Source organism: Acinetobacter sp. WU_MDCI_Abxe161 (assembly GCF_025514355.1).
GTDB lineage: Bacteria > Pseudomonadota > Gammaproteobacteria > Pseudomonadales > Moraxellaceae > Acinetobacter > Acinetobacter pittii_E.
Genome location: NZ_JAHPTU010000009.1, coordinates 57,672 through 115,342 on the forward strand (window position 1 = coordinate 57,672; position 57,671 = coordinate 115,342).

Annotated in this window: 52 protein-coding genes (2 of these 52 cut by a window edge); 29 read left to right on the plus strand and 23 right to left on the minus strand. The window is 38.4% G+C overall.

Translation table 11 applies throughout. The annotated features are described in order from the left end of the window. The 3 genes from truB to KTI78_RS11535 all read left to right on the plus strand — a co-directional run. Positions 1–196: the end of a tRNA pseudouridine(55) synthase TruB gene (truB, locus tag KTI78_RS11525; protein ID WP_016142907.1), read on the plus strand. It extends 710 nt beyond the left edge of the window; 196 of the gene's 906 nt are visible here — the last part of the coding sequence; its start codon lies beyond the left edge, outside the window; the stop codon is at positions 194–196. 19 nt (positions 197–215) lie between these two features. Beyond that, positions 216–992 carry a sulfite exporter TauE/SafE family protein gene (locus tag KTI78_RS11530; protein ID WP_004789764.1) on the plus strand — a complete coding sequence of 259 codons (777 nt, stop codon included), beginning with the start codon at positions 216–218 and terminating at the stop codon, positions 990–992. A 212-nt stretch (positions 993–1,204) separates the two neighbouring features. Then, positions 1,205–1,648 (plus strand): hemerythrin domain-containing protein, encoded by a 444-nt coding sequence (locus KTI78_RS11535; protein WP_001019905.1) that lies wholly within the window; start codon positions 1,205–1,207, stop codon positions 1,646–1,648. A gap of 7 nt (positions 1,649–1,655) precedes the next feature. Here the strand turns inward: KTI78_RS11535 and KTI78_RS11540 are convergent, their stop codons facing one another. From KTI78_RS11540 to serA, 3 genes are all read right to left on the minus strand, one after another. Beyond that, complete coding sequence (locus tag KTI78_RS11540; protein WP_057074897.1) at positions 1,656–2,519, minus strand: EamA family transporter; 864 nt, start codon at positions 2,517–2,519, stop codon at positions 1,656–1,658. A 90-nt stretch (positions 2,520–2,609) separates the two neighbouring features. Further along, complete coding sequence (locus tag KTI78_RS11545) at positions 2,610–3,494, minus strand: EamA family transporter (protein ID WP_262446183.1); 885 nt, start codon at positions 3,492–3,494, stop codon at positions 2,610–2,612. Between the two features lie 98 nt (positions 3,495–3,592). Then, complete coding sequence (serA, locus tag KTI78_RS11550) at positions 3,593–4,825, minus strand: phosphoglycerate dehydrogenase (protein ID WP_224992038.1); 1,233 nt, start codon at positions 4,823–4,825, stop codon at positions 3,593–3,595. Positions 4,826–5,204: 379 nt separating this feature from the next. Here serA and KTI78_RS11555 point away from each other — a divergent pair, with 379 nt between their 5' ends. Both KTI78_RS11555 and KTI78_RS11560 read left to right on the plus strand, forming a co-directional pair. Then, complete coding sequence (locus KTI78_RS11555) at positions 5,205–6,614, plus strand: FAD-binding oxidoreductase (RefSeq protein ID WP_016142911.1); 1,410 nt, start codon at positions 5,205–5,207, stop codon at positions 6,612–6,614. A gap of 95 nt (positions 6,615–6,709) precedes the next feature. Beyond that, positions 6,710–7,078 carry a hypothetical protein gene (locus tag KTI78_RS11560; protein WP_016142912.1) on the plus strand — a complete coding sequence of 123 codons (369 nt, stop codon included), beginning with the start codon at positions 6,710–6,712 and terminating at the stop codon, positions 7,076–7,078. Positions 7,079–7,127: 49 nt separating this feature from the next. On the opposite strand, the gene KTI78_RS11565 is transcribed toward KTI78_RS11560, so the two are convergent. Beyond that, a complete protein-coding gene (locus KTI78_RS11565) occupies positions 7,128–7,442 on the minus strand; it encodes a putative quinol monooxygenase (RefSeq protein WP_016142913.1) in 315 nt (104 codons plus the stop codon). Positions 7,443–7,455: 13 nt separating this feature from the next. Next, positions 7,456–8,043: an NAD(P)H-dependent oxidoreductase gene (locus tag KTI78_RS11570; protein WP_224992037.1), complete on the minus strand. Its 588-nt coding sequence runs from the start codon at positions 8,041–8,043 to the stop codon at positions 7,456–7,458. A gap of 236 nt (positions 8,044–8,279) precedes the next feature. Here KTI78_RS11570 and KTI78_RS11575 point away from each other — a divergent pair, with 236 nt between their 5' ends. Together KTI78_RS11575 and KTI78_RS11580 are read left to right on the plus strand one after the other, a co-directional pair. Beyond that, positions 8,280–8,648, plus strand: coding sequence for a hypothetical protein (locus KTI78_RS11575; RefSeq protein ID WP_224992248.1), 369 nt, complete (start codon positions 8,280–8,282; stop codon positions 8,646–8,648). 367 nt (positions 8,649–9,015) lie between these two features. After that, positions 9,016–10,245, plus strand: a complete 1,230-nt coding sequence (locus KTI78_RS11580) for an MFS transporter (protein ID WP_262446184.1) — start codon at positions 9,016–9,018, stop codon at positions 10,243–10,245. Positions 10,246–10,285: 40 nt separating this feature from the next. Here KTI78_RS11580 and yccS read toward each other — a convergent pair whose 3' ends face one another. The 4 genes from yccS to KTI78_RS11600 form a co-directional block, all read right to left on the minus strand. Next, positions 10,286–12,436, minus strand: coding sequence for a YccS family putative transporter (yccS, locus tag KTI78_RS11585; RefSeq protein WP_262446185.1), 2,151 nt, complete (start codon positions 12,434–12,436; stop codon positions 10,286–10,288). A gap of 203 nt (positions 12,437–12,639) precedes the next feature. Then, a complete protein-coding gene (gene sodC / locus KTI78_RS11590) occupies positions 12,640–13,209 on the minus strand; it encodes a superoxide dismutase family protein (protein ID WP_079284299.1) in 570 nt (189 codons plus the stop codon). Between the two features lie 125 nt (positions 13,210–13,334). Further along, the gene (locus KTI78_RS11595; protein WP_016142919.1) at positions 13,335–14,453 is read right to left on the minus strand and encodes an AI-2E family transporter; all 1,119 of its coding nucleotides are present in this window, start codon (positions 14,451–14,453) and stop codon (positions 13,335–13,337) included. A 123-nt stretch (positions 14,454–14,576) separates the two neighbouring features. After that, positions 14,577–15,221: a ParA family protein gene (locus tag KTI78_RS11600; protein ID WP_262446187.1), complete on the minus strand. Its 645-nt coding sequence runs from the start codon at positions 15,219–15,221 to the stop codon at positions 14,577–14,579. A gap of 158 nt (positions 15,222–15,379) precedes the next feature. On the opposite strand from KTI78_RS11600, the gene KTI78_RS11605 reads away from it, so the two are divergent. Further along, positions 15,380–15,847, plus strand: a complete 468-nt coding sequence (locus tag KTI78_RS11605; RefSeq protein ID WP_016142921.1) for a Holliday junction resolvase-like protein — start codon at positions 15,380–15,382, stop codon at positions 15,845–15,847. A 139-nt stretch (positions 15,848–15,986) separates the two neighbouring features. Next, on the plus strand, positions 15,987–16,550 hold the full coding sequence (locus tag KTI78_RS11610) for a hypothetical protein (RefSeq protein WP_262446188.1): 564 nt from the start codon (positions 15,987–15,989) through the stop codon (positions 16,548–16,550). Between the two features lie 51 nt (positions 16,551–16,601). Here the strand turns inward: KTI78_RS11610 and KTI78_RS11615 are convergent, their stop codons facing one another. Further along, the gene (locus tag KTI78_RS11615) at positions 16,602–17,135 is read right to left on the minus strand and encodes a hypothetical protein (RefSeq protein ID WP_262446190.1); all 534 of its coding nucleotides are present in this window, start codon (positions 17,133–17,135) and stop codon (positions 16,602–16,604) included. 26 nt (positions 17,136–17,161) lie between these two features. Continuing rightward, positions 17,162–17,950, minus strand: a complete 789-nt coding sequence (locus KTI78_RS11620) for a class I SAM-dependent methyltransferase (protein ID WP_262446191.1) — start codon at positions 17,948–17,950, stop codon at positions 17,162–17,164. A 127-nt stretch (positions 17,951–18,077) separates the two neighbouring features. On the opposite strand from KTI78_RS11620, the gene KTI78_RS11625 reads away from it, so the two are divergent. The 8 genes from KTI78_RS11625 (at position 18,078) to astE (ending at position 29,725) form a co-directional block, all read left to right on the plus strand. Continuing rightward, complete coding sequence (locus tag KTI78_RS11625; protein ID WP_262446193.1) at positions 18,078–19,355, plus strand: hypothetical protein; 1,278 nt, start codon at positions 18,078–18,080, stop codon at positions 19,353–19,355. A gap of 412 nt (positions 19,356–19,767) precedes the next feature. Then, positions 19,768–21,201, plus strand: coding sequence for an amino acid permease (locus tag KTI78_RS11630; protein ID WP_016142926.1), 1,434 nt, complete (start codon positions 19,768–19,770; stop codon positions 21,199–21,201). Positions 21,202–22,234: 1,033 nt separating this feature from the next. Next, entirely contained in the window at positions 22,235–23,506 is a 1,272-nt protein-coding gene (locus KTI78_RS11635) for a Glu/Leu/Phe/Val family dehydrogenase (protein WP_032054674.1), read from the plus strand. Between the two features lie 135 nt (positions 23,507–23,641). After that, the gene (locus KTI78_RS11640; RefSeq protein WP_262446195.1) at positions 23,642–24,856 is read left to right on the plus strand and encodes an aspartate aminotransferase family protein; all 1,215 of its coding nucleotides are present in this window, start codon (positions 23,642–23,644) and stop codon (positions 24,854–24,856) included. A gap of 18 nt (positions 24,857–24,874) precedes the next feature. Then, positions 24,875–25,906: an arginine N-succinyltransferase gene (gene astA / locus KTI78_RS11645; RefSeq protein ID WP_032052634.1), complete on the plus strand. Its 1,032-nt coding sequence runs from the start codon at positions 24,875–24,877 to the stop codon at positions 25,904–25,906. Further along, positions 25,906–27,375, plus strand: coding sequence for a succinylglutamate-semialdehyde dehydrogenase (gene astD, locus KTI78_RS11650; protein WP_224993413.1), 1,470 nt, complete (start codon positions 25,906–25,908; stop codon positions 27,373–27,375). Before astA ends, astD begins: the two co-directional genes overlap by 1 nt. A gap of 19 nt (positions 27,376–27,394) precedes the next feature. Continuing rightward, a complete protein-coding gene (astB, locus tag KTI78_RS11655) occupies positions 27,395–28,738 on the plus strand; it encodes an N-succinylarginine dihydrolase (protein ID WP_016142931.1) in 1,344 nt (447 codons plus the stop codon). A gap of 12 nt (positions 28,739–28,750) precedes the next feature. Continuing rightward, positions 28,751–29,725 carry a succinylglutamate desuccinylase gene (gene astE / locus KTI78_RS11660; RefSeq protein WP_224993415.1) on the plus strand — a complete coding sequence of 325 codons (975 nt, stop codon included), beginning with the start codon at positions 28,751–28,753 and terminating at the stop codon, positions 29,723–29,725. A gap of 60 nt (positions 29,726–29,785) precedes the next feature. On the opposite strand, the gene KTI78_RS11665 is transcribed toward astE, so the two are convergent. Then, positions 29,786–30,619, minus strand: coding sequence for a hypothetical protein (locus KTI78_RS11665; protein WP_016142933.1), 834 nt, complete (start codon positions 30,617–30,619; stop codon positions 29,786–29,788). Between the two features lie 589 nt (positions 30,620–31,208). Between KTI78_RS11665 and KTI78_RS11670 the strand changes: the two genes are divergently transcribed. Together KTI78_RS11670 and KTI78_RS11675 are read left to right on the plus strand one after the other, a co-directional pair. Further along, a complete protein-coding gene (locus tag KTI78_RS11670) occupies positions 31,209–31,517 on the plus strand; it encodes a hypothetical protein (RefSeq protein ID WP_224993419.1) in 309 nt (102 codons plus the stop codon). Positions 31,518–31,552: 35 nt separating this feature from the next. Then, a complete protein-coding gene (locus KTI78_RS11675; RefSeq protein WP_262446196.1) occupies positions 31,553–32,911 on the plus strand; it encodes a S8 family peptidase in 1,359 nt (452 codons plus the stop codon). Between the two features lie 98 nt (positions 32,912–33,009). Here KTI78_RS11675 and KTI78_RS11680 read toward each other — a convergent pair whose 3' ends face one another. The 3 genes from KTI78_RS11680 to KTI78_RS11690 all read right to left on the minus strand — a co-directional run bounded on the left by KTI78_RS11680 (position 33,010) and on the right by KTI78_RS11690 (position 34,971). Continuing rightward, positions 33,010–33,441 carry a hypothetical protein gene (locus KTI78_RS11680; RefSeq protein WP_262446197.1) on the minus strand — a complete coding sequence of 144 codons (432 nt, stop codon included), beginning with the start codon at positions 33,439–33,441 and terminating at the stop codon, positions 33,010–33,012. A 96-nt stretch (positions 33,442–33,537) separates the two neighbouring features. Then, the gene (locus KTI78_RS11685) at positions 33,538–33,957 is read right to left on the minus strand and encodes a hypothetical protein (protein WP_224993425.1); all 420 of its coding nucleotides are present in this window, start codon (positions 33,955–33,957) and stop codon (positions 33,538–33,540) included. A 147-nt stretch (positions 33,958–34,104) separates the two neighbouring features. Further along, on the minus strand, positions 34,105–34,971 hold the full coding sequence (locus KTI78_RS11690; protein WP_224993427.1) for a LysR family transcriptional regulator: 867 nt from the start codon (positions 34,969–34,971) through the stop codon (positions 34,105–34,107). A 108-nt stretch (positions 34,972–35,079) separates the two neighbouring features. Between KTI78_RS11690 and KTI78_RS11695 the strand changes: the two genes are divergently transcribed. Then, the gene (locus tag KTI78_RS11695; protein ID WP_224993429.1) at positions 35,080–35,967 is read left to right on the plus strand and encodes a DMT family transporter; all 888 of its coding nucleotides are present in this window, start codon (positions 35,080–35,082) and stop codon (positions 35,965–35,967) included. A gap of 183 nt (positions 35,968–36,150) precedes the next feature. Here KTI78_RS11695 and KTI78_RS11700 read toward each other — a convergent pair whose 3' ends face one another. The 3 genes from KTI78_RS11700 to glyQ form a co-directional block, all read right to left on the minus strand. Beyond that, positions 36,151–36,600, minus strand: a complete 450-nt coding sequence (locus tag KTI78_RS11700) for a hypothetical protein (protein WP_224993431.1) — start codon at positions 36,598–36,600, stop codon at positions 36,151–36,153. Between the two features lie 333 nt (positions 36,601–36,933). Continuing rightward, entirely contained in the window at positions 36,934–39,003 is a 2,070-nt protein-coding gene (gene glyS / locus KTI78_RS11705) for a glycine--tRNA ligase subunit beta (RefSeq protein ID WP_262446198.1), read from the minus strand. Continuing rightward, entirely contained in the window at positions 39,003–39,980 is a 978-nt protein-coding gene (glyQ, locus tag KTI78_RS11710; protein WP_002044989.1) for a glycine--tRNA ligase subunit alpha, read from the minus strand. Before glyQ ends, glyS begins: the two co-directional genes overlap by 1 nt. A gap of 370 nt (positions 39,981–40,350) precedes the next feature. Between glyQ and KTI78_RS11715 the strand changes: the two genes are divergently transcribed. The 4 genes from KTI78_RS11715 (at position 40,351) to KTI78_RS11730 (ending at position 45,002) form a co-directional block, all read left to right on the plus strand. Then, positions 40,351–41,535, plus strand: coding sequence for a TCR/Tet family MFS transporter (locus KTI78_RS11715; RefSeq protein WP_224993437.1), 1,185 nt, complete (start codon positions 40,351–40,353; stop codon positions 41,533–41,535). A gap of 171 nt (positions 41,536–41,706) precedes the next feature. After that, the gene (locus KTI78_RS11720; RefSeq protein ID WP_262446199.1) at positions 41,707–42,969 is read left to right on the plus strand and encodes a putative DNA modification/repair radical SAM protein; all 1,263 of its coding nucleotides are present in this window, start codon (positions 41,707–41,709) and stop codon (positions 42,967–42,969) included. A gap of 2 nt (positions 42,970–42,971) precedes the next feature. Then, positions 42,972–43,769 carry a TIGR03915 family putative DNA repair protein gene (locus KTI78_RS11725; RefSeq protein ID WP_239967827.1) on the plus strand — a complete coding sequence of 266 codons (798 nt, stop codon included), beginning with the start codon at positions 42,972–42,974 and terminating at the stop codon, positions 43,767–43,769. A 132-nt stretch (positions 43,770–43,901) separates the two neighbouring features. Next, positions 43,902–45,002 carry an HPP family protein gene (locus KTI78_RS11730; protein ID WP_262446200.1) on the plus strand — a complete coding sequence of 367 codons (1,101 nt, stop codon included), beginning with the start codon at positions 43,902–43,904 and terminating at the stop codon, positions 45,000–45,002. Positions 45,003–45,065: 63 nt separating this feature from the next. On the opposite strand, the gene KTI78_RS11735 is transcribed toward KTI78_RS11730, so the two are convergent. Continuing rightward, the gene (locus KTI78_RS11735) at positions 45,066–45,320 is read right to left on the minus strand and encodes a PspC domain-containing protein (protein ID WP_016142948.1); all 255 of its coding nucleotides are present in this window, start codon (positions 45,318–45,320) and stop codon (positions 45,066–45,068) included. A 248-nt stretch (positions 45,321–45,568) separates the two neighbouring features. On the opposite strand from KTI78_RS11735, the gene KTI78_RS11740 reads away from it, so the two are divergent. Further along, the gene (locus tag KTI78_RS11740) at positions 45,569–46,216 is read left to right on the plus strand and encodes a hypothetical protein (protein WP_262446201.1); all 648 of its coding nucleotides are present in this window, start codon (positions 45,569–45,571) and stop codon (positions 46,214–46,216) included. A 68-nt stretch (positions 46,217–46,284) separates the two neighbouring features. On the opposite strand, the gene KTI78_RS11745 is transcribed toward KTI78_RS11740, so the two are convergent. Continuing rightward, entirely contained in the window at positions 46,285–48,108 is a 1,824-nt protein-coding gene (locus tag KTI78_RS11745; protein ID WP_262446202.1) for an acyl-CoA dehydrogenase C-terminal domain-containing protein, read from the minus strand. Positions 48,109–48,364: 256 nt separating this feature from the next. On the opposite strand from KTI78_RS11745, the gene KTI78_RS11750 reads away from it, so the two are divergent. After that, positions 48,365–50,698, plus strand: coding sequence for a hypothetical protein (locus KTI78_RS11750; protein ID WP_262446203.1), 2,334 nt, complete (start codon positions 48,365–48,367; stop codon positions 50,696–50,698). A 47-nt stretch (positions 50,699–50,745) separates the two neighbouring features. On the opposite strand, the gene aroE is transcribed toward KTI78_RS11750, so the two are convergent. The 3 genes from aroE to ribA all read right to left on the minus strand — a co-directional run bounded on the left by aroE (position 50,746) and on the right by ribA (position 53,393). Then, a complete protein-coding gene (gene aroE, locus KTI78_RS11755; RefSeq protein ID WP_262446204.1) occupies positions 50,746–51,534 on the minus strand; it encodes a shikimate dehydrogenase in 789 nt (262 codons plus the stop codon). 179 nt (positions 51,535–51,713) lie between these two features. Continuing rightward, a complete protein-coding gene (hemF, locus tag KTI78_RS11760; RefSeq protein ID WP_014207767.1) occupies positions 51,714–52,664 on the minus strand; it encodes an oxygen-dependent coproporphyrinogen oxidase in 951 nt (316 codons plus the stop codon). Positions 52,665–52,790: 126 nt separating this feature from the next. Beyond that, on the minus strand, positions 52,791–53,393 hold the full coding sequence (gene ribA, locus KTI78_RS11765; protein ID WP_262446205.1) for a GTP cyclohydrolase II: 603 nt from the start codon (positions 53,391–53,393) through the stop codon (positions 52,791–52,793). Between the two features lie 303 nt (positions 53,394–53,696). Here ribA and dxs point away from each other — a divergent pair, with 303 nt between their 5' ends. The 3 genes from dxs to KTI78_RS11780 all read left to right on the plus strand — a co-directional run. Further along, positions 53,697–55,601 (plus strand): 1-deoxy-D-xylulose-5-phosphate synthase, encoded by a 1,905-nt coding sequence (gene dxs, locus KTI78_RS11770; protein ID WP_262446206.1) that lies wholly within the window; start codon positions 53,697–53,699, stop codon positions 55,599–55,601. Positions 55,602–55,722: 121 nt separating this feature from the next. Continuing rightward, entirely contained in the window at positions 55,723–56,553 is an 831-nt protein-coding gene (locus KTI78_RS11775; protein ID WP_005078362.1) for an inositol monophosphatase family protein, read from the plus strand. A gap of 406 nt (positions 56,554–56,959) precedes the next feature. Further along, a protein-coding gene (locus tag KTI78_RS11780; protein WP_016143582.1) for a DEAD/DEAH box helicase crosses the window boundary here: on the plus strand, positions 56,960–57,671 show its beginning. 1,151 nt of this gene lie beyond the right edge of the window; only the first 712 of its 1,863 coding nucleotides appear in the window; its start codon is at positions 56,960–56,962; its stop codon lies off the right edge, out of view.

The following is a 57,671-nucleotide window of genomic DNA, read 5'->3' on the forward strand; positions in this document are numbered from 1 at the left end:
TTATGCTCCAGTTGACCATTTCCTAAAAATTCAAGTTCCAGAAGGACGTGAAAAATATTTTTGCAACGGTTTAGAAAGCAATATTGAGCATTCTGCAGAAGCAGAAGTTTTGGTGTTTTCGGGTGAGCGCTGTTTAGGCTTAGCTGAGATTACCGATAAAAAACGGTTGGTACCTAAGCGTATCTTAAATTTGTAGTAGATGTAGAGTATAGAGCATGGGCATGGAATGGGATGTTATCCTTAGTTTGATCTTTTTTGCGTTTACTGCGGGAGCAATTGATGCTGCTGTAGGCGGCGGCGGACTCATCCAGATTCCCGGTATCATGAGTACTTTTCCGAACATGCAGACTGCAACGGTTATTGGTACAAATAAATTATCTTCAATCTTTGGTACTGCATCTGCAGCTTATACTTTTGCAAAAAGAGTAAAGTTGCAATGGAAGCTTTTAGCCGTTATTGCCATTTGTGCATTGATTAGTTCTTTTGCTGGTGCGGCTTGTTTGTCACTTATTCCCCAATCGGTATTACGTCCTTTTGTGTTTGTAATGTTGATTGTAATAGCCATCTATACCTTAATTAAAAAGAACTTTGGTCAAGTCCATACAGAGCAAAAAATTACCAACAAAATGCTAATTTTGGCTGCTATTGGTAGTTTGGCGATTGGTTTTTATGACGGTATTTTTGGGCCGGGTACCGGTAGCTTCTTTATCTTTTTCTTTATCCGTTTTTTACAAGTTGATTTTTTACATGCCTCAGCTTTGTCTAAAATTGGTAATTTTATGACGAACTTGGCTGCATTGAGTTTCTTCATTCCAACAGGTCACGCTATTTTGCATATTGGTTTGATGATGGCGGTAGCTAACGTGCTTGGTTCTATTGTTGGGGTGCGTACCGCGCTTAAATACGGTAGTGGTTTTGTCCGTATTATCTTTTTAATTTTAGTCAGTATTCTAATTTGCCGTTTGGGTTATCAAATGTTTGTTACAGGCTAAATAAGATAAAAAAGTATGAGCTGATCTTAAGGAGCGGTTCATACTTTTTATGTATCCTTCCTCATTGAAAATATAAAAATCATTACAGAAACTTACTAGAAAGAAAACTGTGTAAAAAATAGTCTCATTTTAAGCTACTTAAATAATATAAATTTCAACGTATGATAAACCTTGAAATAAAAAAGATTTTTTAGCTAAAAATGAGGAAGAGAATGAATATTTTCGAAGCATTAAGAGAAAGCCATGAAAATCAACGAAACCTTTCTGAGCAATTAATCCAGACACATGGTTTAACCGAAGAACGAAAAGAATTATTTGATGCATTAAAAAATGAACTTTATGCCCATTCAGTTGCCGAAGACCGTTATCTCTATATTCCTTTAATGTTTGATGATGTGGGTTTAGATATTACGAGACATGCTTTATCCGAACATCATGAAATGGATGAGTTGGTTGAACAGCTTGAAAAAACCGATATGAGTAGCCCTAGCTGGTTAGCAACCGCAAAACAGTTGAGTGAAAAAGTCCATCACCATTTAAAAGAAGAAGAGCATAAGTTTTTCCAGCAAGCTGGAAAAATTCTGAAAGACAGTGAAAAAGAAACGCTGGGTAATAAATATTTAAAGGAATATAAAAAGTATAAGAAGCAGCAGTAGAGCAAACCTACGCAGCTTTTCTAGTACTTCTTAAAGTAACCCCAATTGAGGCCAACATTACACAAGCCAAAGCCACCCATTGCAGCGTGCTGATTTCTTCGTGAAGTAATAAGAAACCCGTTAATGCTGCCAATGCTGGTGCTAAACTCGTTAGAGTACCGTAAGTTAATTTATTGAGTTGTTTGAGTGCCATTAAGTCGAGTGCATAGGGAATAGCAGTCGCTAAAACCGCAATAAGTAATGCTTTACCCCAGTACTGGGTCTCAAGTAATGCAGGAGCATTATGCCAGATCCCAATTGGTAGTAATGCAAGTGCAGATACGCCAATTCCAATTGTTAATGCATGCATCCCTATATTTTGAGTCACAACTTTATGGCCGAAATAAATATAGAAGGCCCAGCAAAGCCCTGCTCCTAGGGCACAAGCTGCACCTAAATACGAGAAATGGTGTTGAACTGGGTTTTGCCAAGGTACCATAAGTGCGATGCCTAACATGGCAAGTGCTACCCAAATGTAGTCACTCTTTTGTTTAATAGAAAGAAGCGCAAGGCCTAATGGACCAATAAACTCTAAGCCAACAGCAATACCTTGGGGTAATTTTCCAAGCGAAGTATAAAATAGGATATTCATTAACCCTAAAGATGCGCAGTACATCAACAAATCACGCCATTTTAAGTAGGGTAAGCGTGACCAGATTTTCCATGAACGAAACATGACGGCAACAATAACTGCTGCAAAACAGAGTCTTAAAATTGTGACAGTGAGCGGGTCTAATGTAGCAATGAGCTGCTTGGCAAATGAAGCGCTGATTTGATAAGAAACCATCGACAAAATCATATACAGCACAGCAATAATTGGAAGATTTTGCATGGAAAAACCTTAGCGCTTCATTTGATATTTAAAAAATAATAGGAGTCAATTATAACGAATACTGAGTTTTAACTGGCAAAGATCATTAAATTAACTTGCCGTTTTTTCACGTTCTTGGCGAGCTTTTTGGGTGGTTATGGTACAACCAACAGAAGCGGTAATAATGGTTGCAAGGGCTAGCCATTGGTTCCATAACAGATATTCGCCTAAAAAGATAAAACCAGATAGCGCTGCAACTGCGGGTTCTAGGCTCATCAATGTTCCAAAGCTTAAAGGCGTCAAATTGCGCAGCGCCAACATTTCTAATGAGAACGGAAGTGCACTGGCTAAAATGGCTAAACCGATAAAATAAAAAAGATAGGGAAGTTCTATCACTTGCCCAATTGAACCTGAGAACAGAGTAATGGGTAATAAGATACATGCACCCACACTCATTCCTAAACACACCGTGTGATTACCAGAAATACCTGAAGGTTTCTGCCCAGCAATAATATAAAGCGCCCAACAAGCGCCTGCGCTAACAGCAAATAAGACCCCAATCCAATCTAAACTATGGGCCTGATTGAAAGGGAAAAGTAAAATCAGCCCAATAATTGCGAAGCTCACCCAAACAAAATCATATTTTTGGCGTGCGTGGTATAACGCCACACTTAAAGGACCAATAAACTCAAAAGCAACCGCGATCCCAATTGGTAAGCGTTCGATCGACAGATAAAACAGTGCGTTCATTCCTGCCAGCGCAAATCCATAAGCCAAGATAGCTTTCCAGCGAACCTGACTAAAATTAATTCGCCAAATTTGGAAAATAATGGCAAGAATAATTGCACCTAGACATAAGCGCATTGCAGAGACAGTGAGCACAGGAAAGTTCTGAAACAGAATTTTTGCTAAAGATGCACTGCTTTGTACGCTTAACATAGCGAGAATGAGAAAGCCCAAAGCATGCAGCTGAGATTTCTGGTTCGAACTGGACATTTTATTATTTGATCGATTGGTATACTTTTCACATGATAATGTAAATGCCCATAAAAAAGCCACAGACAAAGCTGTGGCTTTTAAATTTACAGTTCGTATTAGAACAATACGCGCACGCGAATTGTACCTTCAACTTCATGCAACATATCTAAAGCTTCGTGAGAAGCAGAAGCGTCAACGTCCATGACGAGGTAACCGATGTCGCCTTTAGTCATAAGTGACTGACCAGAAATGTTGATACCTTGTTCAGCAAACAAGTTGTTGATTTTAGACAATACACCTGGCACGTTTTTGTGGATGTGCAATAAACGGTGTTGGCCAGCTGTCAATGGTAATGCGATTTCTGGGAAGTTAACCGCAGAAAGTGTCATACCTTTATCAGAGTAAGCAACAAATTTCTCTGCAACTTCTAAACCGATGTTTGCTTGCGCTTCCATGGTTGAACCACCAACGTGAGGAGTTAAAATCACGTTGTCTAAGCCGCGAAGTGGAGACTGGAATTCTTCACCGTTTGCTTTTGGCTCTTTCGGGAATACGTCAACTGCTGCACCAGCAATATGACCAGATTTGATTGCATCAGCTAAATCTTCAATCACTACACATGTACCACGTGCAGCATTTAAGAAAATCGCGCCTTCTTTCATTTTCGCAAATTGTTCTTTAGTGAAGAAGTTGCGTGTAGATGGAACATCTGGCACATGTAAAGTCACAACATCTGCAGTTGCTAAAAGCTCATCTAAAGAACCAACTTGGCGAGCATTACCCATTGGTAATTTAGTTACTGCATCATAATAAATGACATGCATACCCATGCTTTCAGCAAGAACTGAAAGTTGAGAACCGATGGAACCGTAACCCACAATACCTAAAGTTTTGCCACGAGTTTCAAAAGAACCGACAGCAGACTTGTCCCAACCACCACGATGACAAGCTGCCGATTTTTCAGGAACACGGCGAAGAAGAAGAATCGTTTGGGCAAGTACAAGCTCTGCAACCGAACGCGTATTTGAATACGGTGCGTTAAATACAGGAATACCACGTGCCATTGCTGCTTTAAGATCAACTTGGTTTGTTCCGATACAGAAACAACCTACTGCGATCAATTTATTTGCAGCTTCGAAAACTTCTTCAGTCAATTGGGTACGCGAACGAATACCAATAAAGTGAGCATCTTTAATTGCTTCTTTAAGCGCTTCGCCTTCAAGAGCAGTTTTGCGATAGTCAATATTGGTGTAACCCGCAGCGTTTAAAGTATCGACTGCGTTTTGGTGAACGCCTTCTAACAAAAGGAAACGGATTTTATCTTTAGGTAGTGAAAGATGTTGGCTCATTACGGCTCCGCTACAAAGGCCAAATTTGGTGGCGGTATAATAACATACTGGGCAGCGCTATAGATATTTCGTTTATACCATCGCCTTATGGCAATTTTATCTATGTCTAATCACTTCTGTTTATGGCTTGTCGAGCATTTAAAAATATGCTTTGGTTGTTATTTAAATGCGATTTTTCTCTGAAAGCCCCATAGAAAGTATTTATTTACGTTAAACATGTTTTGTAGTGACAGTATCTCTATTCTGAACTTTATCGCTTGCGCGGATACATGTAGAATATAGGAGTTCCTTGAACATTATGGCTTTGCTCAAGTGAGAACCTTGAGAAATATGAGGTCATAGTCCCACCACAGTTTACTTCTTGCTAGGTCTGCAAACGATGAATGCTCCAGTCGCTTTAACACCTGAGTTACTCACCCAATTAACAGCAATCGTCGGTGAAAACCGTATTAAAACCGATGCTGATAGTCTCGAAAACTGGGGTAAAGATCATACCAAGCATTTTAATCCGAACCCATCGGTCATCGTTTTTCCATCAACGACTGAACAAGTTCAGGCAGTTGTAAAGCTTGCGAACCAATTTAATATCGCAATTACACCATCAGGTGGTCGAACTGGTCTCTCTGCTGGTGCGGTAGCAACCAATGGTGAAATTGTCATTAGCATGGACAAAATGAACCAAATTCTTGAGTTCTTCCCGGCAGATCGTATGGTTCGAGTGCAAGCTGGTGTTGTGACTGAGCAATTGCAGAATTATGCAGAAGAACAAGGCATGTATTATCCAGTGGATTTTGCATCAGCAGGTTCTAGTCAGATTGGCGGTAATATTGGTACTAATGCTGGTGGTATTAAAGTTATTAAATATGGCATGACACGTAACTGGGTGCTTGGCTTAACCGTAGTGACTGGTAAAGGCGATATTCTACGTTTAAACAAAGGCATGGTTAAAAATGCAACTGGTTATGCATTACAGCATTTGTTTATTGGTGGGGAAGGTACATTAGGTTTAGTGACTGAAGCAGAAATTAAACTTGAGCGTCAACCACAAAACTTACAAGTTTTAGTTTTAGGTGTTCCTGACTTTGATGCAGTAATGCCTGTACTACATGCGTTCCAAAAAGATATCGATTTAACTGCATTTGAGTTCTTTGGTGAACTTGCAATGCAAAAAGTTTTAAATAATGGTCATGTACAACGTCCATTCGAAACTGAATGCCCGTTTTATGTATTGCTTGAGTTTGAAGCACCATACGAGCCGATTATCGATAAAGCAATGGAGATTTTCGAGCATTGTATGGAGCAGGGTTGGGTACTTGATGGTGTAATGAGCCAGAGTCTTGACCAAGTAGAAAGTTTATGGCGTTTACGCGAAGATATTTCTGAATCTATCGCGCCGTTTATTCCATACAAAAATGATATTTCAGTGTTAATTACTCACGTGCCTGCATTTATTCGTGAGATTGATGCGATTGTTCAAGAAAACTATCCAGACTTTGAAATTTGCTGGTTCGGTCATATCGGTGACGGTAACTTGCACTTAAATATTTTAAAACCTGAAAACTTAACCAAAGATGAGTTCTTTGCGAAGTGTCAGGTGGTAAATAAATATGTGTTCGATACCGTTAAAAAATACGACGGTTCAATCTCTGCTGAACATGGTGTCGGTATGACGAAAAAGCCATATTTGGAATATTCACGTTCGCCTGAAGAAATTGAATATATGAAAGCTTTGAAAAAAGTATTTGACCCGAATGGTTTGATGAATCCGGGTAAATTATTTGATCTTTAAGTTAGATCTATTTTGTAGAGCTACATAGTTTCTACAGAGTAACCGACAAAGCCATAGCATCATAAAGCTATGGCTTTTGTTTTTTGGTGATAAAAATGCAACGTTTATTTTTAATTTCAGCGCTTTGTGCGGGACTTTTTACTGGCTGTGCGACCACCAGTAAATTAATTCCTTTTGTGGCTTCTGAAACCCCAATGCAACAAGTACTTAAAGCTCAACCAGAGATCGTAAAAGAGCATAACAATACCTCAGTTCAGCAAGTATTTAACCGAGTAGAATCTCCAACAGTTTCCCGTATTACCGTGATTCAAACTGGTTTAATGGATGATTCTGTTTCTGCAATCCGAACAGAATATTCATTTAAATTGATTGATGAAAAGTGGCAATTACAAAATAAACAAAAGAGCTATCAATGCGCGAGAGGGAAAGGCTCTAGAGGCTTTCAAACGCAGCTTTGTTCTTAAAAATAAAAAAGACGATAAATATATCGTCTTTTTTTATGGTCTAAATAAATTATACGCCGCTTTCTAAAATTTTAATTTTGACATCAACAACATCATCTTTAACTGCTGCGTGATGTGCTTGCATATGCGGAGTAGCTAAATGTGCTTCAAGGTGAGCCACACTTTCCCATTTTTCCAACATGACAATTGTGTCAGGTTCTTGAGTCTGAAAGCTCGCATTTGACTTGTGATCAACTAAAGGTTCATAACCATGGCAACCATCTTCTGCTAAAACAGTGGGAATGATTTTTTGAAAGGCATCCAATACATTCTGGCGATGTTGTCCGCCCGATTGAGTACGAATTTCCGCAATAATGGTTAGCATGGATTTCTCCTTATTAGGCTGCTGCAAATACAGTATTTAAGTGTGCTTTATATTCTTCAATATAACTATCAACGTCAGGCATTTTAATCACGTCGTTTACAATAAAAGTAGGTAATGTAGTCATGCCTAAGAATTGATTGGCCTTATGAAATGGTAAATAAACGCCGTCTACCCCTATGCCATGGAAGAACTGATCTGCATCGTCAAATGCTTCCATCGGTGCATTCCAGGTGAGTGATAGCATATATTTTTTGTCATGAATTAAACCACCTGAACCATATTTTTTTGAGGCATCAGAACGGCTACGACCATCACTTGCATAAAGGGAACCATGGCCTGTGGTAAACACATCATCAATATATTTTTTGACTGTCCAAGGTGCACCCATCCACCAGCCTGGCATTTGATAGATAACTACATCTGCCCACAAGTATTTTTCAACTTCACTTTCAGCATCATAATTGCTGTCTGCACGGGTGACTTGAACTTCGTGTCCGAGTTCCGTGAGATGTGTAGTTGCGAGGGTGGTTAATGTGTCATTTAATTCACCGTTTGAATGGGCAAATTGTTTAGCGCCATTAATCACTAAAATCTTACTCATGGAGGTTGCTCTCATTAAATTCCTGTATTTGAGACATACTCTATGGGATTTACTGTTGTAGAAAAATGCATGAATTGGAAAAATATTATTGATTAAAAATCAATAATTACTAAGATTTTTCTTTTTAAAAACTTCCTATCTCATTCATATCATTAATCTTATGGATGTTTACAAAGTTCAAAGGAAAAAACAGCTTATTCGTTTTAGCATTAATTCTGAGTAAATAGAGGGGAAGGATAATGAAAAAAAATTGTTTGTTGATTATTTTCAGCTTAGGCATATTAACGGCTTGTGTTCCGCCTCAAAATTCTTCGACTCAACTTGCTGATAGTCCGATACAGGCCGTATTACTTGATCAACCAGATCTTTTAAATGATGCAAGCAATTTAGATATTTCGCAGCAAATGAATGCTGCAGATGATCCTTCCAATGCGCAAGTTACTATTTTACAAACAGAGCCTAGTCCAGATGCTGTCTCGAAAACACGTACTGAATATTTATTAAAACGAGATCAGCAAGTTTGGAAAATTGTGAATAAAAAGCAAAGCTATCAATGTACAAAAGGGGAGGAAACCACAGACTTTCAAGTTAATCCTTGTCCTTAATGTTTAATTTTTATCGAAAATGTGGATAACTTTGATTTTGTACACAACAGAGATTTTTAGTTTTTTTAGGGCAAAAACTGAAATTTGAATTTCTTGAAATTGCATGATTGCTGATCAATTTAAAAAATGCTATTGTTGCGCTCGGCAATTGTGCCGATTGGTAAAAATTACCGAATCTCACGTCATATATTTTTTTCTCGTTTTAGACACCTTGTGAATACGGTGTTTCACATTCTAAACATGCACTCTCACGGCATATAACAACTTAACTAAAGATTGATTGACCATACATGTCATCGTCATGACTACATCTTATTTTGTAGATAGTCATAGAGACATATGGCCGCTATTTTGAAGTGTACAACTCATGAAAAATATTCAAACGACAACGTTGAACCGTACAACGTTGATGTTTCCTTTAGCCTTAGTGCTATTTGAATTTGCGGTTTATATTGGTAATGACTTGATTCAGCCAGCCATGTTGGCAATTACTGAAGATTTTGGGGTGAGTGCAACTTGGGCACCCTCTTCAATGTCATTTTATTTATTAGGCGGCGCTACAGTTGCATGGTTGCTTGGGCCTTTGTCGGACCGGCTCGGACGTAAAAAAGTACTATTAGCAGGAGTTTTATTCTTTGCACTATGCTGTTTTTTAATTTTACTGACGACGCAAATCGAGCAATTTCTAGCTTTAAGATTTTTGCAGGGAATTGGCTTAACCGTAATTTCAGCCGTTGGTTATGCGGCCATTCAAGAAAGTTTTGCTGAGCGTGATGCGATTAAAGTCATGGCACTCATGGCGAATATCTCATTACTTGCGCCCTTGCTCGGACCTGTACTTGGAGCTTTTTTAATTGATTATGTGTCTTGGCATTGGGGCTTTGTCGCCATTGCTGTATTGGCATTACTCAGTTGGATCGGTTTGAAAAAACAGATGCCAAGCCAGCAAGCGAGTGTAACTAAGCAACCCTTTAGTTATCTTTTTGATGACTTTAAGAAGGTGTTTACCAACCGTCGTTTTTTGGGTCTAAGCCTTGCATTGCCCTTAGTGGGCATGCCTTTAATGCTATGGATTGCTTTATCACCCATCATTTTAGTTGATGAGTTGAAGCTTACCAGTGTGCAATATGGTTTAGCTCAATTCCCCGTATTTTTGGGCTTGATTGTCGGCAACATCGTCTTAATTAAAATTATTGACCGTTTGGCTTTAGGTAGAACGGTCATGATGGGTTTGCCCATTATGCTGTTGGGTACACTCATTTTAATCTTAGGCGTGGTATGGCAAACCTATCTCATACCTTGTTTGCTTACAGGTATGACTCTGATTTGTTTTGGTGAAGGGATTAGTTTCTCAGTCTTATATCGTTTTGCACTCATGTCATCTGAAGTATCAAAAGGAACGGTTGCTGCAGCAGTTTCGATGTTGCTGATGATGAGTTTCTTTGCAATGATTGAGCTAGTACGTTACCTCTATACACAATTTCATTTATGGGCTTTTGCATTATCTGCATTTACCTTTATTGCTCTTTGGTTTAGCCAACCGCGAATTGCTCTAAAGCAGGAAATGCAAGAAAGAAAACTCGAAGGACATGATTAAATTAAAAATACCGGAATCAATATTCCGGTATTTTTTTGTTTTAGGTCATTTCTTGTTCTAAAAGCTTGCCTTTAAGCGTTAATAGTTCAGGCAAAGTTTCTAACAATAAAGTGATTTGTTTCAAGACTAATATATATTTTTCGGAAAGGTGTTCATGTGCAGTTATGCTTTGAATTTCTTGTAAGGTTTGTTCAATAAGCTTCGGGTCGGGAAGTGACTGCTCAAGAACACTCTGGCTTATAATTTGCTGGCAGCGTAACAATAATTGCAAAATCTGCTCATCATCAATTTTTTGACGCTGACTTCCTAACGCTGCTACGTAACTCAGTTGGCTGTGGCTATAAACCAGATAACGAAAAGCATAATGGATGAGTTGAGGGTTAGGGTTCGGTTCGGCACTTAAACTCGAGATCATATTTGATAGCTCGATTTGAGCATTATGCGCAGCACGACGAATTCGGCGGTACTCTATATCCTGATTTTTTCCATATTGATATTGTTCAACAATCATATTGAAATAATCTAAGGTGGCTTTGCTACTTTTCTTAATATTGTTTGGAATATTACGGAAGTTCCAGTCGGGCCAAATGAAGTTTACGGCAAGCCATGCGATCAAACAGCCTAATAAGGTATCGATTAGGCGAGGTAAAATAATGCTGTAACCTGCACCTTTTAAGTTGAAAATGAGCAATACCATTAAGGTTGCCATCAGTGTTGCTAAGGCATATTTCTTCTGGCGTAAGTAGAAAAAGCTAACTCCACAAATAATGGTAAGAATGAGCTGGCCTTCAATACTTGGAACAAAATATAAAATTGGTATACCTAATAAAACGCCGAGTAGGGTGCCAATAGTTCTTAGTTTAAGACGGCTTTTAGTCGCAAAATAAGTAATCTGACAGACAAATAAGCTAGTGAGCAAAATCCAATAACCATGCTGCGCAAAGGGTAATAACGAAATCGCATAACCTGCCGCAAAAACCACAGCAATTCGTACGGCATGTCTAAACAGGGCTGACTGCGGTGTAAGTTGTTGCCGAATTTTTAAGATAAGATCTGAAAATCCTTGAATATCATCATCAAGTAAATTTAAGTGCTCTTGTCTTGTGTGTGTGCTATTTTCAGGGATGGGTTGTGCATATTGCAGTTGTTCAAACTGTTCATGCATTCCTTTTAAATTATCAAAAATAAGTTTTAAATTTTTAACTTCAAAATTTTGCGGATGTTGTTGTATCCAGTCTTTTAAAGAACTTTCCAAATGTCCTAATACGGTCTGACTTTCTTGCGAAGGCTGAAATGGCTGGTTATATAAAATACATTGAGCTAATTTTTGGCATGCTTGCGCTTGTAGTCGTAGGTTTTTTTGGAAACGGAAAATAAGATCACTGCGGCTAAAATTCTGTTGAATATGTTCGTAATGTAAATAATTTGAAGTTGCTTGCTCGTGAATATCACGGGCGAAAAAATAAAGGTTTAGCCAATAGATACTTCTATTACTCACCCTCGAAGCTTTCAATCGAGTAAGTAGGGAACTGCGGATTTGATTCAGGCTTTGGGCAACTTGCGTATTTTGTAAGGATAGTTCATATAAAAGCTGTTCTACATTCTCTTTATTGTCAGGATCAAACAAACGTGCTTTAGCTTGCAGTAGTGCAGAAATTTCTTGAAAGATTTGTGAGAGTTTGTCTTGTAAGGGAAGGGTAGGTTTAATAATAAAAAATAAAATAGAAGTTAAACCGTACCAGAGAGCACCATACACAAAATAGGTAGGTTGTTGATACCAATGTACATATTCACCTACCCCGAACATGCTATAAATTGAGAGCAAAATTGTGCCAAAAGAAATCGTGGCATAACGTTGTCCTAAGGCCCCTAATAAAATAAAAAAAGCACTTGAGATTGAGAGATATAAAATAAAGAAAATTTTGTAGGGAGCTAAAAAGCCAAGGATACTGCTGACTGTAAAAAAGAGCAGGCAGACATAGGCCAAGTTACGTAATCGAATACTTAAACGATCATCAAAGTCTGTTAAAGCTGCTGCAATTGCTCCTAAAGTGACTGGAACAATTAGCTCGTTATGTCCTAACCAAAGCAAACCTAAAGTTGTGCCTGTGAGTACAATTAAAATTTGCAGGCAATAAATTAAAATAGAGTTTGTCTTAAAGCTATTAATTAATTGGGTCAGATAATTCACGGCTTTTGTTCTAACTTAGAGAATACGTGAGAAAGCAGTATGAAACTTTAAATTTTTATTACTTCAAAAATATTATTCTTTTTATCTACAAAAGTCAGTCAATTTTTAAGATTTTATTATGCTTAGACCAAGTTGTAATGATTAAAAAATTAGCAAAATTGTGGATATCTTTTTAGATACCCACAATTTAAAAAAGACATCAATTATTTAATCACGCCACACGCAATTCGTGCTCCGCCACCACCAAGAGGTTGAGGTGAGTCTGAGTAATTGTCGCCACCCGCGTGGATCATAATAGCTCGACCTTGAATGTCAGCAAGTTTTAATCGAGGTGCGATCACAGCTGTTGTTGCAACACCTGTATTATCGACTACTAAAACAGGTAGATCACCGAGATGGCCTGTAGTTGGTGTACCATGGTGAGGTGCTTGGTTCGGGTTATAGTGACTACCCGCAGCTAAAGCTGCACCAGGTTTTCCATCTTTTACAGCAGGTGCACAAGAACCATTTTCATGAATATGGAAACCACGAGTACCGCTTGGTAAGTCAGCAAGGGCTGGGGTAATAATTAAACCTTTATCGCTATCTTGGAAGCTAACCGTACCAATTTTTTTACCAATACCGTTAGCAGTTACTTCATTTACATCAACCACTTTTTTTGTATGCATTGTGGTTAATGCTTGAGCTGTGTCAGAAACAGTTTTTGTGACCGAACTACAGCCAACCGTAAAAAGAGCCGTAAGCGCGCAGACCGCTCCAATTTTATTAAACATCTGCATAATTGGATGTCCTTATAAATATGTATGATCGTTTGATTCAAACAAACGCAGGTTTAACCTACAAGTTAATTTAAATAGTTAATTTGTATCTAGAAACATTTTTAAATTAAATAGCGATATCACTCTTTATCAGTTGAAGATTCATGATCAGAATCATAAATCATAGTGGTTTTTGGCATAGGTTCTGGTTCAATCGTTTCATGTAACCATTCACGCCAAATTGCTAGCAAAATAGCCAAAATGACAGGTCCAATAAATAGACCTACCAATCCAAAACTCGCAATACCACCTAATACACCGAACATAATTAATAAGAATGGAATTTTGGTAGCACCAGAAATCACCAGTGGACGAATAACATTATCTGAACTGCTGACAATGACTACACCCCACACAACCACGCCGATTGCTTCCATGGTTTGACCTTGAGAGAACAACCATAAGCCAACGCCTAAATAAGAAATTGGAGTACCAAATGGAATTAAAGCCAATAAGAAAGTAGCAATAGTGAGTACCATAGGATTTGGTACACCTGCTACAAAGTAACTTAAACCAGCTAAAACAGCTTGAGCAATTGCAGTTAAACCCACGCCATACACGACTGCACGAGTTGTCTCAGAAATCGTATCAAGATAATGATGAATACGAGGGCCAATCACCATTTCTAAAGCTTTACTCACCTGAGATAAAATCAGTTGTCCATCACGATAGAAGAAAAATAGGCTAAATACCGCAAAGCCGAGTTTGACAACATTTTTACTAATTTCACCGAGCAACACACGACCATAACTTAAATGGCTTTGTACCCAAGCTGCGATATTTTGAATCGTGCTATTAGGATCATTATTTAATTCATTGAGTGTGCGAGAGATTTCTTTTCCTATAAAAGGAAGATTCCGAATAAAATCAGGAACACTTAAATGGCCTGAAAAAACCTGACGTTGTAAGTCAAAATATAAATTGCGACCTTCATGCTGCAAAATAAAAATAGCGCATGTAAAAGGAACACCCACAACCAAAATGACCAGACTGATCATGAGTGTTGCATTTAAAGTATTACGGCTTTCTCCAAAAAAACGTTGAATTCTTAAATAAATAGGCCAAGTCATATAAGCAATGATGGCAGCCCAAAGTACAGGAACAATAAAGTATTTCAGGATATTAAATCCTAAAAAAATTAAAATAAAAAACAGCCCAAACAATAAAACGCGCTGTAAATTAGGAGCGTATGGATGCACGAACAATATTTCTCTAATTTTCTACATAGAATAAAGTCATATTAACTGAAAAATAACCTGAGGCAAATTTTAAGGCCTTAATGTAAAGAACCTTATACATTCAGTTTCCGTGCTTAAATTTCTTTAAAACCACTCAGCTTTATCTTCAATTAATTTATTTAGAACTGGTTGCCATTGATTTTGGATACTAATAAAGTTTTTTTGTGGCTTGTCGAAAATGCTTAAACCCTGCATTGCCAAGCTGCCATACGCACTGCGTTCTGCAATCCAGGCAACAGGTTCTTGTTCAATTTTTTCAAAAAACTGTTGAATATCTTTTGAACTAGCACTGTTAGGTTTTACTCGATTTGCAAGCAGTAAAATCTGTACTTTGCCTTTACGAATACGTTTGATGTCCTGTAAATGTTTTAAAAAACGACGCGTGCTGTCTATATCAAAAAAGGAAGGCTGAAGTGGAGTAATAATGGCATGAGCTTCACTAATCAGTTGTTCAGCATGCTCACCTGAAAGTGCACCAGGCGCATCAATAATTAAATAATCCAGATTTTTGGGTGCATCACCAATTGATTTTTCATGACGCCAGTCAAGGCTTTGAATTCTTGCGACAGTATTAGGGCGCTGTTTTAACCACTGTAAAGCCGATTTTTGATTGTCCGAATCTGCTAATGCTACTTTATATCCTTTTTGTGCCAATGCTGTTGCCAACGTAATGGCCGTCATGGTTTTTCCGCATCCGCCCTTTTGATTTGCAATAAGTATCGTTTTCATAAATCCAGTTATTTTCAGCAGCACATTTGTTTATGTTTTATACCTTAGCATCTTTTTGTGTGAAGGAGATGACCGCATTTGACAAAAGTTTAAGCTGTTTCGTTATTTTAGATATGATTAGATCTGTAATCTTAATTCGCACTTTTTAAGGAAAGTTTATGTCTGTATGGCTTGCCATGCTTATTGGTGCTGGAATTGGCATCATTATCACTACTCTTATTTTATCAAACACTCGCAATGGACGAATTAAGGCTGAATATGAGCAATATATTGCTGAACTTGAACTAGAGCATCAACAAGCTCTCACACAAGCACAAAAGAGAAGTGTAAATACAAGCCGTGCGGTGTTGAAAGGAAAAATGGCAGAACAATTTGCCCCGGTTTTACCTGAATTTCAATATTTACCCAGCGATGCAAAATTCATGGGCGATCCTGTGGACTACATTATTTTTGATGGATATACCGATTTTCGCGATGGTGATGGGACAGCAGAAGACATTAATATTATTCTACTCGATGTAAAAAGCGGTGGGGCTAGGCTCACGAAGGGGCAACAGGCGATTGCACAAGCGGTCCAACAAGGTAGAGTTCGTTTTGAAACTTTGAGAATAGATTTTGAAGATTAATAAGCTGTTTAATTCAGCACAAAAAAAGACGAAATTGATCTGTATTGTTACTAAATTTCGGTATTTTTTTCATCGCTTAAAGCTATTATAAATTGAAGATCTATTCACTTTGATCTAGCAATATTTGAGGTGTAACGCGATGAAAAAACAACGTTTGGTGATGGGCTTTTTAGCTGCTATTGGCATGAGTTCAGCATTTGCATCGACCTCAAGTGAATATAATATTGCCAATGGTTTGAATCCCATAGAAAAAGATCAATCTATTTCTGTATTACAACCTTTTCAAGGAAATTTCAGAATATTGGGCTCAAAAGTTTATCAAAATGATGAACAAGCTAAGTTTTCTCCTATCGACTATGCAGTAAGTTGGGGATTGTTTGCACAGCCTGAAATTGCACGTCATATTTCAGTGAAACAATATGACCGTTATTTAAACTGGAAAATTCCTAAATTACCTGTTCCAGCAGAGCAGGCCATGCAAATGGTGTCTAACATGCACATCATTCCTGCGAACCCGAAAATTGCAGAGCAGATTAAACACGTTAAACGTGGTGATCTGGTCTATCTTAAAGGTGACCTTGTCGAAATTAAGGATAAAAATTTAGTCTGGAAATCATCGCTTACGCCAACCGACACAGGCGATGGAGCATGTGAATTGTTCCGCGTTCAGGCAATTCATTGGGTTGAAAAACAAAATATATAATTTGAAAAAAGCCTTCATATTCATGAAGGCTTTTTATAAGCAATTTAATATTTATTTCTGTTGCGATGCTTTCCAATATTTCAATTGATTTTGCGCTTGTAAATAGTCAGCAAGATCGTTGATCTGTTCATCTTTATTGGCTTGCTTATCACTCAAATGTTTTTCTTGGTTTTCCCAATATTGATAAAATAAACCCTGAATGTAACGGCCTTGCTCAGTTTTTAAATCTAAATCTTTTAACATGGTCAGAGAAGAGCGTACATTATCAAGAGTACGTTGTTGCTCAAACTCTGTAGTCAGAGTTCCAGCTTCATGCATTTTTGCTAATTCGCTTTCCATCTCATCACTCATTTCTGTAAAGCGACGGTCATAATCTTCTAATAGCGCAATATCGTGTGCGTCATCAGCAGTGGCAGGGAATGTCTTAACAGGTCTTTCATTTAGTTTTTCTAAAACCTGATCGGTAGACGAGGTGGCAGAAGGTTGCTCCGTCTTAGCAGGCTCATCCGCTTTTTTACAGGCAGTAAGAAATAGGCCAGAGCAAAGCAAAGACATTAATATGATTTGAGGTGTTTTCTTCTTCATAACTTTCAACCAAACCTATTCACTAATTATTTAACGGCTAACGTACTTTTCTGAAAGTGATATGCATACGTAACATATGGAAAATCAATCTGATCTTGAGGACCTAATCCCGTAAAATCATAAACAATTTTTTCAAACTGTGCTTTGAGTTGTAACTGATCTTTTTCAGTCATTGCAGCAATAAAACTCGTAGAGAGTAAACGTTTACTTACGACTTGTTCGACAGGACCATGTTGTGACTGTGTAAATGTTTGTAGGCTATCAAACACGAATAAATCTTGTTGTTCAAACACACGTTCCCACTTTTCACTATGGTAACGTGGCGTGTCTCCTTCAAGTGGGAGTAAAAAATCAGCTAAGGCTTTTACCCAGTCCGTACGTTCATCGCGTTGATTCCAAACGAGTCCTAAATGTCCTTGCGGTTTTAAGACCCTATACATTTCTGTTAAGGTATCTAGGTTATCAAACCAGTGAAAAGATTGCGCACAAATAATGGCATCAATTATATGGTCTGCTACAGGAATTGAATTGCTAAAAGCCTGTAATGTTTTGATATCAGGATAAACTTGTTGGAGCTGCTGTAACATCTCGCCAATTGGCTCAACTGCAATAACATCTGCATGTGTTTGTTTTAAGTAGGGTAAGAATTTGCCAGTACCCGATCCAAGATCAATAACAGTAGAGTTTTCCTGTATTTGTAGGCAATTTTGCAGCCAACTTACTATTTCTGCGGGATAATTGGGTCTAACTTGCTGATATAGTTCAGCAGCTGAACTGAAGCCTTTTTGAGCGGCAGGATGTAAGGATTGTGTCATATTTTGCGCTTTTTAATCTGACTGGCATCTATAAAATAAGATACTCCGCAATCATAAATTGGCAAAACACCTATTTTGTTTCATTTTTGACGTTGTATGTGGGAGTAAATTTTCTTTCGGTGTGAGCATGGATAAGCAAATTATTTTTGAAGACGAACACATTAGAGCCATTTTTTTACCAGGCGATTCTAATACATTGGTTCTCTCTTTTGGCGATTTGATTACCCGAGCGAGTGGCTTATCTATCAATGCTGAAAAGTCCCTAATTAAATACCAATATAATGTTATTGGGGTAATGCCAAAACAAAAATCATGGTTTCCTCAAGCGAGCATGATTGAGCTGGCAAAAGCGATTTCGCCTATTTTAGAAGGCTTTAAAAATATTGTGGGTTATGGCGGTTCAATGGGCGGCTATGCAGCAATTAAATATTCTAATTTATTGAATATGAATCGTGTGATTGCATTTGTGCCTCAATATTCAATTGATCCTGAGCAGGTTGAAGATCGACGCTATGCTGAGTTTTTTGATGCTGTGGCAAATAAAGACATGCAAATCCAGTCGCAAGATGTGGATGCAACACGTGAATACGTGATTGTTTATGACCCTTATTTCTCGATTGATCGTGAACATTATTTAAAAATAAAAGAGCTGTTACCAAGCTTACATACGATTCATTTGCCATTTACTGGTCATGAAGCATTGTCTGTATTGGCAAGTTCAAGCTTATTGCATGATTTTATTGAACATGACTTCGATGAAATCTATTTTTACCAGCGGGTTCGTAAGGTCAAAAAGCAAAGTAAATTTTACTTCCGTAATGTACTTGCGCATGTTCTTACCCATCATGACGAAATGTTGTTAAAAATATTGCGTCAGAACGATTTTCAGCTCGATGAACGTTATTTTGATAACCCTCTTAAACAGGCTATTACGCGTAGCCTGATAAAGAGTAAGCAAGCAACGGAGCTAGACTTTCAAAAGTTGGGTATTAAAATACAGCGAATTCAGGAAGCTGCAAGTTATAAAGAAGGTTTGCAGACCAGCTTTGGTTCAGTTCTGGTATTCAACCTCATTAATTCAAAGTTTGAAAACTATGCGGTAGATACTCTGCTGGTGAATAAATCTTATTTGGTTCCAATTGTGGCTGAACACACAGGTGTAGTGCATATTGAATTAAATAATGAAATTTATTTGTTAGCTATGAATGATCGTAAGATCATTAAATTGTTCAAGAGTGAAGAGCCTTTAACGTCGGATATGAGCCCGTTTGTAGTCAAAAAATATTCTGACTCTTTTTCAATTAGCTATAAGCAACTAAATTTGTCTTGTGATGAACAAGGGTTGTGTGAATTTACAGAAGGTTCAATCCAGCCTACAGAACAATTGACTCCAATTAGCTATTAAAAATTTATAGCGCTTAAATAAAGCTCAAACCTGAAAGTTTGAGCTTTATTTTTTGCTTAAAAAAATTTTTTTATAAACTTATTTGTATATTATTTTAAAACTCATTATTTAAATAAATAGTGTGTTTATTATGTACATATTCTCTGTATTAAAAGCAGCCATGACCAGCCATGTATATAAATATTATATTTGAAAATAAATGGGTTTTTAATATATATAAATTTTGGAAATAATATAAGGTTAATTAAAATACAGTTATAACTATAAAAAATCTTAAATAATTGTTTTTAAATATTATTTGTTTTTAATACAAGAGGCGTGGTTAAAATAAATCCACTCCTTAAAGATAATTGCATATTTATTTTTTTCTCCTAAAATGATTTTTTACTAAATTGTCGTTACAGTTTTTTATATGCAATCATTAAATTATCGGAATAATGATGCATCGCAACATGGAAGTTCTGCACCTTTGAAACGAGCAATGAGTACTCGACATTTGGTGATGATCTCCCTTGGCGGTGCCATAGGTACAGGTCTTTTTTTAGGGTCTGGTGATGTAATTTCCCAAGCAGGCCCAATTGGCGCAATTATTTCTTATTTTTTGGGCGGTTTAATTGCCTATACCGTGATGTTATGTCTTGGTGAGCTGGCGGTCCATGTGCCTGAATCAGGTTCTTTTGGTGAATACGCTCGTCGTTATATCGGTCCGGGTACGGGCTATATGATTACTTGGCTCTATTGGTTAACTTGGACTGCAACTTTAGGAACTGAGTTTACCGCTGCGGCTTTACTGGTTCAGGAGTGGTTTCCTTCTACCTCAGTATGGGCTTGGACTCTTTTTTTTGGTGCCTTAGTTTTTTTCCTTAATATTAGTTCAACTCGATTATTTGCCGAGTCTGAATTTTGGTTAGCACTCGTCAAAGTTATCACCATCATCTGTTTCATTGGGCTTGGGTTACTGGCAATTTTTGGTTTTATTCCTTATCACGGACATGAAACGGCGCCATTGTTTAGCAACTTGACGGCTCACGGTTGGTTTCCAAATGGTCTCTTCCCAATTTTTGCCACCATGCTTATTGTTAACTTTGCTTTTTCCGGTACAGAATTAATTGGAGTAGCGGCTGGGGAGGCGGAAAATCCAGCACAGACAGTTCCTAAAGCAATTAATGCAGCAATTTGGCGATTACTGATTTTCTTTGTGGGTACGATTGTAGTGATTAGTTCATTACTGCCGTATCAACTTGCAGGTCTTAGCGCGAATGAAGTAAGTAATAGTCCTTTTGTGACAGTATTTAATTATATTGGGATTCCTTACGCAGAAGACATTATTCGCTTTGTAATTATTACGGCTTTACTATCTGCTGCAAATTCTGGTTTGTTTGCTGCTTCACGTATGATGTGGTCACTGTCAGCAAAAAATCAATTACCAAAAATCTTTTCTAAACTTACTCCTTCAGGAACACCTATTGTTGCCATTACTGTAACTATGTTTGGTGCAATTCCTGGATTACTTTCAGAACAATTTGCACCAGAAACAATTTTTAAGAATTTATTGGGTGTTGCAGCTTTTACAATGGTTGTGGTTTGGATTGCGATTTGTGTTTCACAATTTAACTTCCGTAGACAATGGTATAAGTCAGGTAAAACAGCAAAAGATTTACGTTTCGCCGCACCTCTTTTCCCTCTTACTCCAATTGTAGGTGGGCTGTTCTGTATCGTTACCTGTATAAGTATGGTGTTTGATCCATCCATGCAAGTTGGTTTTATCTGTTGCATTATTTTTATTCTTCTATGTTATCTAAGTTATTTCGTTTTTTATCGAAACAAAGATGAAGTGCGGAGCTAAGCTTATATGCACACAGAAATGTAGTTTTAGGGCCCCTATATGGGGCCTTTTTTATGGCTGAGAAGAAACTTTGAAAGTAAAATTTATATATTTTTTTTAAAAATGTTTTTTTAATTTTAATCATAGAAACAAATATTGTTTTATGAAATTACCATTTATCGGATTCTTATTAATATTTATTTATTATAACTCATTGATTAAGTCTATGTTTCATCTGATTATTTAATAATGAGAAATTTAGGGTTTTATAGATTATGAATTAGAAATGGACTTAATATAGATTTAATGTAGAGAATACATAATTTTTTGATGAGTTTTTATAGATATCTAATTTTTAAGTTATTGTTATTTATAATTTAAATTTAGATCATTTTTTACATTTATGGTTATTTGTTTTCTATAAAAATTTTTTATCAAAGTTAAGGTTTTTTTAATATTTGTTGTTTTTTTATTATAAGAAACAGTGTGAATTGATTATTTTTTCTCTGCTTATTTATTTTAAAATGTTCTAAATGAGTGCGCTCTATGCTATATTTATTAGAAGATTTTATAGCTATGTTTCGGCTTAATTTTAAGCAGTATCTGTAGAGATAATTAATCTGTAGCATTATTGAACAATGTTTATTTCTAAAAAGACTAATGGAGGGATCTATCGATTAGTCAAAATAATTTTTATGGACACATGGTTTTTCGATAAATCATCGTTCTTTTTAACTCCCAAACGGTTATGTCATTTCTTTTGTACTTATATTTCAGCCGACTGGATTAAGTGGGTTGTGGTTAAACTTTGCTTTTATAAAGATAGCTTTATAAACAGTAAGTTAAACGAAAGAAAGCTTGTAAAAGATATCGATATATAAAAGTAGATCATACTTTTAGTATCAACAAATGGAATTTAAAAAATCTGATGCTTTAGAAGGGCAAAAGATTTAGTAAATAAACTAAGGCATTGTTATTTCAAGGCTTTGGTTGCTGAATAATAAAGACTACAGATTTATCAATTCTGAGTCTATGAAGGTATATAGGAAAAAAGATGTCAGATCTTTCATACGTAAACGAACACAGCGATGCATGGCAAACTTACTTGGCACAAATTGACCGTGTTGCTCCGTACTTAGACCACTTAGCCGAGTTTATCGACACTTTAAAACGTCCAAAACGTGCACTTATTGTAGACGTGCCAATCGTGATGGATGACGGCTCTATTCAGCACTTTGAAGGCTACCGTGTACAACACAACTTGTCTCGTGGTCCTGGTAAAGGTGGTGTTCGTTACCATCCAAATGTTGACTTGAATGAAGTGATGGCGTTGTCTGCGTGGATGACAATTAAAACTGCTGTTTTGAACTTGCCATTTGGCGGTGCGAAAGGTGGTATTCGTGTTGATCCACGTAAATTGTCTAATCGTGAATTAGAGCGTTTGACTCGTCGTTATACGACTGAAATTGGTCACATTATTGGGCCTCAAAAAGATATCCCTGCTCCAGACGTTGGTACAAATGCCAATATCATGGGTTGGATGATGGACACTTATTCTACAAGCCAAGGTTACACAGTAACAGGTGTTGTAACTGGTAAACCAGTTCACTTAGGTGGTTCTTTAGGTCGTGTAAAAGCGACTGGTCGTGGCGTATTTGTTACAGGCCGTGAAGTAGCTGCAAAAATCAATTTACCAATTGAAGGTGCGAAAATCGCTATTCAAGGTTTTGGTAACGTAGGTAGTGAAGCAGCTTTCTTATTTGTTGAATCAAAAGCGAAAGTTACACACGTTCAAGACCACACTGGCACAATTTTCAATGCTGATGGTATTGATCTTGAAGCATTACGTGATCACGTAAATGCAAACCAAGGTGTTGGTGGCTTTGCTGGTGCTCAATCAATTGCTGATGAAGATTTCTGGACAGCTGAAGTTGACATTATTGTTCCTGCTGCATTGGAAGGCCAAATCACTGTTGAACGTGCTCAAAAACTTAAAGCTAAGTTGATTTTAGAAGGTGCAAACGGCCCGACTTATCCTAAAGCTGAAGACGTTTTAGTTGAGCGTGGCATTGTTGTCGTTCCTGACGTTGTATGTAACGCCGGCGGTGTAACTGTAAGTTACTTCGAATGGGTTCAAGACATGGCGAGCTACTTCTGGACTGAAGAAGAAATCAATGAGCGTTTAGACAAATTGATGGTTCAAGCTATGGACGACGTTTGGAATACAGCAAACAGCAACGCTTGTACTTTACGTACAGCAGCTTACATCTTGGCATGTGAGCGTATCTTAAAAGCTCGTAAAGAGCGCGGTATTTTCCCAGGCTAATCTGCGGAAATTACTTTAGAAAAAGTGGTTTGAGCAAATATAAAGGATGTTATAGGGTTTATTTGCTCACTCCCTTTTTCTCAATGATTCAAATTTAAGTGTTATCGAATATATTAAATAAATACTGAGGTAAGCATGGAACAGCCAATTTCTGTAACTCGAAGCAACTTTAACGACTGGATGGTTCCAGTTTTTGCACCGGCAAATTTCATTCCGGTACGTGGTGAAGGTTCACGTATTTGGGATCAAGAAAATAAAGAATATATCGATTTTGCAGGCGGGATTGCAGTAAACGCATTAGGTCATGCGCATCCAGTGGCAGTAAATGCTTTAACAGAACAAGCAACAAAACTTTGGCACGTTGGTAACGGTTATACAAATGAACCTGTTCTACGTCTTGCAAAACAACTCACCGAAAATACATTTGCAGATAAAGTATTCTTCTGTAACTCAGGTGCAGAAGCCAATGAAGCAGCACTCAAACTAGCTCGTAAAGTTGGTTTAGACAGTGGTGTTGAGGGTAAAAGTGGCATCATTGCATTTAACAATGCATTCCACGGCCGTACCTTATTTACCGTTTCAGCAGGTGGTCAACCTAAATATTCACAAGACTTTGCACCACTTCCAAATGGCATTAACCATGTTGCCTTCAATGACTTAGACGCTGCCAAAGCGGTCATTAATGAACAAACATGTGCCGTGATTGTTGAGCCAATCCAAGGTGAAGGCGGCGTTATTCCTGCTGATATCGAATTTTTAAAAGGTTTACGTGCACTATGCGATGAGTTCGGTGCTTTACTAATTTTTGATGAAGTACAAACGGGTGTAGGCCGTACAGGTGCACTTTATGCCTACATGAACTCTGGTGTTATTCCAGATGTGTTAACCACTGCAAAAGCGCTAGGTGGCGGTTTCCCAGTTGGTGCAATGCTAACAACAGATAAGTTTGCTCCGCATTTTTCAGTGGGTACACATGGTACGACTTATGGTGGTAACCCGCTAGCAAGTGCGGTTGCGGGTGCAGTATTTGAATTTATTAATACGCCTGAAGTACTTGAGGGTGTGAAACATCGTCATCAATATTTCCTCGATGCACTAAATGCATTAAACGCTGAACATCAGATTTTTCAAGAAATTCGTGGCCAAGGCTTACTGATTGGTTGTGAATTAAAAGCTGAATATGCAGGGAAAGCGAAAGATATTACGACTTGGGCAGGTGAAGAAGGTTTACTTGCTTTAATTGCAGGCCCGAATGTAGTTCGTTTTACACCGTCTCTGATTATTCCTGAACAAGATATTGATGAAGGGATTGCTCGTTTAAAACGTGCATTGGCAAAGTTGGCTAAATAAAAAAAAGGAAAGCTAGCCATGATGATCGTCCGTCATGCCGAGTTTCGAGACCTTGAAGATATTTATAAATTAGCGGGTAAGTCGGGTGTAGGCCTGACTTCCTTGCCACAAAATATGGATACACTTTCGGCTCGAATTTCACGTACTCGCAATACTTTAAATGGCAATGTCCATAAAAGTGAACAAGGCTATCTGTTTGTTCTTGAAGATACAGAAGCACAACGTGTTATTGGATTAAGTGCAATTGAAGTCGCTGTAGGGCTCATTGAACCTTGGTACAACTTTCATGTTGGTACTCAGGTGCACGCTTCAAAAGCATTAAATGTTTATAAGTCACTACCTACTTTATTTTTAAGTAATGACAGAACAGGTAGTAGCGAACTCTGTACATTATTTTTAGATCCAGAGCGTCGTGAAAATCAAAACGGTAAATTCTTATCGAAAATCCGTTTTATGTTTATTGCTGCCTTTAAACAATATTTCGAGAAAAAATTAATTGCTGAAATGCGTGGTTTCTCAGACGAAAATGGATGTTCTCCATTTTGGGACGCGATTGGTCACCATTTCTTTAATATGGATTTCTCAACAGCAGACTATTTGAGTGGAATCGGGCAAAAAGTATTTATTGCAGAGCTTATGCCACGTTTTCCGGTCTATGTAGATCTCTTGCCAAAAGATGCGCAAGAGGTGATTGGAAAAATGCATCCACAAACATTGCCTGCTTATCATGTGCTTGAGTCGGAAGGCTTACGTTATCAAGGATATGTCGATATTTTTGATGCGGGTCCAACGATTGAAGCCAATATTGATGAGTTGCGTGCAGTAAAAGAAAGTCAATTATTAAACGTCAAAATTACAAGTGAAGCTGTGGTCGGTAAGACCCAATATCTCATTGCTAATGATAATTATCATGACTATAAGGCAATGTTGTTGAAGCTTGATCTTGTTGATAACACTATAAATTTAACGCATGAACAAGCTGAAAAACTCGGTGTACAAGAAGGTCACGTTGTTCGTGTGTTATCACTAAATCCAATGGAAGTATCCTGATGTCAAACTCTTTATTTATTAACGGTGTATGGTTACAAGGCAACGGCACAACATTTGAAAAGACAAATCCAGTTGATAACCAAACTGTATGGTCAGGTGCAGAAGCAACTGCTGCTGATGTAGAGCAAGCGTGTCAGGCAGCGCGTACTGCATTTCCAGCATGGGCACGTTTACCACTTGCAGAGCGTGTAGCAATTGTTGAAAAATTTGCGGCTTTGCTTGAAGAAAATAAAAAGCATTTAGCAGAAGTCATTAGCCAAGAAACCAGCAAGCCATTTTGGGAAACCTTAACTGAAGTTCAGTCAATGATTGGTAAGGTTGCGATTTCAATTCGTGCTTATCATCAGCGTACAGGCGAAAGCTCAACTGAAATGGCCGATGGCGTAGCCTCTTTACGTCACCGTCCGCATGGTGTGCTTGCAGTTTTTGGTCCATATAACTTCCCGGGTCATTTACCAAATGGGCATATTGTTCCAGCCTTGCTTGCTGGTAACACAATTGTATTTAAACCAAGTGAATTAACGCCTTGGACTGCTGAAGAAACTGTCAAACTTTGGCAGCAAGCTGGCCTACCAAATGGTGTGATGAACTTAGTTCAAGGTGGTCGTACCACCGGCGAAGCATTAGCTGCTTCACATGAAATTGATGGTTTATTGTTTACCGGAAGTGCAAACACCGGTTACCACTTGCATAAGCAAATGGCAGGTGCACCTGAAAAAATTCTTGCACTTGAAATGGGCGGCAATAATGCATTGATTATTGATGAAATTGTTGATGTCGATGCAGTAGTGAATCTTGCTATTCAATCTGCTTTTGTTTCGGCAGGTCAGCGTTGTACATGTGCACGTCGCATCTTGGTGAAAAATGGTGCTGAAGGTGATGCATTTATTCAACGTTTTGTTGAAGTTGCTAAAAACCTAAAAGTTGGTCGTTGGAATGATGAACAACAACCATTTATGGGTGGCGTTATCTCGTCGGTTGCTGCAACAAACATGATGAATGCTCAACAAAAGTTACTTGAACTTGGTGCAAAAAGTTTATTACCAATGACGCGTCCACAACAAGACAGCTCATTACTCACTCCGGGTATTGTTGATGTTACAGGTGTGAAAGATATTCCGGATGAAGAATATTTTGGTCCGCTTACGACAATTCAGCGTTATGACAACTTTGAAGAAGCATTAAAAATTGCTAACGCAACTCGTTTTGGCTTGTCGGTTGGTTTGGTTTCTCCAAAGCGTGAACTGTTTGATGACTTACTCATTGAAGCGCGTGCAGGTATTGTGAATTGGAATAAGCCATTAACTGGTGCTTCAAGTGCTGCACCATTTGGTGGTGTAGGGGCTTCAGGTAATCACCGCGCGAGTGCTTTTTACGCTGCTGACTATTGTGCTTGGCCGATGGCATCACTTGAAAGTGACAGCTTAACCTTGCCAGAAAAATTATCTCCAGGGATTGTGTTGCCTTAAACACTAGGGAAAGAAAAAAATGAAAGGATATGAAGTAAATTTCGATGGTTTAGTGGGGCCAACGCATCACTATGCGGGGTTGTCTTTTGGTAATGAAGCATCGACGAAAAACCGTAATAATACCTCGAACCCAAAATTAGCAGCCAAACAAGGTTTGCTAAAGATGAAAGCCTTAGCTGACATGGGAATGAAACAAGGTGTGCTTGTCCCGCATGAGCGCCCACATGTTCCAATGTTACGTCGTTTAGGTTTTACGGGAGATGACATTAGTGTTATTGCTCAAGCAATGCGTCATTCACCAGAACTATTATCATCTTTAAGCTCAGCTTCACCGATGTGGACTGCAAATGCAGCAACTGTTTCACCTTCGGCAGATAGCCAAGACGAACGAGTGCATTTTACCGCAGCAAATCTGAACAATAAGTTTCACCGTTCAATTGAAGCCGAAACTACAAGCCAAGTTTTACAAGCGATCTTTAAAAATGAACGTCACTTTGTTCATCATGAGGCTTTGCCACAAGTGGCTTTGTTTGGTGATGAAGGAGCAGCAAATCACAATCGTTTAGGTGGTGATTATGCTAAGCGCGGTGTTCAAGTTTTTGTTTATGGCCAGCAACATTTAAATAATGGCTTACCGGGACCAAAACGCTATCCAGCTCGTCAGACACGTGAGGCGAGTGAAGCAATTGCACGTTTGCACCGTTTGGATGATGCACATACAGTTTTTGTTCAGCAAAATCCGGATGTAATTGATCAGGGTGTATTCCATAACGATGTGATCGCGGTAAGTAACCAACAGGTTTTATTCCATCATCAACATGCATTCTTAAATCAAGATCAGGCTTTTGCTGAAATTCGTCAAAAAATGGCAAGCATCGGTGAAGATTTTATCTCGATCGAAGTTCCTGAAAACCGTGTTACGGTTGACGATGCTGTAGCGACCTATTTATTTAATAGCCAGATTTTGACTCGTCCAGATGGTGGAATGACTATTGTTGTACCAGAAGAGTCTCGTCAAAATGCAGCAGTGTGGGGCTATTTGAACGATATGATTCAAATGGGTACACCAATTGATGCTATTCAGGTATATGACTTACGTGAAAGTATGCGTAATGGTGGTGGTCCGGCTTGCTTACGTTTACGTGTAGCTTTAAACGAAACTGAGTTAAATGCTGTAAATCCAAAAGTACTCATGAATGATCAATTGTTTGGCACACTCAATCAATGGGTAGATAAACATTATCGTGATCGTTTAGCACAAGAAGATTTAGCTGATCCGCATTTGTTAATGGAAAGCCGTATGGCGCTCGACGAACTGACCAAAATTTTAGGTTTGGGTTCGGTTTATCCTTTCCAAAAATAGTGAGGAGGTGGCATGCAGGATTTTCTAGCATTAACCTTACAAGGTGAGCAGCCTAAAACCCGCGAAGGAAAACAAGATAATTTTTCTTGGCGTTGGTTGGGTGAAGGACTTCTTGAATGTACGCCAAACGCACAGTACGACAAAGCCGTCGTACTGTCAGCTGGAGTACATGGCAATGAAACAGCACCAATTGAATTGTTATCTCGTCTTTGCACAGATTTATTTGCAGGACGTTTAAACCTTGCTGTGAGGTTGCTGTTTGTATTGGGTAACCCCTATGCAATGCGTCAAGGCAAACGCTATGTATATGATGATGTAAATCGAATGTTTTGTGGTGGATATAAAAATCTACCCGTGACTGAAGAATCAAAGCGTGCTGAGGTTTTAGAGCAAGTTGTCACGACTTTCTTTCAGGAAAGCTCAAGTGAGGCTAAACGCTATCACTATGATTTGCACACCGCAATTCGTGCTTCTTTATTGCCTACTTTTGCTTTATTTCCATACCAAACGCATGCTTATGATGCAGGTTTGAAAGCGAGCCTTGAAGCAGCTGATTTAGATGCTTTGGTTTATCACAATGCGGTCGGTAAAACATTTACACATTTTACGAGTGAAAATTTTAAAGCTGCGAGTGCAACTTTAGAGTTGGGCAAAGCCTTGCCATTTGGACAAAATGACTTGAGCCAGTTTGCTGCAATTGACGAAGTCATTCGTAATGTAGTTTCTGAACAAGCATTACCACCACGCAATAAAACAAAAATTCGGGTCTTTAATGTATCGGATTCTTTAATTAAAAAAGATGAAGATTTTCAGATGAATTTATCGGCTGAGGCCCCAAATTTTTCAACTTTTACCAAGGGTGAAATCATTGCGACTCAGCCTTCTGGTAATTATGTGGTTGAGCAAGATCAGGTCTGGATTTTATTTCCAAATCCAAATGTGAAGCTTGGTTTGCGTGCGGGTTTAGTTTTAACTGAAATAAACTGAATCATTGATTTTAGAGAAATAAAAAAGGGCAATTGATTGCCCTTTTTTATTTGTAAGAAATTAGTTAGTACCGAAAAGGCCTTTAATCCAAGATTTCTTTTCAGCTTTTTGAGTAGAAGTTTCAGCACCAGCATTTACATTTGCGTTTGCATTAATTCCAACAGGAGCAACGTTTACGCCAACATTTACACCAGTTTGAGCATTAACAGCATGTGCTGGTTGAGCTGCATTTAACTGTGCTTGAGCATCAGCTTTAGTGTCAGCTACAAATTCTTTTTGGTCAGCTTGGTTTTGAGCTACACGAGTTTTTACTGCATCTACGTGCGCTTGGGCATTAGCTTGTTTTTCAGCAGTAAATTCTTTTTGGTCAGCTTGTTTTTCAGCAACTTTAGTTTTTACAGCATCAACACGTGCTTTAGTATCAGCTTTAGCTTCAACTGCTAGATTTTTAGTACCGTTTACAGCTTTAGTTGCTACGTCTTTAGTACCTGTTACTGCCTCGGTAGCAAAATGCTTAGTACCATTGGCAGCTTTAGTCGCTACATTTTTAGTACCTGTTGCAGCTTCGGTAGCAAAGTTTTTAGTACCTGTCGCAGCTTCAGTAGCTAAGTGTTTTGTCCCATTTGCAGCTTTAGAAGAAAGTTCAGTCACTTTTCCTGTTGTTTTTTTAGTTGCTTTAACTGTAGTGTCAGCAGCGACATGGCCCGCATGCTTTGCTGTGCTGCCTACAGTGTGTGCAGTATTTTTGACTGTATTGGCTACGCCACTAACAAGACCACCCGGTTGTACATTTACTTGAGCAGAAGCACCTGCATTAACGCCCGCACTTTGTGCAAAAATAGAGGCAGAAGCAAGAACACTTGCAGTAACGATAGCTGTTTTCATCATTTTCATTGCGATATCCTTCAAAGAATATACCCTTTAGTGAGGTATTTCATAAACGCAATCGCATCATAGCTAAGGAAATAGGAGCTTGGAACTCACTTCATCAAAACGTTACAACAGTGTTACATTGAGTAAACAGACTAGGGATAAATTGTGAAGATTAATAAAAATTAATAATAAAGTGAAAAAGAACATTTATTTTTTAGTTATTCTAATTAAGCTGGCCCTATTTCCCTCTTACAGCTTTTTAACTCCCATCTCCTAAATTTTTTATCATTATTCATAAGCTATTTGCCTATATCTCTAGATGTGATGTAGTTCTCATTATTTATTAGAGGAAACGGCATACTAATTGCTTATTATGAGAATAGGGTGCTTTTTTAGCACTTTTTTGGACCATATTCTGCCAGAAATATAAATGTACAGGGCAGAACTGTATTTTTGCTTATTCGGGAAAAGGTAATTTAGCTTTTCTCATGTTTATATATTCCATGAAATGTAAATTTCACATGAAATATATCTAAAGAAATAGCACTTTATTTCGAATAATCAAAAATAAAAATAGATGTCTATAAACAAAAAAACAGAGATCTTAACGATGAAAATTATTGCTTCCCTTCTTGTATTAGTCGGCTTAATCGCCGTTGTTTTCTACTTTAAACCCATAAGCGGCGCAGCTGATGTGTTCAATTCTGCTTTACATGAGTCGAATTCACCACAGCCAAATACATCTTCTTTTCTTTCTAAACTTAAGGAGCCTACTCAACCCAAAAATCTATCTCAACATTCAACTCATTCTCAATCGGTATCAGTTAATACCGTTCCTTTATATGACACGAAAAGTGATCTTTCTATTCAACCGATTGATCCAGAAAAAGATCCAGCAAATGAAATAAAAGCGAAATAAGCAAATTGTTAGTTGAAAAACTACGGAGAAAAATAATGCAAAGTAAAACGTTATTTCTATTAGGTCTATGTACGATTTTAAGTACAACAGCATCCGCTCTTCCTTTGGATTCTAAAGGTGCTAAGCAGCGATTAAATCAAGCAGCAAAACAAAAAGTATTTCAGGGCAAAATCGATTTGGATGCCTTAGTCAATAATGATTCGAATGATTTAATTGTTGAATACAATATTCCTTCGACGAGTGTGCCTTCTGGTCTAGAACGGCGAAGTTATATTGCTACAAATAAAAAGAATATTCAGGCAAGGTTTAACCGTGCTGGTGGTGTTCAAGTACTTCGGGACTACAATAATTTACCTTTAGCTTTTTATCGGATTAGTAATCGGGAGGCTTTAGTCACTTTATTGAATGATCCGAATGTTAAAGCGGTTTATCCGAACCGTATTAACCGTACTACGACCAATGAAAGTTTACCTTTGATTAATCAACCACAGGCAAACACCAATGGCTTCACAGGTGAGGGTTCTAGTGTGGCAGTGATTGATACAGGGGTAAATTATCTACATTCAGATTTTGGGTGTACGGCAGTGAACACACCATCTAATACTTGTCGAGTTGTTTATTCATTTGATAGTGCACCAGATGATGGCACTTTAGATGATGATGGGCATGGGAGTAATGTTTCAGGCATTGTGTCTAAGGTTGCCACCAAGACCAAAATTATAGGCATTGATGTTTTTAGAAAGGTTAGATCCCAAGGTAAATGGGTAAGCACTGCTTATGATAGTGATATTCTCGCGGGGATTAACTGGGCTGTAAATAATGCACAAACCTACAATATTAAAGCAGTTAACTTAAGCCTTGGCGTGCCAGGTGTTAAATATACCTCGGAGTGTAGCGATAGCAGTTATGGAACGGCATTTGCCAATGCACGAGCTGCTGGTGTGGTTCCGGTTGTAGCTTCAGGTAATGATGCATTTTCAGATGGAATTTCATCTCCTGCCTGTGTTGCTGGTGCCGTAAGAGTGGGGGCTGTTTATGATAGTAATATTGGCGGTGTGTCATGGGGGAATCCGGTGAAATGTTCTGACCCGACAACAGCAGCAGACAAAGTGGCGTGCTTTAGTAATGGCGGTAGCTTAGTGACTTTGTTGGCACCGGGAGCAATGATTACGGCAGGTGGCTACACCATGGGTGGTACATCTCAAGCGACACCACATGTGGCAGGTGCGATTGCTTTATTACGAGCGAATAGTGTGGTGAGTCCAACAGAAAGTATTGATCAAACCATCAGCCGTTTAAAAACGACAGGTAAGCCAATTACTGACTCAAGAACGGGCTTAGTTTTCCCACGTATTGATTTACTGGCAGCAACAAATGGTTTAACCATTAATTAAATCGCTTATTTATAATTTTAAATTAAGTCCAAGAAATTTTTAAATAGCTATAACCCGTTGCGAAGGGCAGCTTTTGCAACGGGTTTTTTATGAAAAAGTTAATGACATTTTGCTAAATTTGTAGGATTAAAGTTGCTTTGGAGTTTTTTGAAATTATTCTGAATTTCTGGATCTTGAATATTAAAAGTGGTTGAGCTTTTGGTTGTAGAGTTTGTTGCCTGATTTAATATGCCTGATTCATCAGGGTATTGTTGAGTGAACGATGTAGCTGAAATTAGGCCTTTATCATTAAATACCCAGTGTTCAGTCACATGTCCACCACCTAAATATCCCGTAAACTCAATCATGCAAGCTTGCTTATCTTGTTTAATAAGTTTAGCTACATTACCTGTAGTTGATGGATAAGCTTCAATATTCGTATCTTGCTCTAAAACTTGTGCCTGAGAATAAGGAGAGATAGGTGCTGAAGTTGCACATGCAGTTAATGCCAAGCAGCATAGGGTGGAAAAGAGAAGTTTGTGACTATTCATAAGGCAGATTCCTAGCTTTTTATAGTGGATGATCATTAGTTCTAGATGAATATATGTATTTATAAAAGCGCGAATTTATCGCGCTGTCCAAGCAAATTAGTTAATTGTTGTGCTTGATTTGCTTAACTCGCCTTGCTCTATCGGAATATTTTCACCGTTTCGACTACTGGTAATATTTTGCTTCGCCTGATCTATTTTTGTTTCGGTAAAAGCTTTTGCGGTATCTGCTTTTTGCTGAACGACTTCTGCTTTTTCAGCCGTAAACTCTTTAGTGTTTTTCCACTTTTCGCTAATTTTATTTGAAGTTTTTTCAGAAGCTCCTTGAATAGAGTCTCCTAAATTTTGTATGCCTTTTCCTGTTTTATACAGTAATACACGACCTAAGCTTGGGTTGTCACCATAAGGTTGTGTTTTAGGTGTTGTTTCAACAACTTGTTGTGGCTGTGTTGTTTCTGCAAATAAGGTTGATGAAGCCAATATAGAACTTGCAATGTATAACACTTGTAAGGTTTTCATATGGATCAATCTCCCCAACCAGAATCAAAAGATGAAGTGGTGATCTTACTGTTAAAAATAAAGCTTGTACTGCAATGAGATAAAACCCATACGATTTGATTACGATAAATCATCATTTAATAGCAGTAAAACAATGAGACTAATGGCTCACAAACAAAATTCAGACTTAATTAATTCTATAAACATATCTCGAGCTTTATGGTTACTCACATTTTTGTGCCAGAAAAAGTGATTTTGCATAAAGGACAGATATTCAAACTTATAACTTTGAATATGAGCTAAATTTTTATATTGCTCATAAATGCTTTTAGGCACTAAAGCCACCCCTGAGCCTGCACTAACACAACCAATAATGGTGGCATAGCTGGTAATGCTAGTGATGGGAAGAGAAATATTCTTAAGTTTAAGCCATTCTTCAAGAGCTGCGCGGTAAGGGCAGCCTTCAGTCCACATAAAGATTTCTTTGCCAATTAGGTCTTCTTGGCAATTAATTTCTCCCAAAGAGTGAGATGCAATTAAGACTATGTCTTCTTGGTAAATGCTGAGTTTATTAAGCATTGGAAAATCAATATTACCCGCGACAATCGCACCATCAAGTTTATGCTGAGAAATATCGAGTAATAGCTGTTTCCATGTGCCAGTAATAATTTGAATGGAAACTTCTGGAAAACGTTGATGGTATTTCGCCAGCAAATTAGGCAGGCGAGTTGTAGCAGAAGATTCAATAGCGCCAATTTTTAATGGGCCAGAAGGAGGAGCATCTGGATGAATGCTTCGTTTTGCTTCATCACACAGCGCTAAAATTTTATGGCAATAATTGAGGAAGATTTCTCCAGATGGGGTCAGTTTTAAACTTTTCCCTTCTCGGTAAAACAGCGGTGCACCCAGTTCTTCTTCGAGTTGTTTAATGCGTGTTGTGATGTTGGATGGTACGCAATGCAGTTGCATTGAGGCTTTAGCCATAGTTCCGCATTCAACTACGGTTTGGAACATTTTTAACTGAGCGATATCCATGTTTTATCATTCACTTTTAATGAATATTTAGCTCAATATAAGTTAATTTTATTCAACTATCCATGCGCATATGATGAAAGTGTTCCATTCCACTAGTGCAGATTTAACATGGCAATTTCTCTTGCTGCCGAAACCCAGCCTCCAGCTTTTAAGCTCTATTTATGTATTGCTGTGACCGTTTTTTGTTGGGGCTATTCACCTATTGGTGTACATAGTGCCTTGCATTCATATACACCGCAGCATATTGCCTTGCTCCGTTTTTTGATTGCATCGTTTTTTTTACTACTTTTGGTCATGAAAAAAGGCATTCAGCCTTTAAATTGGAAGGATGTTCCTGCTCTTGCTGTATTAGGATTTTTCTCTGTAACGCTACATCATTTGCTCATAAATACAGGGCAGCAATATGTGACTGCGGTTGCATCCAGCATTTTAAGTCAATCCATTCCTTTATTTACTTTTATTATTTCAGTTTTAGTTTTTAAAGAAAAAATCAGTTTTAAACAGTGGTTATGTATTTTATTGGGACTTGGCGGCGCCGTGTTAGTGGTCAGTGGAGATCATGGTTTTGGTGTACCGAGTCCTTATAGTTTATTAATTGTTTTAGCTGCAATTGCATGGGGTCTATATTTTAATTTATATAAAAAATTTGCCTTAAATTATGATGCATTGAGTATGATGTGCTACATCATTTGGTTCGGAACTATCCCTTTACTATTTTATAGTGCTCATTTGCCTAGTGAAATTTTACATGCTACTTGGCAAGCCAATATGTCGGTTGTCCTATTGGGTATTTTTCCAAGTGCGATGGCTTATGTACTGTGGGGATATGTACTTAAAAATATGCCGTTAACGATTGCATCGAATTTTTTATATTGCTCGCCGATTGTCGCGATGAGTTTGGCAGTGCTTTTCTTAAATGAAAAGCCATCAATGATGGTGCTGTTGGGTGGGGTAATTATTGTGGGGAGTTTGGTGTGGATGAATTGGAAAAAATAATTCTTGTACTAAGCTGAGTAGATAATAATGTGGTAGTTATTGAGTGCTGATTTAAGAATGAAAATATTAATTTCATTAAAAAGTCAATTAAATCAGCATGCCTCAATAGTTTTTAGAATTTACTTTAATTAATTGCACCATGAAAAGTTTGGTTATAGCCAAAAATAAAGATTTAAAATTGAATTATTCTACTCTTTCGACTTTTTCAATATGACTAGAGGAATCATACGTAATCTCAATTACTACTTTCTCTTTGTTAAGTGCTGAGTCTGAGACTGATACTGTTTCGTCCACGGAATCGAGTGATAACTCACTCGGCATTACATTGTGTAGTGTTGAGACGATTGTATTCGCTATTAAGCCGTTATATAAAGCCATTCCATATGCTTTTGGTTTATTGTTAATTTTATAATAAGTGATCGTATCTATCCGTTTATCACCAATGAGTCTACTTACTACGGGCGGATGGAATTTATTTAGAAATTCATTTCGAGACATTCCAACCATATTAATCTTTTCTATAGCAGGGGGATTTGTAGTGTCAGGTAAAGTGATCCGATGAGGATTTATAGAGCAAGCCATTTGTCCAATGGATAAGATAGAAATAACAAGTAATAAAATATTCTTCTTCATTTATATAATCTTAATTAATAAAAGCTGCTAATTTATAACGATATTTTTTGAAAATATCAAATTATTATAAAGACTTATCTGTGAAAAATACTTATATCAATAAACGGCGTAAACAAGTTAGGTAATTGAATCAATTATTGCGCTACTGTGTAGGGTCATTATTATAAAAAGTTTTAATGTGGATGAATTAGGGCAATAGACGTACTATCGAATAAGCTATAGATAATTAAATGATCTGTAGATTGATACTATAGATAGAAGAAATTAAAGTGTTTGTTTAATTTAAAAAATAAAGGGATCTATAAAAGATCCCTTTATTTAGTAATGAGCTAATTAGCCCTGTAATACACTCACATCAGCCACAGCAGTAAACAAGTTACGCAACTGAGCCAATAAACGTAAACGGTTTGCTTTCAGGTCAGCATCATCCGCCATAACCATTACGCCATCAAAGAATGCATCAATCGGCGCACGAAGTGCTGCAAGCTTAGAAAGGGCAGCAGTGTAGTCTTTTGCTGCAAGTAGTGGTTCAACCACAGGTGTCACTGCTTGAAGCTCAGCAAATAATGCTTTCTCAGCATCTTCAACCAAGTTCGCTTCAACGACAGAACCTTCTGGTGCCGCTTCTTTTGCAAGAATGTTAGCAACACGTTTGTTTGCAGCAGCAAGTGCAGCAGCTTCAGGTAATGTGCGGAAGTGATTAACTGCATTTACGCGCTTGTCAAAATCAAGTGGAGATTTTGGTGCAAGTGCTTGAACTGCTTGAAGTACGTCAACAGCAACGCCTTGGTCTTCATACTTAGCACGGTAACGACCTTCCAAGAACGCAACAGCATCAGCACGAGTCTTATCGTGATCTTTAACGATATCGCCATAACCTTGAAGCGCAAGATTTACTAACTCTTCAATCGTTACATCTAATTCATTTTCAATGATTAAGCGTAAGATACCAATTGCTGAACGACGAAGTGCAAACGGGTCTTTAGAACCTGTAGGCGCTTGTCCAATACCGAAAATACCAACCAGCGTATCCAAACGGTCAGCGAGAGCAATGGTTGTACCTGTTTTGGTTTTTGGTAAAACATCACCCGCAAATTTTGGTAAATATTGCTCACCTAAAGCTTCTGAAACTTCAGTATTCTCACCTTCAATACGCGCGTAGTAAGTACCCGCAATACCTTGAAGTTCTGGGAACTCACCCACAAGCTCAGAGGTTAAGTCGCATTTAGCAAGTAATGCAGCTTTTTCAGCATCTGCTGGGTTTGCACCAGTGATTGAAGATAATGCAACTGCAAGTTTTGCAATACGTGTTGATTTGTCCCAAAGCGTACCAAGTTGTGCTTGGAATACCATATTTGCTAGTTTTTCTTTACGAGATGCAAGCGGTTGCTTTTGATCTTGCAAGAAGAAGAATTCAGCATCCGACAGACGAGGACGAACAACTTTTTCATTACCTTCAATAATTTGAGTTGGATCTTTAGACTCAATATTTGAAACAGTAATGAAGTAAGGCTGTAATTTACCTTCGCTATTGATCAAGCAGAAATATTTCTGGTTGTCTTGCATCGTTGTAATGAGTGCTTCTTGAGGAACAGCAAGGAAGCGCTCTTCAAAGTTTGCACGAAGAGCAACTGGCCATTCAACGAGGCTTGTTACTTCATCAAGTAAACCCGCTGGAACAATCGCAGTCGCGTTAACTTCATCAGCTAACTTTTTCACTTGTTCTTGAATGGTTGCTTGACGTTTTTCAAAGTTCGCAACAACGTAAGCTTTTTCTAAAGCAGCTAAATAGTCATTTGCATGCGCTAAAGTTACGGCTTCAGGTGCATGGAAACGGTGACCATAAGTCACATTACCAGCTTTGTGATCTTGAATAGTTGCGTCAACAATTTGGTCGTCTTTGAGCAAAAGAACCCATTTAACTGGACGTACAAACTCGGTACGGCTTGCAGCAGAACGCATACGCTTAGCAATTGGTAAATTGTCTAATGCAGTTTGTAAAATCTGTGGAAGTAAAGCGTCAAGGCTTTGACCTTTTACATCTTTTAAATAGCAAACTTTTTCAACTTTACCTGCTTGGAAAGTAGAAAGCTGATCAACAGTAATGCCTTGACCACGCATAAAGCCTTCGAGTGCTTTAGTTGGTTTGCCTTCTGCATCATAAGCCGCTTGAACAGCAGGGCCGTCAAAACGTTTTTGTGTATCAGCTTGAGCAGCATCGATATCTACAATTTTAAGCGCTAAACGACGTGGAGCAGCATAAGCTTCAATTGATGCGAAGTTTAAGCCGGCATCTTTTAAACCTTTTACCGTTTCTGCCTGTAAAGCATCACGTAAAGTTTTTAAGCTTTTTGGTGGAAGCTCTTCACAGCCAAGTTCGAATAAAACAGTATGTTTGCTCATTAGTTTTTCTCCGCCTTTGCTGCTTCACTTTCAGCTTGTGCTTTTAACTGTGCCAATACTTCATCACGTAAATGTGGTTCTGCCATTGGGAAGCCAAGCTCTGCACGTGCTTGTACATAACTTTGTGCAATAGCACGCGCTAAAGTACGTACACGTAAAATGTAACGTTGACGCTCAGTCACAGAAATTGCGCCACGTGCATCAAGCAAGTTAAATGTATGAGACGCTTTAACCACTTGCTCATAAGCAGGAAGAGAAAGTTTTGCTTCAATTAAACGGTTTGCTTCTGATTCGTAAAAATCAAACAGTTCAAATAGTTTTTCAACTGGAGCGTATTCAAAGTTGTAAGTTGATTGCTCAACTTCATTTTGATGGAATACGTCACCGTAAGTCACAGTACCAAATTGGCCTTTAGTCCAAACAAGGTCATAAACCGAGTCAACACCTTGAAGGTACATTGCAAGACGTTCTAAACCGTAAGTGATTTCACCTGTTACTGGGTAACATTCAACACCACCGACTTGTTGGAAGTAAGTGAACTGAGTTACTTCCATGCCGTTAAGCCAAACTTCCCAACCTAAGCCCCAAGCCCCAAGAGTTGGAGATTCCCAGTTGTCTTCTACGAAGCGGATGTCGTGAGTAAGCGTATCAATCCCGATTGCTTTTAAAGAATCAAGATAGAGCTGTTGGATGTTGTCTGGATTTGGCTTAAGCACCACTTGGAACTGGTAGTAGTGTTGCAAACGGTTCGGGTTTTCACCATAGCGGCCATCTTTTGGACGACGTGAAGGTTGAACGTATGCAGCATTCCAAGTTTCAGGCCCTAAAGCGCGTAAGAATGTTGCGGTGTGGAATGTTCCAGCGCCCATTTCCATGTCGTAAGGTTGTAGTACGACGCAGCCTTGTTCGGCCCAATAGTTTTGTAGGGCAAGAATTAAGCCCTGAAATGTATCAATGTGCGAGATGGCGCGACTCATGTAGCATCCACGAATTTATGAGAAAAATTGCCCCTAAGTATAAGGATTTTGTGGGGGAGTGGCAAAGGCTTAATGTGGGGAAAATTACTAAGGAGATAATCGCAACTACGATGTTTCCATAAAGCTATTGAGTAGATTGTTCGCTTCATCATTTTAATGTTAGGATAAGCAACTTAATCTTTTTGTTGTTACGATAAAAATCGCGAAAAATCGACTTAAGTTTTATTTCTTCTTTTATATAGAAAATACTCAGTCGACATATATCCCAATCTTTAAGATTCGGTCAGCGTTCATCAGGGCTTGAGTGGTTATCAAGCATCGTTAACAGGTTTTCACATTTACTGTGCCTGATTTTTCGATAGGACGCTTTATGAATCGATCTCTATTTATTATTTTTGCAATCATTGTTCTCGATGCTATAGGTATCGGGCTTATTTTTCCAATTCTTCCATCATTGCTGCAAGATATGACTCATAGTAACCATATTGCTGTATATATGGGGATATTGGCGAGTCTCTATGCCGCCATGCAATTTATCTTTTCTCCCATATTAGGCGCTTTAAGTGATCAATATGGACGTAGGTCGATCTTACTTATTTCACTTGCGGGTTCAGCAATCAATTACATATTTTTAACTTTTTCACATAGTCTAATTTTCCTATTAATAGGTCGTATTATTGCTGGAATCACCAGCGCCAATATGGCAGTTGCAAGTGCTTATATTGTCGACTTTTCTTCAAAAAATAACCGTGCGAAATACTTTGGTTTAATCAATGCTATGTTTGGTGCAGGTTTTATTATTGGCCCTGTGCTAGGTGGGTTATTGAGTGAATATTGGTTAAGGCTTCCTTTTTTGGTTGCAGCCATGCTAACAGGCCTTAACCTTATTTTTGCATATATTGTTTTGCCCCCATCTCAACAAGCGGTTCCAAAGAAAAAGCTATTATTTACACTAAATCCTTTCAAAATATTTACTGGTATTAGCTCAATTGGTGGTGTACTTCCATTTATTGCGATCTTTTTTATTTTTAGTGCAATAGGAGAAGTTTATGGAGTCTGTTGGGTATTATGGGGACATGATACTTTTCATTGGAATGGTTTCTGGGTAGGACTTTCTTTAGGTGCATTTGGGTTATGCCAAATGTTAGTTCAAATTTTTATTCCCAGTCATGCTGCAAGAGTATTGGGTAATCGCAAAGCCGTGTTTGTCGGAATTACTTGCAGCTGTTTGGCTTTAGGGGTGATGGCTTTTGCTCAAAGCGGCTGGATGATTTTTGCCATTATGCCTATTTTTGCGCTAGGAAGTATGGGGACTCCCTCATTACAAGCCCTAGCCTCTCAAAAGGTTCCTGCTGAACAGCAAGGTCAGTTTCAGGGAGTGATTGCCTCTACAGTGAGCTTGGCCTCTATGGTCGCTCCTTTATTTTTCTCTGCCCTTTATTTTCAATTTCAGGAAAAATGGCCAGGTGCAATTTGGCTAAGTGTGATTGTAATTTACCTGCTTGCTTTACCAATCATTTTGTACAGCACCCGACCAGTTATACAGCAAAGATAGAAATATGGAGTTAAGTGTTCAATATTATTTGAACGAGAGGGGCTGTGACTAAATGATTAAAAATTATTCTCATTTCAACGTCACCTCATGACGCTGAGCGTATTTCACTGGATTAAATTTACGCATGCGAAATGATATTTTTTAAACGATGCCATAAATGAGTCGTTTGATATGTCTGATCGCATTCGAGAAAAACTACAGATTCTTGCTGATGCTGCTAAATATGATGTGTCTTGTTCATCAAGTGGCAGTGACCGTAAAAATAAAGATAAAGGTCTGGGTGATGCCAGTCATTCGGGCATTTGCCATAGCTATACTGAAGATGGCCGCTGTGTATCTCTCTTAAAAATTCTATTTAGTAATGTGTGTATTTTTGATTGCGCCTATTGCGTTTCACGTCGTTCTAACGACGTCCAGCGTGCAGCATTTACGGTACAAGAGGTTGTAGATTTAACCATTAATTTTTACCGCCGTAATTATATTGAAGGCTTGTTTTTAAGCTCAGGCATTTTTAAATCGGCCGATCATACGATGGAACGCATGCTTCAAGTGGTGAAGAAGTTACGTCTTGAAGAAAACTTTAATGGCTATATTCACCTAAAAACGATTCCGGGAGCATCGCCTGAACTGATCCATGAGGCAGGTTTATATGCTGACCGGATGAGTATTAATTTAGAGATGCCAACCGAGGTTGGCCTAAAAACTTTTGCACCAGAAAAATCACATGAGGAAGTGCAAAAAGATTTAGGTTTGGTCCGTGACCGACTCATTCAGCTTAAAGATGAGAGACAAATCATTAAGCATGTGCCGAAATATGTACCGGCAGGGCAGACTACGCAAATGGTAGTGGGTGCTCATCAAGAGTCAGACCAAGATATCTTGTTTATGGCAGACAAGCACTATAAAGAATTTAAACTTAAACGCGTCTATTTTTCGGGTTATATCCCAATTAATACCGAAAATAATTACTTGCCAGCAGTGGGGTCGGCACCCCCATTACTGCGGGAAAACCGACTTTACCAAAGTGATTGGCTGATGCGTTTTTACGGTTTTGAAGTCAATGAAATCGTCAATGAAAAATTCCCAAACTTAGACCTTGATGTAGACCCGAAATTAAGCTGGGCTTTGAGGCATCCCGAACAGTTTCCAGTAGATTTAAACCGTGCCGATTATCAGATGATTTTGCGTGTACCAGGCATTGGTGTGAAATCGGCGAAGAAAATTGTGCAAGCTCGCCGTTTTGGAAAAATCCATATCGATTTACTTAAAAAACTCGGTGTGGCCTATCAGCGAGCAAAATTCTTTATTCGCTGTGAAGACAGTCCAAAATTCCAAAAAGAGTTATCTTCAAGTTTTATTCGGCAGCAGATTTTAACGCAGGGTTCCTCGAAATATGTGCAGCAACTCTCACCACAATTAAGCCTTGGGTTTTAGTCATGTTTAATGATGAAGTAGCTTACTATTTTGATGGTTCAATGGTTGGGCTGCTGAGCTGTGTGTTTCGTGCATTTCAATTTAAAGAGTTACAGGTCAGACTCTGTTTAAGTGATGCGGCTCAACATGGCTTATTTGCTGATAAAATTGAGGTTTCAAATAACGAACAACATGCCGAGCGTGTTTGGTCTGCCTTGCAAAAAAAGCTTTCATCTTCTTCATTAAAACAATTCTATTTTGCCTCTTTATCTGAATCTTTAGATGCCTATCAACATTTATTTAATTACTGTATTTATGTGTTTACTAGTCATATTTCCATAGAAAAAGATTATTCAAATCCTAGTGTTTTAGCGATTGCACAGTGGACGAAAAAGGTCGGACGAGAGAAGCATCGAATGGAAGCTTTTATTCGTTTTAAGAAAACCAAAGATGAGCTTTTTTTAAGTTTGGTACGTCCCGATTTTAATGTTTTGCCGCTTATTCAGCCCCATTTTAAACGGCGTTACCAAGATCAGCGTTGGCTGATTTATGATGAGAAACGTAAGTTCGGGCTATACTATGATTTACAAGAAATACATGAAGTTTCACTCGAGGCTCCTGAAGTTGACCGTAATTTAAAAAATGGAATGAGTCAAAGCTTTCAGCTTGAGCTTGATGAGCAGGAAGTTTTATATGACCAGCTGTGGAAAGATTATTTTAAGAGCGTGAATATTACTGAACGCCAAAATATAAAGCTCCATGTGCAATATTTACCTAAACGCTACTGGCGTTATTTAAATGAAAAATTGATGGAATATTAAAGTTTTAAAATCATAAAAAATAGTTCAGCAGGTTTTCTTATTATTCAAAGATATAATTTAAATGCATTTTATGTGGCTTTGGGCGTATACTTTTGCCCGTTATAAATGACGGCATATCCCTAAAGGTGTACTGTGAGTGTTATACAGCGACAATGGTTACAGATTTTAAAACCAAATTTTAAGGTTTTACCTTTAAAAGAACGGTTACTTTGCGGTATTGGAGCGTTGTGTGGTTTAGCAATTTCTTCCGTAATTAGCTGGTATGTTCTAGGGGGGATTAATGCATGGTACATCGCTCCAATGGGTGCCTCATCTGTTTTATTGTTTGCTGTGCCGACCAGTCCCTTGGCTCAACCATGGAATGTGATTGTCGGTAATACTTTAGCCGGAATTATTGGCGTTGCTTGTGCACAGTGGATTTCTGACTTAACAACGGCCTTTAGTGTTGCGGTGGGTTTTGCCATTTTTTTAATGATGACTACTGACTCTTTACATCCACCGAGTGGAGCGGTTGCGATTACGGCCGTGTTAGGTGGAGCAGCCATTCATAAGTTAGGCTTTTATTTCGTTTTTTATCCAGTTTTGCTCAACTCGTTACTTCTATTAGGTTTTGCCGTATTTTTTAACCGATTAATTGGGCGACACTATCCGGTGACTGCGCATTTGAATGAGCGCAGTAAAGATCCAACGCCTACGCAAAAGGTATCGATTCAACCAAAAGATATTGAGTACGCCTTAGATCATCACACTGAACTTTTAGATATTAGCCAATACGACTTAGAAAAAATCATTTTAGAAGCGCAAGAGCATGCTAATGAGCGCATGGTCAATCAATATGTCTGTCAAGATATTATGAGTCGCGATGTGATTAAATTACATGAAGATGATGATATTCATCAGGCATTAGATAAGTTTAAACAAGTGAACCTAATGAGCCTGCCAGTAGTCAATGCAGAGAACCATTTGGTAGGCACTTTAGCGTTATATGAAGTCGTAGAATGGTTTAAGGGGGCAGCAGACCCAAGAAACTCTTGGCAGCACTACGTAAAACAAATTATGAGTCGTCGAGTGGTCACGGTACTACCAACTCAACCTATTCAAGATTTAGTGCCGTACTTTGTTGAAAAGTCATTTAACTATATTCCTGTGGTTGAAGATCGCAAACTTATAGGAATGATTAGCCGCGCAGATATGATTGCTGCGTTACAGCAACAGTTAAATCGAAAGCTATAATTTTCAGAATAAAAAAAGCTACGGTTGATTAGGGGATGCAACCGTAGCGACCAAAGTTATAAATTAACGTACTTGTTCTTCATTTACTGTTCGGACGGATTGTCGATAGCCTTCAATATGTTCTGGCTGTTTTTTCGGAATGACTAACCATAAAACCAGATAAACTAAAATTCCTGGAAAGGCAGCACTCATAACTGAAATCAAAACAAAAATGATGCGTAGTAAAGTTACGTTCCAACCAAAACGTTCAGCAATACCACCCATTACACCGGCGATCATGCTGTGTCGGTTCGAGCGATATAAACCAGAACTGGCCATCTAATTCTCCTTAAAGATAAAAAATTACAAGAAGCTATTGCTCTTGCTTAATAGAAATATGGTGACGAAATTAAGGGTTTAAAGTCGTTTAAAAAGTAAAATAGTTAAAATATGTAAAGGATTGAAATGAAGGAAACCAACATCTACTAAAATGCACCTTTTCAGGGCTTAAAGGTTTAAAGCAGCAATCAGCTAGTGCCTGAATTGAGTATAAACGTAGCTGTTGCTGTTATCTGTGAATAATGTATATGTCTTTGAAGTGGTCTAGGTTTTCAGTTAAGCATTTGGTTGTAGTGGCTGCAATGTGCATGACGCTAAGTGCTTGCGATATAAACCATACCAACTCAAAAGATCACTCTACTGCAAGCTCTAATTCTAATCATGAAGAAAATTTAATAAAAAGTAGCGCATCTATAAAAACATTAGATTATGTTGCTGGTCGAACTTTCTTACCTGAAGATACCTCAGATCAAACCCAAAAATTAAACGCAGCTTCATTGCAATATGTCGGGCGATATCACACTCGTATTTCATGTGAAGACGCTTTTGCTGATTGTGAATCGGGTGAAGCGGAGTACATTTTAAATTTATTACCAAATGGGACTGCTTATTGGAATGTTGTCCATTTTGGTCGGGTGGGGAGTAAAGATGGGTCTAAAAGTGCTGCTGTAAATCAGTTATGTCCTACTCTAAATTGGAAAGTGGATGAAAAAGAGCATGAGTTAACGATTCAATGTCCGTTATCTAAAGTTAATTTTTATTTTAATCTGGATGCAAATAAAAGATTGGTTACGAATTTAGAAAAATTACTTTATAGTGACTATGGAAAAAATCGTGAATTTTTAGAGCAAAATTATTTTGTTCCAAATCGGGCGTATGTTTTGACTAAAGAATAGATATCCGTTTGATATAAAAAGAGCGCAATATAAATTGCGCTCTTTTTCATTTCACTAATTAAAAATCATTAGTAGTCAAAGCTAAAGTGTTCAACTGGTAATGAGGTTAATGTACGAGATGTAGTCACCATCGATTCTGCATGGCCTTGAGCACGTGGCAATAAACGGTCAAAATAGAAATCAGCAACTTTGATTTTTGCTTTATAGAATTCAGCAGTTTCTTGGCCATTACCCGCTTCTAATTTCTCAGAAGCCACCACAGCTTGTTGAGCCCAGAAATAAGCCATCATAACGTAGCCTGAGAACATCAAGAAATCTACAGAAGCAGAAGATACGATGTCGCGGTCTTTACGTGCAGCAAGCATGATACGAACGGTTAAAGTATTCCACTGAGCACAAAGCTTAGTTAAGTCCCAAGCAAAACGACGTAAATACTTATTACGTGCATGTGCAGCACAGAATTTTAAGATTTCAGCAGTGTATTCACGAACCACTTTACCTTTTGAACTTAACAACACTTTACGACCGATCAAGTCGAGTGCTTGAACGCCAGTTGTTCCTTCATACAAAGTCGCAATACGTGCATCACGCGCAATTTGCTCCATACCCCATTCTTTAATGTAGCCATGGCCGCCGTAAACTTGCATACCGTGGTTAGCAGCTTCTAAACCAAGTTCAGTTAAGAAACCTTTTAAAATCGGCGTATAGAAACCAAGTTTATCATCATAGTCTTCATAAGCAGCTTGGTCACCACGTGCTAAAGCATCTGTCATTTTGTCAGCGATTTGAGCAGCATAGTAAATCATTGAGCGACCGCCTTCAGCGATTGCTTTTTGAGTTAACAGCATACGACGTACGTCTGCATGGTGAATGATTGCATCAGCAACTTTATCTGGATCTTTTTTACCAGAAAGCGCACGCATTGACATACGATCTTTGGCATATGGTAATGCACCTTGGAAAGATAACTCAGCGTGTGCAATACCTTGAACAGCAGTACCAATACGTGCTGTATTCATGAAGGTAAACATTGCATGTAGGCCTTTGTTAACTTCACCGATTAAATAACCAGTGGCATTATCAAAGTTGAGTACCGCAGTTGCAGAGGCACGGATCCCCATTTTATGTTCGATTGAACCACAAGTAACTTTGTTACGTTCACCAACACCATTATCAGCTGTAGGGATGAATTTTGGTACGATGAATAATGAGATACCGCGAGTACCAGCCGGTGCATCTGGAAGGCGTGCAAGTACGATATGAATGATATTTTCAGTTAGGTCATGTTCACCGGCAGAAATGAAGATTTTCGTACCAGTAATTTTATAAGTACCATCTGCTTGAGGTTCAGCTTTAGTTTTTACCTGACCTAAGTCTGTACCACATTGAGGTTCGGTTAAGCACATTGTGCCGCTCCAAGTTCCTTCAACCAGCTTAGGCATATAGGTTTGTTTTTGCTCATCAGTACCGAATTGCAAAATAGTATTCATACAACCAGAACTTAAACCGGGATACATGGTAAATGACCAGTTTGCAGTACCCATCATCTCTGATTTAATCAGATTTAAAGACATTGGAAGGCCTTGACCACCAAATTCTTCTGGATAAGAAAGACCTTGCCAACCGCCCATTACAAATTGGTCATAAGCTTCTTTAAAGCCTTTAGGAGTAGTTACTTCGCCGTTGTCAAAATGGCAACCTTCCTCATCACCAGATTGGTTAAGTGGCGACAATACGTTTTCACAATAATCTGCCGCACCTTCAAGAATCATATCAACTGTATCTGGATCTGCATTTTCACCATTTGATAAAGTTTTATAGTGAGCAGGGTAATCTAATACTTCATTCATTAAGAAGCGGATATCGTGTAGCGGAGCTTTATATGCTGGCATGGCTTTAATCCTAATTTTGAATCATTGTGGGATTATCTGAATCGATGATTTGATTATTCACTCGCATGATAAAAATACAATGATAATCACATCCGAAAGAAATGTCAGAAAAGCGAATTTTGTCGAAAATAAATACACCTGAAATTATATTTTCTGCTACATTCAGGACTTATACTTTTATGTGAAAAAACAACTATTTTTTTATTTTTAGCAAGATTCGCTAAAAAGATAAAGCAATAAGGTTTTAAAAAAGGTTATGCATTTAAAATATCTCAGTTTATGTTTATTTAGTTTGGGTTTGACCGCTTGTGCGCAGCATAACCTACGTCCATCAGTAGCATCTATTCAGTTAGATCAAAAAGTCATTCAGGGTATGAATGCAATGTATGAATACCCAAGCTATGACTACCGTGGGCATTTTAAAATTAATGTTGATTCAAATCAGTCAAAGAAAATAAATAATGAAGAAAAAACAGTAGAGTTAGATGCTGTAGTGCAAAAGAAAGTAGATCAATATTTACGTGAACAAAAAATTAATTTGAATAAAAAACAGAAGCAGGCGCTTTATGCCGCAATTGCAAATGAGCAAGCGGATTTAGGTGTATCTGGTGAATCACGCTCAGAAAAAATAAACGCCGTATTAATTAATTTATTAAATGATCTTCAATTTAGCTACGATGGTTCGGTTCATTATCGTCAAAAAATGGGGTCTTTAAATCTCACGGCAAGATATGAAAAACCGACGCTTTTAGTACAGGCAAAATTGCCAATGGTACTTGATCTGAAGGATTATAAATTTTACGTCAATTATTTCGGATTAATGCCTTATCTGGTCAATAAAGATAATCAAAATAACTTGGCGTATGTCGATTTTTCAAAATATAAAAACCTATTTACAAACGTGGATATGAAGAAATTCGTTGAATATGCGAAAGCTTCTGGTGCGGTATCATATCGTTTGGCCGAACCACAAAATTTACAGCGTTTATCGGTTAGTGATGCTGAGCGTAAAGCGGGCATTGTCGAGAAAATTCGTTTAAAAGATACGGTTGAAGCATTATTGCTGCAATCGGAACTCTATGGGCAGGTTAATGAAAAATATCTGCAAAAAAATGTTTTCGGTTTTGATGAAGAAAAGGTTGCCGAAACTATAGCAACTGATTTAGCTGCTTCGGAAGCGAAGAGTAAAGAGGGTAATGCTGAGGGGCAAAAAGTTTCTTCTGAAGATGCAGCAGCAGTTAGCCAGCAACTTTATTCACTTATTAATGCTCATTTTGGCAATACATTGGCTTCTGAAGAAGATGACGAAGATCAAGCCAATGCAGCTCAAGATGTCGCAGCAGCCGAGGAAGCTTCTGATTCAGCTCAAGCTGAGGATGCTGCTGTAGCAGACGATGAACAAGGCGAGGTAGTAGCTACACTTACACAAGACCAGTGTGTTGAATTACAGTCTCTAAAAAAACCAGTTGCCTTAGGCGATATCAATTACTGTCAAATTTACGGTATTGATGTGCTTGACCAGAGCGCTGTAAATACTGAAAAAACTCAGATTAAAGCGCATCGAGCTGCTCTAAAACAAACTTTCGCTGCTTATGATCAAAACCGGTTTGTTGATGATGAAGCATTTAAAGCACTATGGATCAAACATAAGGCAGAAATTGAACAAGCTTTACCAAAACAAAAAAATCCAATTACGATTGATGTAGGACTGGATGAAAAAGGCCGTTTAGTCAACGCAGATTATGATATTGCCTATACACCATCTGAATTTAATCATCGCTTTAATATTAAAGCAGACATGCAAATTTTAAATTATGGTAAAGCGACCTCAATTAATCAGCAGCAACTTAAACAAGCGAAATCAGTTGCAGAAGCGAGCAAAGGTTCTTTATTTGAAAACTTCATAAAAGGGTTTAGTGAAAAACTTGGGCAGAGTGATGTTTCTGAACATCCAGTTGGCTCACATAGCGATGTACAAGATTTAGATTCAGGTCTGGCGCTGTTGGCTAACCAAACTTATGATGCAACGCATGCTTATGACAAAACATATAAGGCTGTGTTTATAGCAAAATTGACTGCTGAAAAACCGTCATATATTAATTATTACTCAGTTCAACAGTTACAAGAAATTGCCGAGGTTTATGCTTACTGGTTCTCTGAAGAAGAAACTTATAATCCTCAAGGTAAAGCTTTAGAACGTATAGAAGCCTTACAGAAAAAACATCATCTTGAGCAAGAAGATCAATTTGATAATGACTTAGGTCGAGCTGTGGACCATATTGTAATCACAACAATACAAGGTGAAGCTGGGCGTGAAGCATGGCAAAAGCTACAGAAACAATATAAGCAACCAGAGCAGCTTTTCTCAAAACAGTATCAATTAGAATTTGAACAACAAAATGGTGCTTCTGCTGAAGAAAAACAATTGTTGTCACAAACGGCAGATATTTTAGGTAAGGTCTATGTCGCTGCACGTAAACAGCAACTTACGGAAAAAACAATTCAGAATTTAAAACCTGGACATAACGAATTTATTGATTATGAGATTTTCCGAAAAGTTTATAAGCAGATGGTTACAGCGAAAAAATAAAAGATGAGCAAAAAAAGAACCTACTGATGTAGGTTCTTTTTTTTGATTTATAGAAAATCTTTTAATTCTGGTTTTACGCCATTCCAGATATAAAAGGCTTCAATGGCTTGACCGACTAACATGCCAAATCCTTCTGCATAAGGTACGTTGCGTTGTTTAGCTTGATCAAGAAAGCTAGATGGCTTGCCATAAGCCATTTCATAGGCATATTTGAAGTCTAAATTTTCCGGTAGTTGTAAAGCGTCACCAGACAAACTTGCAGAAGTTGCATTAATGACAATATCAAATTTCCCTGCTAACTCATTTAGAGAAATTGCTTGTAATTGAGCTTGCGGGACTGCTGTTTTTAAGTCGTCTACAAGTTGTTCAGCGCGAGCAAGCGTCCGGTTTGCAATCACAATCTTTTTAGCGCCAGCCTGTACAAGCGGGTAAATAACACCACGAGTTGCACCACCAGCACCTAAAATTAAAATAGTAGTATTTTCTAGCTTCCAATCTAAAGCTTGAATTGCGGCAACTAAGCCTTGGCCATCTGTATTGTCACCATGTAATTTGCCATTTTCCATCCATAGTGTATTTACGGCTTTGGCAATTTGAGCTCGTTCAGTCAGCACATCACACAAAGCAAAAGCCTGTTCTTTAAATGGTACGGTAACATTCATGCCACTTCCGCCATTTTCAAAGAAACTACGCATACTCGATTCAAAACCATCAAGAGGTGCAAGACGTTTTTGGTAGTCTAGGTCAACACCAGTTTTTTGAGCGAAAGCATGATGCAATTCAGGAGAGCGTGATTGTTCGATTGGGTTGCCAATTACTGCAAACTGTTTGGTCATTCTTATATCCAAAATTTTAAAATGGCATGAGGCAGATAAAGTCTGTACTGAATTTTCAGCAGGCCTCACTATAAGCCAAATTGGAATAAGAAAAAATATTTGAATGAGGTTCAGAAAATTGAAAATAAAAAAGGAGATTCTCTAGGGTGGAAGCCAAAGAATCTCCAAAAAGCAAAAAATTAAGCGACTTTTTCTTTTAGATTTAACCAGTCACGTGGTTTTAAGTAATAGTCAGTTAAACGTTTCTCTGGTGAATCTTCATCCCATTCTGGACGATACGACCAACCTGCAAGGTTAGGGAGGCTGACTAAAATAGATTCGATACGTCCACCTGTTTGTAAGCCAAACAATGTTCCGCGGTCGTAGACTAAGTTATATTCGACATATCTACCACGACGGTAGAGCTGGAACTCTCTTTGAGCTTCGGTGTAAGGCTGTTCACGGTGTTTTTCAAAAATTGGCAGAATGGCATTTAAATAACCATTGCCTACAGCTTGGATATATTTAAAGCAGGTTTCGAAATCCCAGCAATTTAAATCATCAAAGAATAAACCACCGACGCCGCGCTGTTCATCACGATGTTTTAAATAGAAGTAGTCATCACACCATTTTTTATGTTCAGCATAGACATTGTCTCCAAAAGGTTGACATAGGTCGTATGCGGCTTGATGCCAATCGATAACATCTTGTTCATCTGGATAGAACGGTGTTAAGTCAAAACCACCACCAAACCACCAAATCGGATCTTGACCTTCACGTTCTGCAACAAATAAACGTACATTGGCATGAGAAGTTGGAATATTGGGGTTTTTAGGATGAATCACCAGTGACACACCAAGCGCTTGAGCTTTAGCACCAGCAATTTGAGGATGTCTTTCTGTAGCAGAAGCGGGCAGTTTACTAATATTGATGTGAGAAAACATCACACCACCTTTTTCAATCACGGTGCCATTTTGCAAAACTCGTGAACGACCACCACCACCTTCTGGACGTTCCCAATCATCAATAATAAATTCACTCGTACCGCCGCCAGCTTTTTCTTGTTGTTCTAAACCAGCACATATACGGGCTTGTAAATCGAGGAGAAATTCGCGGACACGTTGAATATCTGTTGAAGTCGGATGCTGCATAGTGACCCTCAAAGATGATTGAGATAGGAGATAGCTACATCAAAACACAAAACCATAAAAAAAGTAAGGGATTTTTAAGAAATGTCTTAAAAATCCCTTCTAATTATTTTTAAATTTATAATTTTTTTAGAAATCATCTTTTTGATAAAGATGATCCATACGTTCACGTTTAGTTTTTAAATATTGTTCATTAAAAGGGTTACGTCCAACGGTTAATGGAACACGACCAACCACATTAATACCTTGGTCCTTGAGTGCCTGAATTTTCAAAGGATTGTTAGTAATTAACTTAACTTCTTTTACTTTTAAGTGGTCGAGTATAATGCTGCACATGTCGTAACGGCGTGCATCGGCGGGTAAATTTAAAAGTAAATTTGCATCTACCGTGTCATGACCTTGATCTTGCAAGGCATAGGCACGAATTTTATTTGTGAGCCCAATACCACGGCCTTCTTGGCGTAAATATAAAATAACGCCTTGACCTGCTTCGTTGATGAGCTTTTGAGTTGCCTGTAATTGAGGGCCGCAGTCACATTTTAATGACGCAAAAGCATCACCTGTTAAGCATTCTGAATGAACACGTACTAAAACAGGGCCTGTGGGTGGATTTTCTAACCCTTTAGAAAGTGCCACATGTTCTTCACCTGATACTGGATCTTGAAACACAGAAATATTGAATTCACCAAAAGCAGTCGGGAGTTTTGATGTTGCAATGAACTCTATAGGCACAGATTAACTCATCTTTTAACCGAAAACGGTTTAAAGTATAGCGTAATGCTGGGAGATTGGTCGAATTGTCATAATCATTTTGAGCACTAAGGTTTTCTTTTTTGTATAAAGAAGACGATAATAGTTGATAAATAGTCAGATTATTCAGGATAATCTGCCAACCATACCCATACTGTATGAGAGACTGCTTTGCATGACCTCGTTCGCAAATGTGGCTGATTGAAGGTGACTTCATTCGATTGTATGATCGACCCATTTTGACCCAGCTTAGGATTTGCCAGGCTTATAAAGGCTTTGCCACATATGTTGTATACCGAAATTCCAACTCAACGCCCTGTTACGCCATTGTTAGATGCAATTGATCATCCTCAACAATTACGTCAGCTCGAGCATAGCCAATTGGTTCAAGTGGCTGATGAGTTGCGTCAATATATTTTATATGCAGCAGGCCAGAGTGGTGGCCATTTCGGTGCTAACCTCGGCGTGGTTGAGCTGACGGTTGCGCTGCATTATTGCTTTAATACTCCAAATGACCGATTAGTTTGGGATGTAGGACATCAGGCGTATCCGCACAAAGTCCTGACTGGTCGTCGTGAGCAAATGACAACCATCCGTGCTAAAAACGGTTTAGCAGCATTTCCAGCTAGAGAAGAATCAGTTTTTGATACCTTTGGTGTAGGGCATTCATCCACTGCAATTTCAGCAGGTTTAGGAATGTCTTTAGCGCGTCGCTATCAAAACGACCCATGTGATGTGGTATGTATTGTTGGTGATGGTGCAATGACGGCAGGTATGGCATTTGAAGCCATGAACGATGCTGTCGCACATGACGCTGATTTAATTGTTGTACTTAATGACAATGACATGTCGATTTCTTGTAGCACAGGTGGCTTTGCTAAGCATTTAGCTGCAATTTGGGAAAAAGGCCATTTAGTCAATGTCGATGAACATGGTGAGGCGTATGTACAGCCACATCCGAAATGGACGTACAACTCTCGTTTACATCAATCGGCAACAGATGCGGCCGATAATTTATTTAAAGCTATTGGTTTCGATTACTTCGGTCCTTTCGATGGGCATGATGTAAATCAACTTGTTCAAGTATTTAATGCATTAAAAAAACGTAAAGGTCCACGCTTAGTCCACGTTTATACTAAAAAAGGTAAGGGCTTTACCCCGGCAGAAGCTGACCCAATTACCTACCATGCAATTAGTAAAGTTAATGCGACTTCAGCGGGTAAAACACCGCCAAAATATTCAGATGTATTTGGTCAATGGTTGTGTGACGAGGCTGCACAAGATGAACGTTTATTAGCGATTACTCCAGCTATGTGCGAAGGCTCAGGCATGGTTAAGTTTGCTAAAGAATTTCCAAAGCGCTTCTTCGATGTTGCCATCGCTGAACAGCATGCAGTAACACTTGCAGCGGGAATGGCGTGTGAAGGGTTAAAACCTGTCGTTGCGATCTATTCAACATTCTTACAGCGTGGTTATGACCAACTTATTCATGATGTTGCATTACAAAATCTTGATGTAACTTTCGGTATTGACCGTGCTGGTTTGGTGGGTGAAGATGGACCAACACATGCAGGTGCATATGATTATGCATACATGCGTACAGTCCCGAACATGGTCATCATGGCGCCAAAAGATGAAAATGAATGTCGTCAAATGCTACATACTGCCTATGCCTATAATGGACCAGCGGCAGTACGTTACCCACGTGGTGCAGGGGTAGGGGTGGAAATTCAGCAAGAGTTAACTGCTATTGAATTAGGTAAAGCCGAAATCGTTGCTGAAATTAAACCTGCTTGTGATGAGCAGATTACGATTTTAGCATTTGGTAGCCGCGTTATGGTTGCCATAGAAGCTGCTGAGCAATTTGCACAAAAACACGATGTCGGTGTGCGCGTTGTAAATATGCGTTTTGTGAAACCACTTGATGAAAAAATTATTCGTGAGTTGACTGAACACACACATTTATTTGTCACTGTCGAAGAACACGCAATTATGGGTGGTGCGGGCAGTGCGGTAAATGAGTTCATGGCACAAGAACAAATTGTGAAACCTATTATTAATTTAGGCCTGCCAGATTTGTTCTTACAACAGGCGTCACACGGTCAAATGCTACAAGATTGTGGGTTAGATGCTAAAGGTATTTTGAGCTCAATTGAGCGAGCTTGGCTTAAGCTAAATCAGGTGGTTTAAGCCTTTAATAAAATTTTTGAAACATTTTTTCCCCTAAAGCGCATTCATTTGCTAAAATGTATGCGCTTTTATGCATTATTCTTTGTCAAAATCTTCAAATTTGTATTGTAGTGGGTGTTCAATGGAACCTATGGTGGTTATGGCTGCGCGTGCGGCTCAAACAGTTGGTCAAGAGCTTTTAAAAGCGCATCAAAATCGTCATAAACTCGATTTGCAAGTTGAAGAGAAAGGCATTGATGGCCCGGTAACACGTGTAGATCGTTATTTGGAACAATTGACGATTGATACATTACGTAAAAGTTATAAAAACCATAGCTTCTTAGGTGAAGAGTTCGGTTTGCAAGAAGGCAAAGGCCACGATGCAGACTGGTGCTGGGTAATCGACCCACTTGATGGCACGCAAAACTTTATTAATGGTTTCCCTCATTTCTGTATTTCTATTGCAGTTCAGCATAAAGGCGTTACTCAGCACGGCGTAATCTACGACCCAGTACGTGACGAATTATTCTCTGCAAGTCGCGGTCGCGGCGCGGTGATGAACCAACGCCGTATTCGTGTAAATGTAAAAGATACTTTAGAAAATACATTCTTGGCAGTAGGCCATCCTTACCGTGCTAAACGTGCTGGTGAGATCGTATCTTATGCAGAACAACACTTTGCTTCATTATTAGCTGTTACTCAAGCAGGCGCACAAATTCGTCGTGGTGGTTCAGCTGCCCTAGATTTAGCATATGTGGCTGCTGGTCGTTTTGATGGTTTCTTTGAGCTTGGTTTAAAACCATGGGATATCGCTGCTGGTGAGCTTATTATTAAAGAAGCAGGCGGTGTAGTGGTTGATGCACGCGGTGGTAATGAATCTCTTGAAAATGGTCAAGTGCTTGCAAGTTCACTCAAAATGCTAAAACCTTTAATGCAAACTGTAGTTCCAGCTTGGGCTCAAGCCGCAAAATAATTTAATTATTTATAAATAAAACCCTCTATTATCAGAGGGTTTTATTTTTTTAAGCCATGGGTAAATATTACTGAGTTCAATAAATATGAAGAAAGTTGATTAAAACACATGACTTTTAATTTCTTTCTGCTATAATCCGCCCACGCACTTAAATTTCCGTTCATTACCTGAACATTCTGTTCTATTCATTGTAAGCGCACGCTGTCCATAGAGAGGACCATTTCTTGCGCCCCGATCGCTCAGCGATTCTTCAGGTTCGGCCGTAATCAAGCGTGCGTTTAGTCCACATCGTCGTTACTCGGATTGCTGCTGAAAAAACGTTTCAGCTAACTTTGCTTTGCCGCTTTGTGCCGATGTCTATTTTGTATTTATTAAAAATGGAGCACCCACTAGGGTGAAACTCTCTATGAGCAAAACTTTTGCCGAATTTTCTTTGCATGAAACCTTACAACAAGCGCTTGAAGGTTTAGGTTTTACTACCCCGACTCCTGTGCAAGAACAATCTATTCCTGCAGCTTTAGAAGGAAAAGACCTTCTAGTATCTAGCCAGACTGGTTCTGGTAAAACTGCGGCATTTTTATTACCGACATTACATAATTTAGCTGGTCAAGAAACTTTTGTTCCGTTCAAAGAACGCATGAAAGCTGTGACCCAACCTAATATTTTAGTTTTATGCCCAACACGTGAATTGGCTCAACAAGTTAGCCAAGATGCGATTGCTTTTGTACGTCACATGAAAGGTGTTCGTATTGCTGCAATCATGGGTGGTATGCCTTTTGGTAAACAAATCCAACAGCTTAAAGGTGCGCAAGTTATCGTTGCGACACCTGGCCGTTTATTAGACTTAGTTAACCGTCGTCAATTAAAGTTAGATAAAGTTGAAGCTTTAATTGTTGACGAAGCTGACCGTATGTTAGACCTCGGCTTCTCAGAAGATTTAGAAGCGATCAGTGATTTAGCTGGTAACCGTCGTCAAACATTAATGTTCTCTGCAACTTTCGCTGACCGTATTATTCGTCTTGCTGAGCGCATGATGAATGAGCCTGAGCGTATTGCAATTGAAACAGGTCACAGCACAAACACTGACATCACCCAAACTTTACACTGGACAGACGGTT

What these genes read in the sequence shown, in the direction of transcription:
- KTI78_RS11530 (WP_004789764.1), top strand. Translation starts at nt 216, where the DNA reads ATGGGCATGGAATGGGATGTTATCCTTAGTTTGATCTTTTTTGCGTTT.
- KTI78_RS11535 (WP_001019905.1), top strand. Translation starts at nt 1,205, where the DNA reads ATGAATATTTTCGAAGCATTAAGAGAAAGCCATGAAAATCAACGAAAC.
- KTI78_RS11540 (WP_057074897.1), bottom strand. Translation starts at nt 2,519, where the DNA reads ATGCAAAATCTTCCAATTATTGCTGTGCTGTATATGATTTTGTCGATG.
- KTI78_RS11545 (WP_262446183.1), bottom strand. Translation starts at nt 3,494, where the DNA reads ATGTCCAGTTCGAACCAGAAATCTCAGCTGCATGCTTTGGGCTTTCTC.
- serA (WP_224992038.1), bottom strand. Translation starts at nt 4,825, where the DNA reads ATGAGCCAACATCTTTCACTACCTAAAGATAAAATCCGTTTCCTTTTG.
- KTI78_RS11555 (WP_016142911.1), top strand. Translation starts at nt 5,205, where the DNA reads ATGAATGCTCCAGTCGCTTTAACACCTGAGTTACTCACCCAATTAACA.
- KTI78_RS11560 (WP_016142912.1), top strand. Translation starts at nt 6,710, where the DNA reads ATGCAACGTTTATTTTTAATTTCAGCGCTTTGTGCGGGACTTTTTACT.
- KTI78_RS11565 (WP_016142913.1), bottom strand. Translation starts at nt 7,442, where the DNA reads ATGCTAACCATTATTGCGGAAATTCGTACTCAATCGGGCGGACAACAT.
- KTI78_RS11570 (WP_224992037.1), bottom strand. Translation starts at nt 8,043, where the DNA reads ATGAGTAAGATTTTAGTGATTAATGGCGCTAAACAATTTGCCCATTCA.
- KTI78_RS11580 (WP_262446184.1), top strand. Translation starts at nt 9,016, where the DNA reads ATGAAAAATATTCAAACGACAACGTTGAACCGTACAACGTTGATGTTT.
- sodC (WP_079284299.1), bottom strand. Translation starts at nt 13,209, where the DNA reads ATGTTTAATAAAATTGGAGCGGTCTGCGCGCTTACGGCTCTTTTTACG.
- KTI78_RS11600 (WP_262446187.1), bottom strand. Translation starts at nt 15,221, where the DNA reads ATGAAAACGATACTTATTGCAAATCAAAAGGGCGGATGCGGAAAAACC.
- KTI78_RS11605 (WP_016142921.1), top strand. Translation starts at nt 15,380, where the DNA reads ATGTCTGTATGGCTTGCCATGCTTATTGGTGCTGGAATTGGCATCATT.
- KTI78_RS11610 (WP_262446188.1), top strand. Translation starts at nt 15,987, where the DNA reads ATGAAAAAACAACGTTTGGTGATGGGCTTTTTAGCTGCTATTGGCATG.
- KTI78_RS11615 (WP_262446190.1), bottom strand. Translation starts at nt 17,135, where the DNA reads ATGAAGAAGAAAACACCTCAAATCATATTAATGTCTTTGCTTTGCTCT.
- KTI78_RS11620 (WP_262446191.1), bottom strand. Translation starts at nt 17,950, where the DNA reads ATGACACAATCCTTACATCCTGCCGCTCAAAAAGGCTTCAGTTCAGCT.
- KTI78_RS11625 (WP_262446193.1), top strand. Translation starts at nt 18,078, where the DNA reads ATGGATAAGCAAATTATTTTTGAAGACGAACACATTAGAGCCATTTTT.
- KTI78_RS11630 (WP_016142926.1), top strand. Translation starts at nt 19,768, where the DNA reads ATGCAATCATTAAATTATCGGAATAATGATGCATCGCAACATGGAAGT.
- KTI78_RS11635 (WP_032054674.1), top strand. Translation starts at nt 22,235, where the DNA reads ATGTCAGATCTTTCATACGTAAACGAACACAGCGATGCATGGCAAACT.
- KTI78_RS11640 (WP_262446195.1), top strand. Translation starts at nt 23,642, where the DNA reads ATGGAACAGCCAATTTCTGTAACTCGAAGCAACTTTAACGACTGGATG.
- astA (WP_032052634.1), top strand. Translation starts at nt 24,875, where the DNA reads ATGATGATCGTCCGTCATGCCGAGTTTCGAGACCTTGAAGATATTTAT.
- astD (WP_224993413.1), top strand. Translation starts at nt 25,906, where the DNA reads ATGTCAAACTCTTTATTTATTAACGGTGTATGGTTACAAGGCAACGGC.
- astB (WP_016142931.1), top strand. Translation starts at nt 27,395, where the DNA reads ATGAAAGGATATGAAGTAAATTTCGATGGTTTAGTGGGGCCAACGCAT.
- astE (WP_224993415.1), top strand. Translation starts at nt 28,751, where the DNA reads ATGCAGGATTTTCTAGCATTAACCTTACAAGGTGAGCAGCCTAAAACC.
- KTI78_RS11665 (WP_016142933.1), bottom strand. Translation starts at nt 30,619, where the DNA reads ATGAAAATGATGAAAACAGCTATCGTTACTGCAAGTGTTCTTGCTTCT.
- KTI78_RS11670 (WP_224993419.1), top strand. Translation starts at nt 31,209, where the DNA reads ATGAAAATTATTGCTTCCCTTCTTGTATTAGTCGGCTTAATCGCCGTT.
- KTI78_RS11675 (WP_262446196.1), top strand. Translation starts at nt 31,553, where the DNA reads ATGCAAAGTAAAACGTTATTTCTATTAGGTCTATGTACGATTTTAAGT.
- KTI78_RS11680 (WP_262446197.1), bottom strand. Translation starts at nt 33,441, where the DNA reads ATGAATAGTCACAAACTTCTCTTTTCCACCCTATGCTGCTTGGCATTA.
- KTI78_RS11685 (WP_224993425.1), bottom strand. Translation starts at nt 33,957, where the DNA reads ATGAAAACCTTACAAGTGTTATACATTGCAAGTTCTATATTGGCTTCA.
- KTI78_RS11690 (WP_224993427.1), bottom strand. Translation starts at nt 34,971, where the DNA reads ATGGATATCGCTCAGTTAAAAATGTTCCAAACCGTAGTTGAATGCGGA.
- KTI78_RS11695 (WP_224993429.1), top strand. Translation starts at nt 35,080, where the DNA reads ATGGCAATTTCTCTTGCTGCCGAAACCCAGCCTCCAGCTTTTAAGCTC.
- KTI78_RS11700 (WP_224993431.1), bottom strand. Translation starts at nt 36,600, where the DNA reads ATGAAGAAGAATATTTTATTACTTGTTATTTCTATCTTATCCATTGGA.
- glyS (WP_262446198.1), bottom strand. Translation starts at nt 39,003, where the DNA reads ATGAGCAAACATACTGTTTTATTCGAACTTGGCTGTGAAGAGCTTCCA.
- glyQ (WP_002044989.1), bottom strand. Translation starts at nt 39,980, where the DNA reads ATGAGTCGCGCCATCTCGCACATTGATACATTTCAGGGCTTAATTCTT.
- KTI78_RS11715 (WP_224993437.1), top strand. Translation starts at nt 40,351, where the DNA reads ATGAATCGATCTCTATTTATTATTTTTGCAATCATTGTTCTCGATGCT.
- KTI78_RS11720 (WP_262446199.1), top strand. Translation starts at nt 41,707, where the DNA reads ATGTCTGATCGCATTCGAGAAAAACTACAGATTCTTGCTGATGCTGCT.
- KTI78_RS11725 (WP_239967827.1), top strand. Translation starts at nt 42,972, where the DNA reads ATGTTTAATGATGAAGTAGCTTACTATTTTGATGGTTCAATGGTTGGG.
- KTI78_RS11735 (WP_016142948.1), bottom strand. Translation starts at nt 45,320, where the DNA reads ATGGCCAGTTCTGGTTTATATCGCTCGAACCGACACAGCATGATCGCC.
- KTI78_RS11740 (WP_262446201.1), top strand. Translation starts at nt 45,569, where the DNA reads ATGTCTTTGAAGTGGTCTAGGTTTTCAGTTAAGCATTTGGTTGTAGTG.
- KTI78_RS11745 (WP_262446202.1), bottom strand. Translation starts at nt 48,108, where the DNA reads ATGCCAGCATATAAAGCTCCGCTACACGATATCCGCTTCTTAATGAAT.
- KTI78_RS11750 (WP_262446203.1), top strand. Translation starts at nt 48,365, where the DNA reads ATGCATTTAAAATATCTCAGTTTATGTTTATTTAGTTTGGGTTTGACC.
- aroE (WP_262446204.1), bottom strand. Translation starts at nt 51,534, where the DNA reads ATGACCAAACAGTTTGCAGTAATTGGCAACCCAATCGAACAATCACGC.
- hemF (WP_014207767.1), bottom strand. Translation starts at nt 52,664, where the DNA reads ATGCAGCATCCGACTTCAACAGATATTCAACGTGTCCGCGAATTTCTC.
- dxs (WP_262446206.1), top strand. Translation starts at nt 53,697, where the DNA reads ATGTTGTATACCGAAATTCCAACTCAACGCCCTGTTACGCCATTGTTA.
- KTI78_RS11775 (WP_005078362.1), top strand. Translation starts at nt 55,723, where the DNA reads ATGGAACCTATGGTGGTTATGGCTGCGCGTGCGGCTCAAACAGTTGGT.